The sequence below is a fragment of the Aeromonas sp. SG16 genome (assembly GCF_024436135.1).
Taxonomy (GTDB): Bacteria; Pseudomonadota; Gammaproteobacteria; order Enterobacterales; family Aeromonadaceae; genus Aeromonas; species Aeromonas jandaei.
Genome location: NZ_JANFNW010000011.1, coordinates 1 through 55,131 on the forward strand (window position 1 = coordinate 1; position 55,131 = coordinate 55,131).

The 55,131-nt window shown below is 59.9% G+C and carries 62 protein-coding genes (1 of these 62 only partly in view); 41 read left to right on the forward strand and 21 right to left on the reverse strand.

Annotation, left to right across the window (positions count from 1 at the left end; translation table 11 throughout):
* Positions 1–276: 276 nt before the first annotated feature.
* Positions 277–1,173: a LuxR family transcriptional regulator gene (locus NOM67_RS19115; protein WP_081849391.1), complete on the reverse strand. Its 897-nt coding sequence runs from the start codon at positions 1,171–1,173 to the stop codon at positions 277–279.
* Between the two features lie 116 nt (positions 1,174–1,289).
* A complete protein-coding gene (locus NOM67_RS19120) occupies positions 1,290–3,395 on the reverse strand; it encodes a TonB-dependent hemoglobin/transferrin/lactoferrin family receptor (RefSeq protein ID WP_255939353.1) in 2,106 nt (701 codons plus the stop codon).
* A gap of 181 nt (positions 3,396–3,576) precedes the next feature.
* Here NOM67_RS19120 and NOM67_RS19125 point away from each other — a divergent pair, with 181 nt between their 5' ends.
* Genes NOM67_RS19125 through NOM67_RS19135 form a run of 3 tightly spaced genes read left to right on the forward strand, consistent with a single transcriptional unit; the run spans position 3,577 to position 5,553 of the window.
* Positions 3,577–4,551 (forward strand): ChaN family lipoprotein, encoded by a 975-nt coding sequence (locus tag NOM67_RS19125; protein WP_255939579.1) that lies wholly within the window; start codon positions 3,577–3,579, stop codon positions 4,549–4,551.
* A 25-nt stretch (positions 4,552–4,576) separates the two neighbouring features.
* Entirely contained in the window at positions 4,577–5,131 is a 555-nt protein-coding gene (locus NOM67_RS19130; protein WP_255939355.1) for a cysteine hydrolase family protein, read from the forward strand.
* A gap of 38 nt (positions 5,132–5,169) precedes the next feature.
* Positions 5,170–5,553 (forward strand): hypothetical protein, encoded by a 384-nt coding sequence (locus tag NOM67_RS19135; RefSeq protein WP_201931427.1) that lies wholly within the window; start codon positions 5,170–5,172, stop codon positions 5,551–5,553.
* 77 nt (positions 5,554–5,630) lie between these two features.
* Here NOM67_RS19135 and hutZ read toward each other — a convergent pair whose 3' ends face one another.
* The gene (gene hutZ, locus NOM67_RS19140; RefSeq protein ID WP_041210555.1) at positions 5,631–6,188 is read right to left on the reverse strand and encodes a heme utilization protein HutZ; all 558 of its coding nucleotides are present in this window, start codon (positions 6,186–6,188) and stop codon (positions 5,631–5,633) included.
* Positions 6,185–6,697, reverse strand: a complete 513-nt coding sequence (gene hutX / locus NOM67_RS19145) for a heme utilization cystosolic carrier protein HutX (RefSeq protein ID WP_255939360.1) — start codon at positions 6,695–6,697, stop codon at positions 6,185–6,187. The genes hutZ and hutX overlap by 4 nt, the downstream gene beginning before the upstream one ends.
* Before the next feature lie 167 nt (positions 6,698–6,864).
* Here hutX and NOM67_RS19150 point away from each other — a divergent pair, with 167 nt between their 5' ends.
* The 6 genes from NOM67_RS19150 to btsR all read left to right on the forward strand — a co-directional run bounded on the left by NOM67_RS19150 (position 6,865) and on the right by btsR (position 13,574).
* Entirely contained in the window at positions 6,865–7,716 is an 852-nt protein-coding gene (locus NOM67_RS19150; RefSeq protein ID WP_255939362.1) for a hemin ABC transporter substrate-binding protein, read from the forward strand.
* Positions 7,713–8,744 carry an iron ABC transporter permease gene (locus NOM67_RS19155; protein ID WP_255939364.1) on the forward strand — a complete coding sequence of 344 codons (1,032 nt, stop codon included), beginning with the start codon at positions 7,713–7,715 and terminating at the stop codon, positions 8,742–8,744. The genes NOM67_RS19150 and NOM67_RS19155 overlap by 4 nt, the downstream gene beginning before the upstream one ends.
* 11 nt (positions 8,745–8,755) lie before the next feature.
* Positions 8,756–9,556, forward strand: a complete 801-nt coding sequence (locus NOM67_RS19160; protein WP_255939366.1) for a heme ABC transporter ATP-binding protein — start codon at positions 8,756–8,758, stop codon at positions 9,554–9,556.
* Between the two features lie 80 nt (positions 9,557–9,636).
* On the forward strand, positions 9,637–10,902 hold the full coding sequence (locus NOM67_RS19165; RefSeq protein WP_255939368.1) for an endonuclease/exonuclease/phosphatase family protein: 1,266 nt from the start codon (positions 9,637–9,639) through the stop codon (positions 10,900–10,902).
* 246 nt (positions 10,903–11,148) lie between these two features.
* Complete coding sequence (locus tag NOM67_RS19170; RefSeq protein ID WP_255939370.1) at positions 11,149–12,843, forward strand: sensor histidine kinase; 1,695 nt, start codon at positions 11,149–11,151, stop codon at positions 12,841–12,843.
* Complete coding sequence (gene btsR, locus NOM67_RS19175; RefSeq protein WP_045528292.1) at positions 12,837–13,574, forward strand: two-component system response regulator BtsR; 738 nt, start codon at positions 12,837–12,839, stop codon at positions 13,572–13,574. Before NOM67_RS19170 ends, btsR begins: the two co-directional genes overlap by 7 nt.
* A 64-nt stretch (positions 13,575–13,638) precedes the next feature.
* Here btsR and NOM67_RS19180 read toward each other — a convergent pair whose 3' ends face one another.
* Positions 13,639–13,767: a hypothetical protein gene (locus NOM67_RS19180; protein WP_255939383.1), complete on the reverse strand. Its 129-nt coding sequence runs from the start codon at positions 13,765–13,767 to the stop codon at positions 13,639–13,641.
* Positions 13,768–13,786: 19 nt separating this feature from the next.
* Here NOM67_RS19180 and NOM67_RS19185 point away from each other — a divergent pair, with 19 nt between their 5' ends.
* Together NOM67_RS19185 and pepE are read left to right on the forward strand one after the other, a co-directional pair.
* Positions 13,787–15,595 (forward strand): carbon starvation protein A, encoded by a 1,809-nt coding sequence (locus NOM67_RS19185; RefSeq protein WP_042030809.1) that lies wholly within the window; start codon positions 13,787–13,789, stop codon positions 15,593–15,595.
* A 213-nt stretch (positions 15,596–15,808) separates the two neighbouring features.
* Entirely contained in the window at positions 15,809–16,546 is a 738-nt protein-coding gene (pepE, locus tag NOM67_RS19190; RefSeq protein WP_255939387.1) for a dipeptidase PepE, read from the forward strand.
* Between the two features lie 120 nt (positions 16,547–16,666).
* Here pepE and NOM67_RS19195 read toward each other — a convergent pair whose 3' ends face one another.
* The 3 genes from NOM67_RS19195 to dnaB form a co-directional block, all read right to left on the reverse strand.
* The gene (locus tag NOM67_RS19195) at positions 16,667–17,086 is read right to left on the reverse strand and encodes a secondary thiamine-phosphate synthase enzyme YjbQ (protein WP_111901205.1); all 420 of its coding nucleotides are present in this window, start codon (positions 17,084–17,086) and stop codon (positions 16,667–16,669) included.
* Entirely contained in the window at positions 17,086–18,159 is a 1,074-nt protein-coding gene (gene alr, locus NOM67_RS19200) for an alanine racemase (protein ID WP_255939391.1), read from the reverse strand. The genes NOM67_RS19195 and alr overlap by 1 nt, the downstream gene beginning before the upstream one ends.
* Before the next feature lie 191 nt (positions 18,160–18,350).
* Positions 18,351–19,745 (reverse strand): replicative DNA helicase, encoded by a 1,395-nt coding sequence (gene dnaB / locus NOM67_RS19205; RefSeq protein WP_041210543.1) that lies wholly within the window; start codon positions 19,743–19,745, stop codon positions 18,351–18,353.
* A gap of 363 nt (positions 19,746–20,108) precedes the next feature.
* Here dnaB and NOM67_RS19210 point away from each other — a divergent pair, with 363 nt between their 5' ends.
* Positions 20,109–20,969, forward strand: a complete 861-nt coding sequence (locus tag NOM67_RS19210; protein ID WP_209297065.1) for a Tim44 domain-containing protein — start codon at positions 20,109–20,111, stop codon at positions 20,967–20,969.
* Between the two features lie 469 nt (positions 20,970–21,438).
* Here the strand turns inward: NOM67_RS19210 and ushA are convergent, their stop codons facing one another.
* Positions 21,439–23,163, reverse strand: coding sequence for a bifunctional UDP-sugar hydrolase/5'-nucleotidase UshA (gene ushA, locus NOM67_RS19215; RefSeq protein WP_255939396.1), 1,725 nt, complete (start codon positions 23,161–23,163; stop codon positions 21,439–21,441).
* A gap of 259 nt (positions 23,164–23,422) precedes the next feature.
* Between ushA and NOM67_RS19220 the strand changes: the two genes are divergently transcribed.
* The 3 genes from NOM67_RS19220 (at position 23,423) to NOM67_RS19230 (ending at position 25,256) form a co-directional block, all read left to right on the forward strand.
* Positions 23,423–23,767 carry a DUF2956 domain-containing protein gene (locus NOM67_RS19220; protein WP_156854700.1) on the forward strand — a complete coding sequence of 115 codons (345 nt, stop codon included), beginning with the start codon at positions 23,423–23,425 and terminating at the stop codon, positions 23,765–23,767.
* A gap of 170 nt (positions 23,768–23,937) precedes the next feature.
* The gene (locus NOM67_RS19225) at positions 23,938–24,273 is read left to right on the forward strand and encodes a hypothetical protein (RefSeq protein WP_255939399.1); all 336 of its coding nucleotides are present in this window, start codon (positions 23,938–23,940) and stop codon (positions 24,271–24,273) included.
* 113 nt (positions 24,274–24,386) lie between these two features.
* On the forward strand, positions 24,387–25,256 hold the full coding sequence (locus NOM67_RS19230; protein WP_156854698.1) for a tetratricopeptide repeat protein: 870 nt from the start codon (positions 24,387–24,389) through the stop codon (positions 25,254–25,256).
* A 56-nt stretch (positions 25,257–25,312) separates the two neighbouring features.
* Here NOM67_RS19230 and NOM67_RS19235 read toward each other — a convergent pair whose 3' ends face one another.
* Together NOM67_RS19235 and fkpA are read right to left on the reverse strand one after the other, a co-directional pair.
* The gene (locus NOM67_RS19235; protein ID WP_255939401.1) at positions 25,313–26,719 is read right to left on the reverse strand and encodes a sigma-54 dependent transcriptional regulator; all 1,407 of its coding nucleotides are present in this window, start codon (positions 26,717–26,719) and stop codon (positions 25,313–25,315) included.
* A 150-nt stretch (positions 26,720–26,869) separates the two neighbouring features.
* Positions 26,870–27,664, reverse strand: coding sequence for an FKBP-type peptidyl-prolyl cis-trans isomerase (fkpA, locus tag NOM67_RS19240; protein WP_033114614.1), 795 nt, complete (start codon positions 27,662–27,664; stop codon positions 26,870–26,872).
* A gap of 118 nt (positions 27,665–27,782) precedes the next feature.
* Between fkpA and NOM67_RS19245 the strand changes: the two genes are divergently transcribed.
* The gene (locus NOM67_RS19245) at positions 27,783–28,751 is read left to right on the forward strand and encodes a WD40 repeat domain-containing protein (protein WP_156854696.1); all 969 of its coding nucleotides are present in this window, start codon (positions 27,783–27,785) and stop codon (positions 28,749–28,751) included.
* A 14-nt stretch (positions 28,752–28,765) separates the two neighbouring features.
* Entirely contained in the window at positions 28,766–28,981 is a 216-nt protein-coding gene (locus tag NOM67_RS19250) for a SlyX family protein (protein ID WP_071914639.1), read from the forward strand.
* 82 nt (positions 28,982–29,063) lie between these two features.
* On the opposite strand, the gene slyD is transcribed toward NOM67_RS19250, so the two are convergent.
* Both slyD and NOM67_RS19260 read right to left on the reverse strand, forming a co-directional pair.
* Positions 29,064–29,744: a peptidylprolyl isomerase gene (gene slyD, locus NOM67_RS19255; protein ID WP_255939405.1), complete on the reverse strand. Its 681-nt coding sequence runs from the start codon at positions 29,742–29,744 to the stop codon at positions 29,064–29,066.
* 143 nt (positions 29,745–29,887) lie between these two features.
* Positions 29,888–30,091, reverse strand: a complete 204-nt coding sequence (locus tag NOM67_RS19260; protein WP_033114610.1) for a YheV family putative zinc ribbon protein — start codon at positions 30,089–30,091, stop codon at positions 29,888–29,890.
* A 39-nt stretch (positions 30,092–30,130) separates the two neighbouring features.
* Here NOM67_RS19260 and NOM67_RS19265 point away from each other — a divergent pair, with 39 nt between their 5' ends.
* The 3 genes from NOM67_RS19265 (at position 30,131) to NOM67_RS19275 (ending at position 32,893) form a co-directional block, all read left to right on the forward strand.
* Positions 30,131–30,781, forward strand: coding sequence for a hypothetical protein (locus tag NOM67_RS19265; RefSeq protein ID WP_156854692.1), 651 nt, complete (start codon positions 30,131–30,133; stop codon positions 30,779–30,781).
* A 158-nt stretch (positions 30,782–30,939) separates the two neighbouring features.
* A complete protein-coding gene (locus NOM67_RS19270; RefSeq protein WP_156854690.1) occupies positions 30,940–31,839 on the forward strand; it encodes a chemotaxis protein in 900 nt (299 codons plus the stop codon).
* Positions 31,840–31,906: 67 nt separating this feature from the next.
* Positions 31,907–32,893 carry a hydrolase gene (locus NOM67_RS19275; RefSeq protein ID WP_255939407.1) on the forward strand — a complete coding sequence of 329 codons (987 nt, stop codon included), beginning with the start codon at positions 31,907–31,909 and terminating at the stop codon, positions 32,891–32,893.
* On the opposite strand, the gene NOM67_RS19280 is transcribed toward NOM67_RS19275, so the two are convergent.
* Complete coding sequence (locus tag NOM67_RS19280) at positions 32,872–34,023, reverse strand: GGDEF domain-containing protein (RefSeq protein WP_255939409.1); 1,152 nt, start codon at positions 34,021–34,023, stop codon at positions 32,872–32,874. The two genes, NOM67_RS19275 and NOM67_RS19280, sit on opposite strands and share 22 nt — an antisense overlap.
* A 97-nt stretch (positions 34,024–34,120) precedes the next feature.
* Between NOM67_RS19280 and NOM67_RS19285 the strand changes: the two genes are divergently transcribed.
* From NOM67_RS19285 to NOM67_RS19295, 3 genes are read left to right on the forward strand one after another with little or no spacing between them, the layout of a single operon-like run.
* A complete protein-coding gene (locus NOM67_RS19285) occupies positions 34,121–34,345 on the forward strand; it encodes a YheU family protein (protein WP_041210529.1) in 225 nt (74 codons plus the stop codon).
* Positions 34,346–34,397: 52 nt separating this feature from the next.
* Entirely contained in the window at positions 34,398–35,267 is an 870-nt protein-coding gene (locus NOM67_RS19290; protein ID WP_041210528.1) for a phosphoribulokinase, read from the forward strand.
* Between the two features lie 16 nt (positions 35,268–35,283).
* The gene (locus tag NOM67_RS19295) at positions 35,284–35,817 is read left to right on the forward strand and encodes a DUF4136 domain-containing protein (RefSeq protein ID WP_071914647.1); all 534 of its coding nucleotides are present in this window, start codon (positions 35,284–35,286) and stop codon (positions 35,815–35,817) included.
* A gap of 88 nt (positions 35,818–35,905) precedes the next feature.
* On the opposite strand, the gene NOM67_RS19300 is transcribed toward NOM67_RS19295, so the two are convergent.
* Positions 35,906–36,202, reverse strand: a complete 297-nt coding sequence (locus tag NOM67_RS19300; RefSeq protein WP_255939413.1) for an MliC family protein — start codon at positions 36,200–36,202, stop codon at positions 35,906–35,908.
* 49 nt (positions 36,203–36,251) lie between these two features.
* A complete protein-coding gene (locus NOM67_RS19305; RefSeq protein ID WP_255939415.1) occupies positions 36,252–36,656 on the reverse strand; it encodes an OsmC family protein in 405 nt (134 codons plus the stop codon).
* 333 nt (positions 36,657–36,989) lie between these two features.
* Between NOM67_RS19305 and crp the strand changes: the two genes are divergently transcribed.
* From crp to NOM67_RS19325, 4 genes are all read left to right on the forward strand, one after another.
* Positions 36,990–37,628, forward strand: a complete 639-nt coding sequence (gene crp / locus NOM67_RS19310) for a cAMP-activated global transcriptional regulator CRP (RefSeq protein WP_005335304.1) — start codon at positions 36,990–36,992, stop codon at positions 37,626–37,628.
* Positions 37,629–37,736: 108 nt separating this feature from the next.
* The gene (locus NOM67_RS19315; protein WP_124243145.1) at positions 37,737–38,537 is read left to right on the forward strand and encodes a putative RNA methyltransferase; all 801 of its coding nucleotides are present in this window, start codon (positions 37,737–37,739) and stop codon (positions 38,535–38,537) included.
* Between the two features lie 327 nt (positions 38,538–38,864).
* Positions 38,865–39,977, forward strand: a complete 1,113-nt coding sequence (locus tag NOM67_RS19320; protein WP_139396502.1) for a porin — start codon at positions 38,865–38,867, stop codon at positions 39,975–39,977.
* A 176-nt stretch (positions 39,978–40,153) separates the two neighbouring features.
* On the forward strand, positions 40,154–40,789 hold the full coding sequence (locus NOM67_RS19325; protein WP_255939419.1) for a murein L,D-transpeptidase catalytic domain family protein: 636 nt from the start codon (positions 40,154–40,156) through the stop codon (positions 40,787–40,789).
* A gap of 67 nt (positions 40,790–40,856) precedes the next feature.
* Here NOM67_RS19325 and NOM67_RS19330 read toward each other — a convergent pair whose 3' ends face one another.
* Positions 40,857–41,288, reverse strand: a complete 432-nt coding sequence (locus NOM67_RS19330) for a universal stress protein (protein WP_255939421.1) — start codon at positions 41,286–41,288, stop codon at positions 40,857–40,859.
* Positions 41,289–41,482: 194 nt separating this feature from the next.
* On the opposite strand from NOM67_RS19330, the gene NOM67_RS19335 reads away from it, so the two are divergent.
* The gene (locus NOM67_RS19335) at positions 41,483–42,235 is read left to right on the forward strand and encodes a hypothetical protein (RefSeq protein WP_255939581.1); all 753 of its coding nucleotides are present in this window, start codon (positions 41,483–41,485) and stop codon (positions 42,233–42,235) included.
* A gap of 6 nt (positions 42,236–42,241) precedes the next feature.
* Here the strand turns inward: NOM67_RS19335 and NOM67_RS19340 are convergent, their stop codons facing one another.
* On the reverse strand, positions 42,242–42,706 hold the full coding sequence (locus NOM67_RS19340; protein ID WP_255939423.1) for an RNA methyltransferase: 465 nt from the start codon (positions 42,704–42,706) through the stop codon (positions 42,242–42,244).
* Between the two features lie 203 nt (positions 42,707–42,909).
* Here NOM67_RS19340 and NOM67_RS19345 point away from each other — a divergent pair, with 203 nt between their 5' ends.
* Together NOM67_RS19345 and NOM67_RS19350 are read left to right on the forward strand one after the other, a co-directional pair.
* A complete protein-coding gene (locus NOM67_RS19345) occupies positions 42,910–44,001 on the forward strand; it encodes a PfkB family carbohydrate kinase (RefSeq protein WP_255939425.1) in 1,092 nt (363 codons plus the stop codon).
* Positions 43,995–44,903, forward strand: coding sequence for a pseudouridine-5'-phosphate glycosidase (locus NOM67_RS19350; RefSeq protein WP_115522818.1), 909 nt, complete (start codon positions 43,995–43,997; stop codon positions 44,901–44,903). Before NOM67_RS19345 ends, NOM67_RS19350 begins: the two co-directional genes overlap by 7 nt.
* A gap of 41 nt (positions 44,904–44,944) precedes the next feature.
* Here NOM67_RS19350 and NOM67_RS19355 read toward each other — a convergent pair whose 3' ends face one another.
* From NOM67_RS19355 to NOM67_RS19365, 3 genes are read right to left on the reverse strand one after another with little or no spacing between them, the layout of a single operon-like run.
* Entirely contained in the window at positions 44,945–45,157 is a 213-nt protein-coding gene (locus NOM67_RS19355; RefSeq protein WP_156854667.1) for a hypothetical protein, read from the reverse strand.
* Between the two features lie 19 nt (positions 45,158–45,176).
* Positions 45,177–46,238, reverse strand: coding sequence for a methyltransferase (locus tag NOM67_RS19360; protein ID WP_156854665.1), 1,062 nt, complete (start codon positions 46,236–46,238; stop codon positions 45,177–45,179).
* Between the two features lie 12 nt (positions 46,239–46,250).
* A complete protein-coding gene (locus NOM67_RS19365) occupies positions 46,251–46,646 on the reverse strand; it encodes a hypothetical protein (protein WP_041210563.1) in 396 nt (131 codons plus the stop codon).
* Positions 46,647–46,898: 252 nt separating this feature from the next.
* Here NOM67_RS19365 and NOM67_RS19370 point away from each other — a divergent pair, with 252 nt between their 5' ends.
* The 11 genes in view from NOM67_RS19370 to NOM67_RS19420 are tightly spaced (at most 7 nt apart) and all read left to right on the forward strand, a layout consistent with a single transcriptional unit that may run on beyond the window.
* The gene (locus tag NOM67_RS19370) at positions 46,899–47,612 is read left to right on the forward strand and encodes a beta-ketoacyl synthase chain length factor (protein ID WP_071914656.1); all 714 of its coding nucleotides are present in this window, start codon (positions 46,899–46,901) and stop codon (positions 47,610–47,612) included.
* Positions 47,597–48,391 (forward strand): lysophospholipid acyltransferase family protein, encoded by a 795-nt coding sequence (locus NOM67_RS19375; RefSeq protein WP_071914658.1) that lies wholly within the window; start codon positions 47,597–47,599, stop codon positions 48,389–48,391. Before NOM67_RS19370 ends, NOM67_RS19375 begins: the two co-directional genes overlap by 16 nt.
* On the forward strand, positions 48,372–48,632 hold the full coding sequence (locus NOM67_RS19380) for a phosphopantetheine-binding protein (RefSeq protein ID WP_033114590.1): 261 nt from the start codon (positions 48,372–48,374) through the stop codon (positions 48,630–48,632). Before NOM67_RS19375 ends, NOM67_RS19380 begins: the two co-directional genes overlap by 20 nt.
* A gap of 5 nt (positions 48,633–48,637) precedes the next feature.
* Positions 48,638–48,883: an acyl carrier protein gene (locus NOM67_RS19385; RefSeq protein ID WP_071914660.1), complete on the forward strand. Its 246-nt coding sequence runs from the start codon at positions 48,638–48,640 to the stop codon at positions 48,881–48,883.
* Positions 48,883–49,446, forward strand: a complete 564-nt coding sequence (locus tag NOM67_RS19390) for a hypothetical protein (RefSeq protein WP_071914662.1) — start codon at positions 48,883–48,885, stop codon at positions 49,444–49,446. The genes NOM67_RS19385 and NOM67_RS19390 overlap by 1 nt, the downstream gene beginning before the upstream one ends.
* Positions 49,443–50,834: an AMP-binding protein gene (locus tag NOM67_RS19395; RefSeq protein ID WP_255939435.1), complete on the forward strand. Its 1,392-nt coding sequence runs from the start codon at positions 49,443–49,445 to the stop codon at positions 50,832–50,834. Before NOM67_RS19390 ends, NOM67_RS19395 begins: the two co-directional genes overlap by 4 nt.
* Positions 50,834–51,199 (forward strand): hydroxymyristoyl-ACP dehydratase, encoded by a 366-nt coding sequence (locus NOM67_RS19400; protein WP_104016679.1) that lies wholly within the window; start codon positions 50,834–50,836, stop codon positions 51,197–51,199. Before NOM67_RS19395 ends, NOM67_RS19400 begins: the two co-directional genes overlap by 1 nt.
* Positions 51,196–52,872 (forward strand): glycosyltransferase family 2 protein, encoded by a 1,677-nt coding sequence (locus NOM67_RS19405; RefSeq protein WP_255939438.1) that lies wholly within the window; start codon positions 51,196–51,198, stop codon positions 52,870–52,872. The genes NOM67_RS19400 and NOM67_RS19405 overlap by 4 nt, the downstream gene beginning before the upstream one ends.
* A gap of 7 nt (positions 52,873–52,879) precedes the next feature.
* Positions 52,880–54,430 carry a histidine ammonia-lyase gene (gene hutH, locus NOM67_RS19410; protein WP_370689181.1) on the forward strand — a complete coding sequence of 517 codons (1,551 nt, stop codon included), beginning with the start codon at positions 52,880–52,882 and terminating at the stop codon, positions 54,428–54,430.
* Positions 54,423–54,845 carry an acyl-CoA thioesterase gene (locus tag NOM67_RS19415; protein ID WP_370689182.1) on the forward strand — a complete coding sequence of 141 codons (423 nt, stop codon included), beginning with the start codon at positions 54,423–54,425 and terminating at the stop codon, positions 54,843–54,845. The genes hutH and NOM67_RS19415 overlap by 8 nt, the downstream gene beginning before the upstream one ends.
* Positions 54,845–55,131, forward strand: the beginning of a protein-coding gene (locus NOM67_RS19420; protein WP_201910599.1) for an outer membrane lipoprotein carrier protein LolA. 310 nt of this gene lie beyond the right edge of the window; 287 of the gene's 597 nt are visible here — the first part of the coding sequence; the start codon lies at positions 54,845–54,847; the stop codon falls past the right edge of the window. Before NOM67_RS19415 ends, NOM67_RS19420 begins: the two co-directional genes overlap by 1 nt.

Sequence of the window (55,131 nt, forward strand, 5' to 3'; positions counted from 1 at the left end):
TATTGCCCTGGGTTTTACCTTCGATGCTGATATAACATGGAGTTGGCATGTGTATGCTCCTAAATAGATTGGTTAAACGAGATAGCACTCGACCAGACTATTAGCAGCGACCATGCCATTTTTTTACCTTTTAAAAATCAATACCTTAGACATTTTCGCCAGAAACCACACAGCGTAACCATGCAATAAATTGCGCAGACAAACATTTTGACCGGCACAGTTCGCACAGGCAGCCATTTCATCTGCCAGATGAGCAATTGATTGCCTAAAACAGAACTACTCACTGCTATCGAGCACATTCTCGACCTGCGCGGCATCAATATTGAGCTTGACCACCCCCTGCTTGAGGGCCCAGGAAATCGCCTGATTTTTGCTGCTTGCCCCCAGCTTCTCCGCAATTCTCTCCAGATGGAAGGTCACGGTTCTGGGTTTGATATCCAGGATCTGGGCAATATCGCTGACCTGTTTGCCCTCTGCAGCCCATTGGCACACCTCCAGTTCGCGAGTAGTCAACATCTCCCGAGGAGGCATAGCTGCGATGCAGACCCTGGCCACGGCTTCAAAGATATGGGTCGCAAGCCAACTCAGAAACGGAATAGCAGTCAACCATTGATGTTCGGTGCGGGGCTCACTGGTAATCAATGAGAACAGTCCAATATGACCATTTGCACCGTGCCAGGGGATGGTGATGCCATCGCGCAAGCCGGCCTCCTGAGCCAGCAACATAACTTCCAGCCCGGCGCTGTCTTGCAGGTCACAACACTCAGTAATGAGGTTGGCCCAAAGTAACGGTGTACTCTGAGCCATACCTTTTTTGACAACCGGATCAACGGTATAAAGGGCTTGTTCGTTGTAGTACTGAACCCATTCTGCTGGACAACCATTGAAGATCCGCACATCCGGCCGCTGAATGGAGCTGGGCGAGATAAATCCCAAGCGAAAGTAGTCAAATCCCATCAGCTCGCAGATCTGGCGCAGCAGAGCAAGTATTGTCTGTTCATTGGATGCGTCATTGAACCGGGTGATCAGCTCAAGTGCGTTGGTCGTCTCGAAAGTGTGGGGGGATGTAGAAGTCAAAAGCGCATTTCCCCGTTGCCAAAATGTTCTAGATGTTATTAAGCATGGAACAAATAGCACAATATCTTGTTTACGCAAAGAAAATGCTGCTTTCATAGCCTCAGTGACGGGTTAGCATCACAATATCTGGATGCCTCATAAAAAACCCCCGCCTGTCAGGGCGGGGATTCGGAGTGGACTCAAGTCCGGGTTCACTGCGTGTGTTGTCGTTTTTAGAATACGTACTTGACTCGGGCGCTGAGGTTACGGCCCGGCTCGGTCATCAGGCTGTTATCAGAACCCGCATCACGGCCTGCGATGCGCTCGTAGCTGGTGTACTCCTTGTCAAACAGGTTGAAGAGACCGACGTTGAGCTGCAGATCCTGCATCGGGTTGAACTGGGCATACATGTCCACCACGCCCCAACCGGCCGCCTTCGCATACTCGTTGCCCTTGGCATCCTTGCGCACCTTGTCCATGTCGTCGGCAAAGCGCAGCGCCGTATTGAAGTTCCACTTCTCCTGCTCCAGACGAACGCCGACGCTACCGTTGAGGGGGCTCAGGCTGTTGATGTAGTTGCCATCGCCATCCTTGCCGTCGATGTAGGCGAGGTTGCCCCAGACGTTGACCAGATCGGTCAGCCAGTAATCCGCTTTCGCTTCAACCCCCTTGGTGGTCGCCTTGCTCAGGTTTTGGTACTGGTAGACAGCGGTGCGTCCCTCTTTGCCCACTTCCACCATCTCGATGAAATCGTCGAACTTGTTGTAGAAACTGGCCACCTCGTAGCTGAAGCCATTGTGGCTGCCACGCACACCGAGATCGATGCCGTCGCTGCTCTCCGGGTTGAGGTTCGGGTTCGGCTCGATGCGATAGCCGTAAGCCTGATGGTTCAGGGTGGAGAAGGCGCTGTCATACATGGGTGCCTTGAAGCCGTGGCTGTATTGGGCAAACAGGTTGGCCGCCTCGTGGGCCTTGAATACCAGACCCAACTTGGGCGAGATCTCCCCTTCGGAGAACTTGTGAAGCTTGTCGCCTGTGTAGGCGGGATCATTGTCCGGGGTCATCCGGTAGTAGTCATAGCGGGCGCCCGGGGTCAGCACCCAGCGATCGCCGAACTTGATCTCGTCGAAGGCCCACAGGGCGCTACGCTCGCTGGTGGTGGCCGGGAAGCTCAGCTCGTTGTAGCCGACAAAATCATTCGGTTTGGTCGGCCCCTTGTAGCGGGAGCGTTCGTTGTCGGTGTGCTCATACTCGGCCCCCCAGGCCAGACGATGATTGGCCACCGCCTTGTGGAACTGCAGCTGGGCACCGAGGTTCTTCTGATCGAACACGTTGTGATCTAGCGAGTTTTTGGTCACATAGGGGTTGCGCGGGTTAACCGGATATTTGGATGAGGCGTACTGATCCAGCGTCTGCTTGGTGCGGGCAAAGTAGACCTTGGTATCCATCCGGTCGGCCCAACCCTTATTCAGCGCGATGCCGTGATCCAGCACCAGCGACAGGTTGTCGGTCTGCTTGTCGGTGATGGGCTGCTCGAACACGCGGGCAGTGCCGGTACCGACCTTGTTGAGCTTGACCGCGTCCGGCTCCTCGCCATCGGTCAGATAATCGACGGTCAGCTTGAGGAACTGCTCATCAGAGAGATTCCACTTGCTCTTGAGCAGCAGGGCGTGAGTCCCGATATCGAAATCGGTCTTGGTTGAATCGTAGTTCTGGGTGACACCACCATCGCGCCAGGTGTAGCGCAGCAGGTTCTCCACGTCACCGGTACGCAGGGCGCCGGTAAAACCGGCCATCTTCTGGTGACTGCTGGAGGCATAACCGCTGGTCACATCCAGATAGCTATCCTTGCCCTTGAGGAAGTCGCTGGCATCCTTGGTGGTGATGGCAATCACGCCACCCAGCGCATCGGAGCCGTAGGCCGCAGAAGCAGGCCCCTTGGCTACTTCCACCTGCTTGATCATGTCGGTATCGAAGTAGCTCTGACCCACTCCGCCCTTGCTGTAGGCATCGTTCTGGCGCACACCGTCGCGCACCACCTTGACCCGGTTCTCCCCCATACCGCGGATGATGAAGGTCTGGGCATCTCCCTGCCCGCCCAGCACGGCGACACCGGGTTCATAGCGGAACAGGTCAGCGGCATCAGTCACCACCTGCTCTTCGATCTGTTTGGCGGTGATCACCGAAATGGGGCCGGAGACATCTTCCAGCTTCTGCTCCATCCGTGAGCCGCTGACAACCACGACTTCATCCGCCTTTTGAGTGGCAGCAAAGACCTGGGAGGAGAGACCGGCCGCTACGGCGAGCGCGACCAGAGAGAGTGCGTTTTGATGGGTCACAGCGAATCCTTATTGAGAACTATTATCAAACAGGCCGCATCTTACCCACCCCGACTCAAAGATCAATAAAAAAGAATCATTATCATTTAAAAAGAGGATTGTTAGTTTTACACTGCCAGCCATTTCCTGTTTTATGCCTGTAACACAACCCCTGTTCGGGCCTCTCTATGCCGCGAGATTGCTGATGAAACGACTCCCTCTGCTTGCACTGCCCCTGCTACTGCTACTGACTGCCTGCGCCACCAGCCAGCAACCAGTATCCACCCCACTGGCGACTCTCTATGACTATCAGTTGGGTAATTCGCAGCAGGAAACCCTGACTCTGGATCAGGCCACTGCCCGTCTCGCAGATGCCGACATCATTCTGGTGGGCGAACTGCACACCCACCCAGCCATTCACCTGTTGCAGTCACGACTGCTGAGCGCCCTGTATCAGCAAGCAGAGCAACACGGACGGGGGCTGACCCTATCCATGGAGCAGTTCAGCCGGGCCGATCAAGCAACCCTTGATGCCTATCTGGCAGGGAAGATCGGTGAAGCTGCGCTCATCCGCGAAGGGCATGCCTGGCCCAACTACCCGAGCGACTATCGCCCGCTGGTGGAGTTCGCCAAAGCGCACCACATGCCGGTGATCGCCGCCAATGCCCCCAAACCGCTGGTGAGCTGTGTCGGTCAGGAAGGAGTCGCCTGGCTAGACAAGTTGCCCACCTCACGTCGCAGCCAGCTGGCCCGCCAACTGACGCTGGGGGATGATCCCTATCGCCAGAAGTTCATGGCCTCCATGCACCATGGCGATGCCGACAGCAACGCCCGCCGTTTCGCTGCCCAGACCAGCTGGGACGACACTATGGCCGAGAGCATGGTGGATTACCTCGCCAAGCATCCGGGCCAGCAGATCATGCATATCGCCGGTAATTTCCATGTAGAGGGGGGGCTCGGGATTGCCAGTCGCATCGCCAGCCGCAACCCGGCGCTCAAGGTGGCTCTGGTAGTCCCGCAAACCGGGGAAGAGACACCCCCGGGCCAAGCCGCCGATGTAACCGTAAAGATGATGCCGCTCCCCGAACGCTGGCAAAACAGTGCCGAGATGAAGCAAGATATGGGCGCGCTGCATCAATCCCGCAGCCGTGACTGCAGCCAGTGGCTGCAACCCTAATCATCAAGGAAACGGCGGGTACAATATGGATGTGTTACTGATCATCGATGTGCAGCAAGGGGTCATGAAGGAGACCCATCATCAACAACAGCAAGTACTGGCAAATATCAATCGGGCTGCGGCCCATGTCAGGCAACAACAGGGGCGAGTCATCTATATCCAGCATGATGATCTGCCGGGTGGCGAACTGGAACCCGGCACCCCGGGTTGGCAACTGCACAGTGTGCTGCAGCCAGCCAAGAGCGATAGCCGGGTACGCAAGAGCGCATGTGACAGCTTCCTCGACACCGAGCTCGCGTTTCTGCTGGCAGAACAGCCGGTCGACAGGCTTATCCTCTGCGGCAGCAACACCGATTTCTGCGTCGATACCACAGTGCGCAGCGCAGCCTCTCATGGCTTCGAGGTGTTCGTATTGAGCGATGCTCACTCCACCGCCAATCGCCCCCACCTTGGCGCTCCCCAGATCATCGAGCATCACAACTGGATATGGCGCAATCTCGACCTGCCGAATGGGCGCAGTGTGACCCTGCTCACCACCGACGAGCTGCTGGCAGTAACACCCGTTGGGCAGCCATGTTAATCTGGCGCCCTCGCTTTGTTTCTCACCGGAGTCTTGCCGTGCGCCTGTTGCCCGCCACCCTGTTGCTGCTCTTTCCCCTGCTCTCGGCCTGCTCCAGCTTGCCTGGCCAGAAGTATGACGGGCCCGAGCCCCTCTTCCTGACCCACATCAACGAGGAGGGGAGCAAGCGCTTCACCTTTGAAGCCGCGCCCAACGATACCCTGCCGCGCGGCCTCTCTGCCGCCCAGAGCCAGCGCCTGCTGGAGCAGCGGGAAGCATTGCAAGAGAACCTGCTGACCCAGACCCTCGCCAGCAAAAAGTACTGCCGGGAAGGGTACATAGTGCTGAGTCAGACCTCCTGGAAGGTGCGGGGTGAGTGTAACGAGACGGCAACCACTGCCGATCGCAGCGCCTTCCCCAACAAGGCCTCCTGGCAGGATTAAGCAATCCGGATGAGATAACGCAATAAAAAACGGGCAGCCAATTGGCTGCCCGTTTTGTTGTGGCTGATGTCGTGTCGTCAGACCGGCGCATCGGCCGGGCTGGTGAGCTCGGCACCGTTGTCGATGCGCTTGTGCCCTTCCACCAGATGGACGAAGTCCACCAACTCGTCACCGGAGACCGCAAACGCCTGGCCGAAGCCCTTGACGAACAGCCCCTGCTCCGGCTTGAGGCGGAACAGTTTGAAATCCTTGAGGTTGGAGAGCCCCTTGATGATCTCGCCAAAACGCCCCTCCAGCGCCGCCACGGCCTTGCTCCAGCGAGCGTCGTCACGGGCAACCACTTCAGCCACCGCATCAAAGGTCAGACGCTTGCGGGCAAACAGCTCGCGGGCACCACTCTCATCCTCGATCAGCATCAGGGATACCCGGGGTACCTGTTGCAGATTGCGGGCATGGCGGGCGATCTCGGAGATCAGCACATAGTAACCATCTTCCTGAAGCACGAACGGTGCATAGCTGGCGTTGGGATTGCCTTGGCTGTCGACGGTGGCGAGCTGTAGGGTACGGCAGCTGTCGCGAAACTCGCGGATCTCCGGTTGCAGACGGTTCTGCAGACGCTCCTGACGTTCACTCATGCTTTTACTTCCTCTTGAGACGGGTGGCGCAGGGCCATAAAACGGGTGACCTGATCGGCAAGCAACTGACGCTTCTCGTCGCGGCCGAGATAAACCTTGAAGATGCAACGACCGGAGTGGCCGAAGAACTGGAAGGAGTGCCCCTCCTTGCCCATGAACAGCTTGCTGACCAGCGCAATCCCCGCCACGTTGTCCAGCTTGAGGTGACCGTGCAGCTCATCGTCGCGGCCCATCAGGTTGTAGTAGCCACGCGCATCTTTACCCTTCGGGAACGGCGCCTTCACTTCAAAGATGGAACCTTCAGACTCGACGATGGTGGTTACCGGGCCCCAGTCGGCCAGATCTTCCAGCAGAGCTTGTGCGCGATCGGCGGGCAACAGGGTCACCAGCTCCGCGGGCAGCTGGCGAACCACCTCCCACTCGCTGACGGCCAGCTGGGTCGCAATGGTTGAAGGGTGAGCGCTGGGATCCTGCTCCAGCATCTCCTGAATGCGTTGTGCAATGCTCATCGTTTCTCCCTCGGCGAGGCACCAGCCTCGCTGTTTATCATGGCGGCTACTCTAATAAAGCACCAGAATCAATGCAATTGATAATTGCTATCATTCTCAGTGCATTTTATTCAAACCCTTGATATTCTCGGCGGCACATCCTTTTCACCCTATTGTCGGAGGTTAGCATGGGCCGTCCTCTTGCCCTCGCACTCACCCTGCTGAGCAGCTCTCTGCTCCCCCTGTTCACTCATGCTGCCGAAGCGCCCAATACCCGCATCGTCAGCATTGGCCCGGCTACCACTGAACTCATTCTGGCGTTAGGTGGCGACGATCGCCTCGTTGCGACCGATGTCAGCAGCCCCTTGCCAACAGGGTTGCCCAAGGTTGGCTATCAGCGCGTACTGGCAGCCGAAGGGATCCTCAGTCTGGCACCGACTCTGGTAGTCGGCAGCGACGAGATGGGGCCGGCGCCAACCCTCGATCAGCTGCGCCGTGCCGGGGTCAAGGTAGAAGTGCTGGAAACGGCACCGACTCTGGCTAACCTCAATGAGCGTATCGATACCCTGGCCAGCCTGCTGGATGACAAGGCCGCGGGCGAGCAGCTCAAACAGCAGATCCAGAGCCAGACCGAGCAGCTGGCGGCACAAGCCAAACAGAACAAGCCACTCAAGGTTGCCTTTTTGCTGTTGCACAAGGGGCAACCGGTGAGTATTGCCGGGGGCGACACCACCGCCGGCGCTCTGCTTACGCTGGCTGGCGGCACCAATACCGCAGCCACGCTGCACAACTACAAACCCGTCTCCGCCGAATCCCTGATCGAGATGCAGCCTGATCTGGTGCTGGTCAGCGGCCGCGACTGGCAGCGCTACGCCGACCCTGCCAAGGTGCTGGCCGAAGTACCCGCACTGGCCGCCACCCCGGCCGGCAAGCGCAACGCCATTCACGCCATCGACGGTCACGCCCTGCAAGGGGGCCTGAGCCTCAACTCCCTGCAGCAGGCGAACCAGATCGCCCAGTGGCTCAAACAGGGGTCATGATGCGCTTGCCCCTCCCCTGGCTGCTGGCCCTCACCACGGCCGCCCTCGCCTTGCTGCTGCTCGGTTCGCTGGCAACCGGGCCGATGGCACTCACCCTGAGCGAGAGCCTGCGCGCGCTCTATGCCGGCCAGGGGAGCGGAATTGCGGCTCACAAGCTTTTGATCGTGCAGGAGATTAGGCTCCCTCGTACCCTGCTCTGCATCGCGGTCGGCGGGATCCTCGGGCTCTGTGGCGCCGTGATGCAGGGGCTGTTTCGCAACCCCCTGGCTGACCCCGGCATCATTGGGGTCTCCGGCGGCGCGGCGCTCGGAGCGGCCTTGGCCATCGTGCTGCTGGCCCCCCTCGGTGAATCGCTGCAACAGCTGCTCGGCGTCGGGCTATTGCCGCTGCTCGCCTTTCTCGGCGGTGCGCTGACCACCACTCTGGTCTATCTGCTCGGCACACGGGAGGGGGGCACCTCGGTGACCGTCATGCTGCTGGCCGGGGTCGCCATCACGGCGCTCTCGGGCGCGGTGATCGGCCTGCTCAGCTATCTCGCCGACGATCAGATGCTGCGGGATCTCAGCCTCTGGCAGATGGGTACCCTGGCCGCCGGCAAACCTGCCGACATGGCGCTGGCGCTGTTTACGCTGGCGGCCCTGCTGTGGCTCTTTATGCGCGATGCCAATCCCCTCAACGCCCTGCTGCTCGGCGAAGGGGAAGCCCGCCATCTGGGGATCGATGTGCAGGCGCTCAAGCGCCGCCTGATTCTGCTCACCGCCGCCGGTGTCGGCGTGGCCGTCGCGGTATCGGGAATGATCGGCTTCGTCGGGCTGGTGGTGCCCCATCTGGTACGACTGCTGGCCGGCCCCAACCATGTCAGACTGCTGCCCCTCTCCGCCCTGATGGGAGCAGCCCTGCTGCTGGGTGCCGACATGCTGGCACGCACCCTGCTGGCCCCGGCCGAGCTGCCGGTCGGCATCATTACCGCCCTGCTCGGTGCCCCCTTTTTCATCTGGCTGCTGATAAAGAGCCGCCGCGCGCTTTAACACGGATTGCTATGGAACGATTTGCCTCCCCCCTGCTGACTTGCTCCCGACTGAGCCTGCGCCGTGGTCAGCGCCAGATCCTGGATGGGCTCGATCTCGCTCTGCACAGCGGCACCCTGACCGCCCTGCTCGGCCCCAACGGGGCGGGCAAGAGCACTCTGCTAAAATGCCTGACCGGTGAGCTGTCCCATGAAGGCACCATCACCCTGTTTGGCCGGGAGCGTCAGCTGTGGGATAGCAGCCTGCTGGCCCACCGGCTCGGGGTGCTGCCGCAGAGCTCGTCACTCAACTTCCCCTTTCTCTGTGAAGAGGTGGTGGCCATGGGACGCCTGCCCCACAGCGAACCCGCTCGCCGCAAGGAGGAGATAGTGGCCGCCGCCATGGCCCATGCGGGGGTCGAACATCTGGCCAAACGGCTCTATCCCGGGCTCTCCGGCGGCGAGCGGCAGCGGGTACAGTTTGCCCGGGTACTGGCCCAGATCTGGCAAGCCCCTGATTCACCCGAGCAATCGGAACAACCACGGCTGCTGCTGCTCGACGAACCCACCTCGGCCCTCGATCTGAAATATCAGCACCAACTGCTGGCTATGGCCCGGGCGCTGGCCAGCCGCAATACCGCCGTGCTGGTGGTATTGCACGATCTCAATCTGGCGGCGCGCTATGCCGACCGGCTGGTGATGCTGGAGCGGGGCAAATTGATGGCCGATGGCACGCCGGGCGAAGTGCTCACCCCCGAGCTTATCTCCCGCCTCTACGGCTATCCGGCTCAGGTGATCCACCATCCAGAAAGCGGCCTGCCGATGGTGGTGTAGCTGCTTTTTCCGAGGGGATATGCCAGAAAGGGAAACCACGCCCCTATAATGGCAACCTGTTAACCAATGCAGGTGCCCACATGATTCGCTTTGCCACGTTTAATGTTGCCTTTGACCGCACTGCCGCCGGCATGCTGACCGGTGAGCTGGCACTGACCCGCACCGCGCAGGATGCCCTGCTGGCCCGCCTCGCAGGCGGCAATCTTAGCGGAGCAGAGAAGACCAGGGCCCTGAACGTGCAGCAGATCCGCAACGTGGCGGAGATCATCCAGCGCACCCGCCCGGATGTGTTCCTGCTCAACGAGTTCGACAACGACGGCAAAGGCGAAAGCACTACCGATCTGAAAGCCTTCAACGACAACTATCTGGCCCACGCCCAGCACAGCGAAGTGACGGCCATTAGCTATCCGGTGATGCAGAACTTCGCCACCAACACCGGCCTGATGAGCGGTTATGACCTCAACCTCGACGGCAAGGTCAACAGCGGCCCCGATGATGCCTGGGGCTTTGGCAGCTACCACGGCCAGTACGCCTTTGCGGTGATGTCCAAATATCCTATAGACACCAAGCAGATCCGTACCTTCCAGAACTTCAAGTGGAAGGATATGCCGGGCGAGAAGAACCCCGTCATCGATGACTGCAACAACCCCAATGCCAAGATCCCGGCCAGCCGCCAGTGCGGCGATGCCTGGTATGCCAATGAGGTGTGGCAGAAGTACCCGCTCTCTTCCAAGAACCACGCTGACGTGCCGGTGCGGATCAAGACAGACAAGGGAGAAGAGGTCATTCACTTCCTGATCTCCCACCCGACTCCGCCCATCTTTGCCAACGCGGCGCGTCACACCGTCAAGCACAACCGCGCCGAGATCGCCTTCTGGAACGACTACGTCAAGGGGCTCAACTACATGGCCGATGACAAGGGCACCAAGGGTGGGCTGGCCAAAAATGCCAAGTTCGTCATAGCCGGGGATCTCAATGCCGATCCGCAAACCGGCGACGGCGATCTGAGCGCTATTCAGGATCTGCTGAACAACCCGCTGATGAATCAGTCTATCACCAATGGCCCCCTGATCCCGGTCAGCGAAGGGGGCCCGGAGTGTGTCAGCAAGGGGACCGACTGCAAACGCAATCTGAATCGTCCCAACCCGGAGCGGATCACCAACACCAGCGTGCTGCAGCTGGATCACGTTATCCCCTCAGCGAATCTCAACGCGGTGAAGAGTGGTGTCTACTGGCCGGCCAGCTTCGAGGCGGGTTACCACCTGGTCTATGATGCGAAACTCGGCATCGCCAAGGGAGTCAGTTCGGATCACCGTATGGTCTGGGTCGATCTCAAACTCGATTGAGCTACCCACTGACCGTCAATTCGGGGGCCTTCTGGCCCCCTTTTTGTGCCCGCCATATCACCTCGTCTGCCGCCAGCTCAGACTCCATGCTGAGTAACCTGACAGTTACCGCCCGCCACTACGGCAGACGATGCGGCAAATCGTGCGCTACGCCACCATTCCGATACCCCTGCCTTGCAAGGGGGTATGGGGTTTGCTAATACTCCGCGTCCATTAAATGACCAACCATTACCGGGGCAATGAGCCGTGGCGTTTGAACAATTCACTCTGGTGATCTCGCTGTTCCAGCAGCTCTGCGTCTATCTGGTGATCGCCTGGCTGCTCTCCAAGACGCCGCTGTTCATGCCGCTCACTCAGGTGACCCTGAGCTGGCCCCACAAGATCCTCTGCTACCTCATCTTCTCCGGCTTCTGCGTCATGGGTACCTACTTTGGCCTGAGGGTCGAGGACTCCATCGCCAATACCCGCGCCATTGGCGCCGTGCTGGGAGGCATAGTCGGCGGCCCGGTGGTGGGGCTGCTGGTAGGGCTCACCGGCGGCATTCATCGCTACTCGCTGGGGGGCTTTACCGCGCTGGCCTGCACCTTCTCCACCATCGCCGAGGGGCTGCTCGGCGGCCTGGTGCATCGCCACTTCGTCGCCCGCCACCGGCTCGACCTGCTGTTCAGCCCCTGGGTGGTGGGATCTGTGGCCCTTATCGCCGAGCTGATGCAGATGGGGATCATCCTGTTGGTGGCCCGCCCCCTTGATGACGCCATCCACCTTATCGAGAACATCATAGCCCCCATGCTGGTGGCCAATACCCTGGGGGCCGCCATGTTCATGCGGATGATCCTCGATCACCGCGCCATGCTGGAGAAGTACTCGGTCGCCTTCTCTGCCCGAGCTCTCAAGATCGCCGAGCGAGCGATGCGGGTGCTGGACAAGGGCTTCACCCAGGAGGCGTGTCAGCAGATGGCGCGCATCCTCTACGAGGAGACCGGAGTCGGTGCAGTGGCCATCACAGATCGGGAGAAACTGCTCGCCTTTATCGGCATCGGCGAGGATCACCACCTGCCGGGCACCGCCATCAACTCGGCCCACACCTTCAAGGCGATCCAGCATAACGAGGTGGTCTATGCCGACGGCAACCTCATCCCCTACAGCTGCAACCTGCACCCCCAGTGTCGGCTCGGCTCCTCGCTGGTCATTCCGCTGCGAGGGGAAGAGGGATCGGTGGTAGGCACCATCAAGCTCTACGAGCCCAAGCGCAAGTTCTTCTCCTCCATCAACCGCACCCTGGGAGAGGGGATTGCCCGGCTGCTCTCCGGCCAGATCCTTGCGGGCAAATACAACGAGCAGAAGCGGCTGCTGGCCCAGTCGGAGATCAAGCTGTTGCAGGCGCAGATCAACCCGCACTTCCTGTTCAACGCCCTCAACACCCTGTCGGCCGTGATCCGGCGTGACCCCGAAAGCGCCCGCACCCTGGTGCACAACCTCTCCACCTTCTTTCGCAAGAACCTCAAGCGGCAGGGGGACGAGGTGACCCTGGCCGACGAGCTGGAGCATGTGAACGCCTATCTGCACATCGAACAGGCCCGCTTCGCCGAGCACCTGAGCGTGCAGATCCATATTCCCGAATCGCTGCTGGAGTACCGGCTGCCCACCTTCTCCCTGCAGCCCATCGTCGAGAACGCGGTCAAGCACGGCATCTCCCAGATGTTCGAACCCGGCCTGCTGACCCTGAGAGCCCGGATTGAGGCGCAGCGGGTGGTACTGGAGGTGTGCGACAACGCCGGGCTCTATCAGACGAAACAGGAGGGAAGCGGCCTTGGCATGAACATAGTGGATCGGCGCATCAAGGCCCGTTACGGCGCCGAGTACGGGGTCGCCATCGACTGCGTCCCCCATCAATCAACCCGGGTGAGGATCACCCTTCCCCTGCAGGAGAGCCCATGCTGACCGCCCTGATCGTCGACGATGAACCCCTCGCCCGCGAGGAGCTGCGCCTGCTGCTGGAGCAGGCGGGTAATATCCGCCTGCTGGGAGAGTGCGCCCACGCCATGGAGGCGCTGCCCGCCATCCATCGCCTCAAACCCGACCTGCTGTTTCTCGACATCCAGATGCCGCGCATCAACGGGCTGGAGCTGGTGAGCATGCTGGATCCGGACTTGCGCCCCCACATCGTCTTCATCACCGCCTACGACGAGTTTGCCCTGCGCGCGTTCGAGGAGAATGCCCTCGACTACCTGCTCAAGCCGGTCACGGCAGAGCGGATGAACAAGGCGCTGGAGCGCATCCAGCGGCTGCTCTCACCAAAAGGTGAGCTGGCGGGCCAGCCGCTGCCAGATCCGACCCGCATCGCCCAGCCCCTGCGCAGCATTCCATGCAGCGGCCACAACCGCATTCTGCTGCTGCCCCTTGGCGAGGTGGAGTTCGTCCACAGCGATCTGGCCGGCAACAAGGTGGTGAGCGCCCAGCAGCAGGGCACCACAGAGCTGACCCTGCGTACCCTGGAGGAGAAGACCGGCTTCGTGCGCTGTCACCGCCAGTACCTGCTCAACCCGGGCCAGATCCGTGAAATCCTGCTGCTGGACGGCGGGCTGGCGGAGGTAGTGACTCAGGGGGGTCACAAGGTGCCGGTGAGCCGCCGCTACCTCAAGCCCCTCAAGGAGCTGCTGGAGATCCCCTGAGGGGCGGGCCACTCACCCCGCTCCCCTGCCCGTTACCACTCACCCGCTTGCCACACCCGCCCGCTCACCCCTCAAACCACTCGGGGCCGCTTTTCTGCCACTCGCGGGCGGAACCCTGCCACTGACCTTTTCTGCGCTCCCCTTTCCCCACCGCGTCGGTAAAGTGCAGCCTGAGCCCGGCCAGATTGGCCACAGGAAAAGGAAACTCCCCCATGCAACACGCAATCACTTTTGTCATTGCGGCCCTCTGCATCCTCGCCATTGCATATCGCCTATACGGCGTGTTCTTTGTGCGCAAGGTGCTGCAGGCTGACGACAAACTGGTCACCCCCTCCCACCAGCTGGAAGATGGCAAGAACTATGTGCCGACCAACAAGTGGGTCAACTTCGGTCAGCACTTTGCGGCCATCGCCGCCGCCGGTCCGCTGGTCGGCCCGGTACTGGCCGCCCAGTACGGCTACCTGCCAAGCTTTCTCTGGCTGCTGATCGGCTGCGTCATCGGCGGCGCGGTGCACGACACAGTCGTGCTGTTCGCTTCCATGAAGCATCAGGGCAAGTCCCTCTCCGAGGTGGCCAAGGCCGAACTTGGCCCCATCGCCGGCTGGTGTACCGGCCTTGCGATGCTCTTCATCATCACCATCACCATGGCGGGTCTCTCCATGGTGGTGGTGCACGCGCTGGAGCGTAACGCCTGGGGCGTGTTTGCCGTCTTCATGACCATCCCCATCTCCATGGTGGTGGGGATCTGGCACAAGCTGACCGGCAACCTGCAAGCGGCCTCCTGGGTGGGCTTCATCGCCGTGCTGGCCTGTGTCTTCTTCGGCCCCTACGTGCAGGAGAGCGCCTTCGGTGCCTGGCTGACTCTGCGTGCCGAGACCATCAGTCTGGCGCTGCCCATCTACGCCTTCTTCGCCACCGCGTTGCCGGTCTGGCTGCTGCTCACCCCGCGCGGCTACATCTCCAGCTTTATGAAGATCGGCGTGTTCGGCGCGCTGGTGATCGGCGTTATCTGCATCAACCCGGAGATCCAGTTCCCCGCCATGACCCAGTTCGTCCACGGCGGCGGCCCGGTACTGGGCGGCCCGGTCTGGCCCTTTATCTCCATTACCATCGCCTGTGGCGCTATCTCCGGCTTCCACGCCTTCATCGGCTCCGGCACCACCCCGAAACTGGTGGACAAGTGGAACGACATCCTGCCGGTCGCCTTCGGTGCCATGCTGGCCGAGTGCGTGGTGGGCGTGATGGCGCTGATCGCCGCCACTGCCCTGCACCCGGCTGACTACTTCGCCATCAACGCCACCCCGGAAGCTTTCGCCAAACTGGGGATGCAGGTGGTGGATCTGCCGTTCCTCTCCCAGGAGATCGGCATGGATCTGAACGGTCGCACCGGTGGCGCCGTCACCCTGGCGGTGGGCATGTCCTACATCTTCACCAAGGTGCCCTGGTTCAGTAACCTCGCCTCCTACTTCTTCCAGTTCGTGGTGATGTTTGAAGCGGTCTTTATCCTGACCGCCGTTGACTCCGGTACCCGGGTCTCCCGCTACCTCATTCAGGACTTCTTCGGCGAGTTCTACCCGCCCCTCAAGCGCATCGACTGGATGCCGGGCGCCATCGGCGCCAGCGTGCTCGCCTGCGTGATGTGGGGTTACCTGCTGATGTCCGGTGATATCGGATCTGTGTGGGCACTGTTCGGGGTATCGAACCAGCTGATGGCCTCGGTGGGCCTCATCATCGGTGCCACCATCATCTTGCGACTGGCCAGCAAGCGCCGTTACATGCTGACCTGCCTGATCCCGCTGGCCTACCTGTTCGTCACCGTCAACTACGCCGCCTACTGGATGATGAGCAACGTCTACTTCAACTCGGCCGCCAAGGGCTACAACCCGATGAACGGCATCATCTCCCTCATCATGCTGGTGCTGGGGATGCTGATCCTGCTCTCTGCCCTGCGCAAGTGGAGCGAGCTGTGGAAGCTGCGCCAGCAGCCCTCCTACAAGGTGGTCGAGGCAACCGCCTCCTGATCATCCCGACCATGACCAAGGCCCCGCACAAGCGGGGCCTCTCTTTATGTGGTGATTTTCATACGGACTCATTGAGGGATAACTCATTAATGAGCCCCCCGATCACAGAACCGTCTATCCGAAAGTGGTAGTATGCCCGCTCCTGTCACCCTGCTGTCCGACGGCAAACCGGGGTGGCCTCTCCTCCGCTTTCACTTTTTGAGGAACGATTTGATGGAACTGCTTCTGCTTAGCAACGGTAAAGCCAACGAATTTCCGGGTCTGCTCGGCTGGGCCCGGGATCGGGTTCAAAGCCTGCTCGCGCGCAAACAGGTCAAGCGCATCCTGCTGATCCCCTACGCGGTGATCCGCAGCGACTGGGATGCCCGTGCCAACGAGCTGCAGGAGAGTCTGGGAGTCGATGCCATCAGCATCCACCACTTCGATGATCCGGTTGATGCCATCAATCAGGCCGACGCCATCTTTATCAGCGGCGGCAATACCTGGCGCCTCAACCAAATGCTGCACGAAAACGGCCTGATCGTGCCGATCCAGCGTGCCGTGCGCGAGCGGGGCGTGCCCTATGTGGGCTGGAGCGCCGGTTGCAACGTGGCGACCCCGAGCATCCGTACCACCAACGACATGCCGGTTTGCAGTGCCGCCGTGCTGCCCGCACTGGGTCTGTTCCCGCTGCAGATCAACCCGCACTATCTGGACGCCAGCATCAGCGGCCACATGGGCGAGACCCGCGACGAGCGTCTGGCCGAGTTCTGCGCCATCAACCCGAGCGAATACGTGGTAGCCCTGCGTGAAGCGAGTCTGCTGCAAATCACCGGAGAAAACGGCAGCGAGCGTCTGGAGTACTGGAGCGCCCGCGCGCAGGACTTCAAGATCTTCAAACACGGTCAGGAGCCGCAAGCCTTTATGGACGCAACCCCGCTGGCCGAACTGACCCCCTTCAAGGTCGCCTGAGCCACGCAGAGCGCCGCGCCACTTGCCAGCGGATAGCTCGCGAAACCGCAAAAACGACAGAGGGATGGCTCAATGCCATCCCTCATTTTTATCGTCATCTTTCAGCTGGTTGCAGCCTGATTACTCACCCTGCAGGGTCACCAGTACCTTGCGAGCGCCACCATCGACGCGATGCTCGCCAAGCCAGATCCCCTGCCAGGTGCCGAGCGCCAGCTGACCATCACGGATCGGCAGCAGCAGGCTCACCCCGAGCAGGGAAGATTTGATGTGGGCAGGCATATCGTCCGGCCCCTCATAGGTGTGGCGATAGTAGGGGGCATCCTCCGGCGCCAACCGGTGCAGATGGGCCTCCATATCGCTGCGCACGCTCGGATCGCAGTTTTCGTTGAGGGTGAGCGAGGCGGAGGTGTGTTGCAGCAGCAGGTGCGCCATGCCAATCCGGTAATCCGCCAGCATCGGCAGCTTGGCCACCAGCTCGTCCGTCACCAGATGAAAGCCCCGCGAACGGGGCTTCAGAGCCAGCAGGCACTGCTGCCACATCAGACGTACTCCATAAAGACGCGGGAGGTGAGTTTGGTGATGAGTTCGTAGGGGATGGTGCCAATCTCGTCGGCCACCCGCTCCACCGGTAGCCCCTCGCCCCACAGTACCGCCTCGTCGCCGGGCTTGTCGGTCGCGCCCGGGCCCAGATCGACGGTGCTCATATCCATGGAGACACGCCCCACCAGCGGCACGATGCGGCCGTTGACCAGCACGGAAGTGCCGTTGGGCGCCATGCGCGGATAGCCGTCACCGTAGCCGATGGCGATCACGCCAAGGCGGGTATCGCGATCCGCCACCCAGTTGGCGCCGTAGCCCACCGGCTCGCCCGCCTTGTGATCCCGCACCGCAATCAGCTGGGTCTTCAAGGTCATCACCGGCTGCAAATCGTAATCGGCTGCCACCGTGTTGGGGAAGGGCGACACGCCATAGAGGATGACACCGGGGCGCACCCAGTCGCAGTGGGAGTCCGGCCAGGCCAGAATACCCGCCGAGTTGGCCATGGCTCGCTCGCCCGCCAGCGGTGCCGTGAGACGGCTGAAGAGGTCAATCTGCTCGCGGGTAGTGGGCTGATCCAGCTCATCGGAGCGGCTGAAGTGGGTCATGATGTTGAACGGCTGCACCACGTTCTTGCACTTGCCGAGGCGCTCGATAAAGGCGGGCATCTCGTCGGCCCGCACCCCGAGCCGGTGCATACCGGTGTCGAGCTTGAGCCAGGCCACCACGGGGGCTGGCAGCTCGGTCTGCTCCAGCGCTTCGAGCTGCTCCCAGGTGTGAACCGCCGTCTGCAGATTGTTGGCCGCCAGCACCGGCAGGTCGTCGGCGGAGAAGAAGCCCTCCAGCAGCACGATGGGCTTGACCACGGCGCAGGAGCGCAGCATCAGCGCCTCTTCGATACGGGCCACCGCATAGGCATCCGCATCCACCAGGGTGCGGGCGACCGGCAGCAGTCCGTGGCCATAGGCGTTGGCCTTGACCACAGCGATGATCTTGCAAGCGGGAGCGTGGCGCTTGACCACGGCGAGGTTGTGGCGCAAGGCCGCAGTGTTGATTTGGGCAGTAGCCGCTTTCATGGTTTTCCCTTACGAGGGCACAAATGGTCTCCCCCTCATCGGGCAGAAGACCGCCACTCACTTATCGTCGTCGAAGGCCGGACCGGCATAATTGTCGAACCGGGAAAACAGGCCCTGAGCGGCAGCCAATGACTGGCTATCGATCAGGGCAGTCGTGGTAATGACGAAACCGCCATCACCTTGGGTTTACATCAATAATCGTCGTCAAACGCCGGGCCGGCGTAGTTGTCAAACCGGGAGAACTGGCCCTGGAAGGTGAGACGCACCCTGCCGATGGGGCCGTTACGCTGCTTGCCGATGATGATCTCGGCAATCCCCTTGTCAGGGCTGTCATCGTGATAAACCTCATCACGATAGATAAACATGATCAAGTCCGCATCCTGCTCGATGGAGCCCGATTCACGAAGATCCGAGTTGACCGGACGCTTGTCGGCCCGCTGTTCCAGACTTCGGTTGAGCTGGGAGAGCGCCACCACCGGGCACTGCAGCTCTTTCGCCAGCGCCTTGAGGGAGCGGGAGATTTCACCGATCTCCAGAGTCCGGTTGTCGGAGAGGCTGGGAACCCGCATCAGCTGCAGGTAGTCCACCATGATCATGCTGATGCCGCCGTTGTCCCGCGCCACCCGCCGGGCGCGGGAGCGCACTTCGGTCGGGGTCAGGCCGGAGGAGTCATCGATATACATCTTGCCCTTCTCGAGCAGCAACCCCATGGTGGAGGAGAGACGGGCCCAATCCTCGTCGTCGAGCTGACCGGTACGTACCTTGGTCTGGTCGATACGCCCCACCGAGGCGAGCATACGCATGATGATCTGCTCGGAGGGCATCTCCAGCGAGAAGATAAGCACCGGCTTGTCGGCGGTGAGGGCCGCATGCTCGCACAGGTTCATGGCAAAGGTGGTCTTGCCCATGGAGGGACGGGCGGCGACGATGACCAGATCCGAGCGCTGCAGGCCGGCGGTCATCTTGTCGAGATCGTTGTAGCCCGAGGATACACCGGTCACCCCGTTGTGCGGGGTCTTGAACAGCTCTTCAATCTTGTCGACGGTCTGCTCGAGGATCAGCTTGAGCGGCTGGGGGCCTTCGTTGGCGCTGGTGCGCTGCTCGGCGATCTGGAATACCTTGCTCTCGGCCAGATCGAGCAGGTCGTTGGAGGTACGGCCCTGTGGCTCGTAGCCCGCTTCGACGATCTCGTTGGCGACCGAGATCATCTCCCGCACTACCGCCCGCTCGCGCACGATTTCGGCGTAGGCGTTGATATTGGCGGCACTCGGGGTGTTCTTGGCGATCTCCACCAGATAGGCGAAGCCACCTGCCTCCTCCAGCTGTTCGGAGCGCTCCAGCTCCTCCTGCAGGGTGATGAGGTCGATGGGGTTGCCCGCGTTGGAGAGGCGGGTCATGGCCTGGAAGATCAACCGGTGCGGACGGCTGTAGAAATCCTTGTCGATCACCCGCTCGGCGACCCGATCCCAGGCGTCGTTATCCAGCATCAGGCCGCCCAGTACGGACTGTTCGGCCTCAAAAGAGTGGGGGGGAACTTTCAGCTGTTGTGTCTTGGCGTCTTTTTTCGCCGTCACTTGCTCTGCCATACACATAAAAACCGCAGCGGGAAGGGGACGGGAATTTTACAAAAGAAAGCCAACTACGGCGAGCCCTATCTGGCGGCTCATACCATCATAAAGGGCCAGACCAGGGTCTGTTCGCTCTTGCTGCTTCTGGTTTTGCTGCGCATCTTGCGCTCTTTGCGGCTCAATCGTCTGCTTTTCATGCTGCACACTCCTGACATCGAGACCCACCCGAGGTGGTAATTCGTTCATGAATAATTCATGCCTGTCATGGTACTTATCGGCACAAGCTGCGACACATTTAGGGACAGGCAGCCTGCCATGCGCCTTGCTGAGCTTGCCTAAGCAGAGCATGCCCCAACTACAGACGAGAGTGAAAGAGTCAAAATGAAAAAGATGCTGACCCTGTTTGCCATGATCCTGGCCATCGGCCTGGGGGCACCGCACGCCGAGGCCAAGAAGTTTGGTGGCGGCAAATCCTTTGGCAAAAGTTACAAGACAGCGCCGGCACAGCCTGCGGCCAAACCGGTCGACAACAAGAACCCGACCCTGAATGCCCAGACCCCGCCGAAGAAGAGCGGCATGATGGGTGGTCTGCTGGGCGGTCTGCTGGCCGGTGGCCTGTTTGCCTACCTGCTGGGCAGCGGCGCCTTTGAAGGTCTGCAAGGGATGGACTTCCTGCTGATCGCCCTGCTGGCACTGGGTGCCGTCTTCCTGTTCCGGGCCATGCGCCGGGGCAAGATGGGAGCGCCACAACCGCAACAGACGGCCTATGCCGGTTATCAGCCGCCCCAGAGCGCAGCCCCGCAGCAGTTCGAGCAGAGCCACAGCGCCCCGCAAGCGACCGGCTTTGCCGACAGCGATGTGCCGTTCCGCCTGCCGCCAGGCTTTGACATGAACGGCTTCCTGGCCGGTGCCCGTGACCACTACCGCACCCTGCAAGAGGCGTGGAACAAGAACGATCTGGAAAAAGTGCGTGAATACGTCAGCCCGGAGCTGTTCGAGCAGCTCAAGGCCGAGCGAGCCGAACTGACTGGCGACCAGCATACCGAAGTGATGTATGTGGATACCCAGCTGGTGCGCGCCGACTACGGCAGCGACTGGGCTCAGGTGAGCGTGCGCTTCAGCGGCCGCTACATGGACCGTCAGGAGCAGGTCGAGGAGGACATCAAAGAGGTGTGGCACCTCGAGCGCGATCTGGCCAAAAACAATGCCCCCTGGCATATCGTTGGTATCGAGCAGCTGTAATCGCAGCGTTCATGAAAAACCGCAGAGGCAGCCATCCGGCTGCCTCTTTTTTTGCTCACTCTATCACCACAAAAATCGGAGGGAGGCTTGTCAGGGCCAATAAACGGATCTGGCAGAGCCTCTCTTCTGCCACCGGTTTGGTATAAGTCAAAGCGATGCCATTTCAGCAAAACCTATAAATTAAATTTATAGTGGCAGGATGCGCATCCCCTTGTGCCTTTAGCGCTGCCAGCGACCCCTCAAGGGGATATGGCCGATCCAGCCAATAGGTCGCAGAGCGGGAAGCGTCGAGTGTGGGCGGCAGGATAAAGGGAAAAGCGCCTTGTAGCAGGGATACCAAGTACCGGGCAGCCGGTGCCTAACCGGCTCAGCTCATCGTCACAAGATAAAAAAATCCCCGGGCAAGGCCCGGGGATCTGTTTGAATGGCGCCGCCAAGTACGGCTCCTGTGATGGCTATGCAAGGATGCTTAGTTGCACCCTTCTGCAGAAGTAGAGTTCAGATAGCTCACCTCGTTGGCCGGCTGATAGTCAGCAACGTTGATGGTCTTCTTGACCTCGATGTACTCCTTCAGCACGGCAGCATCGACCAGGCCAGCGTTGATGGTATCGATCTTCGGATAGCCATCGCCACCGGAGGCACTGAAGCTCGGGATGGCGAAGCTGTAAGTGGCTGCCGGGTCAAACGCCTTGCCACCGATGCTGGTGATATTCACGCTCTTGGCCTGGCAATCCACCGCCATATTGATGCCGCCAAACTGGGCGTAACCACCGGTGTTACGGGTTTTGGTGGCAACCTGGCCCAGATAGGTCGCCAGCTCGCTCCCCTTCATCACCGCCTTGTTGACCGTATTGCCAAAGGGGTGCACCAGCAGCACGCTGCGATAGGTAATGTCGCCGTCCGGGATGCTGTCACGCACACCGCCGGAGTTGACGATACCGAAGTCAACGCCCAGCTTGCCGGTGGTCGCCGTCGTGATCAGGCGGCCAAGGTTGGTCTGCTTGTTGCGCACCGAGTTGCGATCCCCCACCAGCAAGCCATCTGTCGAGCCAATGACGACATTCAGCTCTTGCTGACCCTTCTCCTGATAGGTGAGCAGGGTATTGTAGAGCTCGGGATCCTTCACGATCTCGTCCTGCACGAACTGCATCTTGGCCGGGTCTTTGGTCACGACACCGTTGGCATCGATCGGCTCGCCCTTGGCGTTGCGCTTGATGAGGTTGACCGGGATCAGCTCATAGCTGGTCAGGGTCAGCTTGCCATTCTGGTAGTCAAACTGGGCACGACCCACATATTTGCCCCACTCATGGGCCTGCATGATCCAGGTGCCATTCTGCTGATCCGGCAGGCAGGCATCACCCGGCTTGAAGTTGGCGTACTTGTTGGCGGTACCCGGCTCCATGCAGACCGGATTCTGGGAGTGGCCGCCGATAATGGCATCCAGGGTGCCGGCCGGCAGCTTGCGAGCCATCTCCACATCGCCCGGCGCGTTGCTGCCGTGCTGGCCATCGGCATAGTGGCCCATGTGGGTGATGGCGAAGACCAGATTGGCCTCCTTCTTGTCACGGATCTGCTTGCCCAGCTTGGCCGCTTCCGTGGTCGGATCGCGAAACTCCAGAGTTTTCACGTTGTCGGGATCCACCAGCTGGGCGGTATCCTCGGTAGTCAGGCCCAGCACGGCGACCTTGAGACCGTTCTCCAGCTTGAACACCTTGTAGGGGTCGAAGTAGTGCTTGCCACTCGCCTTGTCATAGATGTTGGCGGAGAGCATGGGGAACTTGGCCCACTTGCGCTGCTTCTCGATCACGCTGAGGGGGTTGTCGAATTCGTGGTTGCCCACCGCCATGGCGTCGTAGCGGATGCTGTTCATCGCCATGAAGTCGGGTTCGGCATCCTGCAGATCCGACTCGGGAACCCCGGTATTCACGTCACCGCCGGAGAGCACCAGCACATTGCTGCCAGCCGCCTTGGCCTCGCTACGCAGCCGTTCGACCAGCGTCTTCTGGGCTGCCATGCCATATTCGTTTTCCGCGTTGTTCCAGAAACGGCCGTGGGTATCGTTGGTATGCAGAATGGTCAGTTTGCAGACATTTTCGGTGCAGGGTGCAACGCTGTCGTTTTTGGAGATATTGCAACCCGTCAGTGCCGCCAGCACGGCCAGGGCCACGCTGCCTTTGATAACGTTATTATTCATTTCCATATCACCTTGATTGTTTTGTTATTTAGTGACCCTATCCAGCAGGTCGGGCCCAAATATAACAAACAACGAAGAAGAAATTTTCATCAGCGACTCACAAATGTTGTTAATTGTGATCGACGGCCAAACTTACCCTTTGCTGCTGATTTTTAAATGCTTTTATTGAGGTGTTTCTCATTTGCAGCCATACCTGACCTAGCCCCACGAAACGCGGTTTTATGGCATACTCCCTCCCCTATGCCCGAGGAGTGTGTTGATGGCCAAGTACGACAAGATTTCCCCCGAGACCCAGCAGGAGGCGATGAAAATTGCCCGCGCCAACCAGAAGCCGGGGCAGACCAAGGAGCAGACCCAGCTTATCGCCCAGGGGATCCAGAAAGGGATCGACGAGTATAAAAAGCAGATGAAGGCGCGGGCTCGCGAAGCCAGTCGCCAGAAGAAGCTGCAGACCAAAGCGAAGCAGAGCCTGCAAGCGCAGCAAGACGACGAACAGGATGAAGCCCTTGAGGTCATCGAGGTCACTCGCCACCATCCGCTGCCATGGGCCCTGCTGGCCGCCAGCTGGCTCGGCTTTGTCGCCGTCTGGTTGTGGTTGCGCTAAAAGGCCGCAAACCTTTGTCCGGGATCCGCTTCACAGAGCAGGGCCATCAGGCTGGTCAGGCTAATTGAAGGCTGATTAAATCCCGCCTCTGTTTGCCCCAGCCCAAGCTGTTGCCAACCAAGCTATTGCCAACCCAGACTGTCTGGTCATCTGTTTTCAGGAAATTCGTTATGAACCCCGCTCCGCTCTACCTGCTGGCCCCCTTTGTGCTCTTTCTGGTGACCATGCTGCTCTATCGCATCTCGCCGCTGCGGGCCGTTGCCGCTGGCACAGTGCGCTGGTTTATTCTGCCCGCCTTTACCCTCTTTATTCTGCTGAGCATCATCAATGGCGCCGCCGATCCCGCCCTGCGCAATCCCGCCTTCCACTGGTTGATGCCGGGCCTTGGCTTTGCCCTGAGCCTGTTTCCGGGCCTGCCCAAGGCACTGGTGCCACGTCTGGCCATCAAGGAGGGAGCCTTTGCCGCCCTCGGCCTGATGCTGATGAGCCTGGCCATGGTCTACTGACCGGCTGGCCGCTGACGCTGACATGACTCAAGGGGCGCTCTGTGACGAGCGCCCCTTGTGCAATCAATAACCTGCAGGCATCTTGGTGCAAGGATCGCCAGCCAGGAGGCCAGATGGAGAATCCGCCCGATTTCATGGCGCTATGGGACTATCAGGATCCCGTCGCCACTGCCCAGCGCTTCGATGCCCTGCTGCCCGTAGCGCGCGCCGACCAGGATTTGCAGCTCGAGCTGGAGCTGCTGACCCAGATTGCCCGCACCCTCGCTCTGCAACACCAGCCAGAGCAAGCCAGACAGACCCTTGATGACGTAGAGAAGCGCCTCACCGGGGCAACCCCCAGAGCCCGGGTCAGATTGCATATCGAGCGGGGCCGCCTGTTCCATGCCGCTGGCGATCAGAGTCAGGCCAAAGCGCAGTTTGAGCAGGCCTGGCAACAGGGGCTCAAGAGCAAGGAGCTCTATCTCGCCATTGATGCGGCCCAGATGGTGGCCATGACGGTACCGCCGCCAGAGCAGAGCCGCTGGCATCAGTTGGGGATGGAGCTGGCCGAGCGCAGCCCGGATGAGCGGGTGCGCAGCTGGCTACCTGCCATTTACCATAATCTGGGCTGGACCCTGTTCGAGCTGGGGCGATTTGAGGAGGCAAAAGCGCTGCAACAGAAGTGTCTGAGCTGGCATGAAACGCATCAGGAGCAGAAAAAGGCTTTTATCGCCCGCTGGAGTCTGGCCCGCCTGAGCCGGGCCATGGGTCTGCATCAACAAGCGATGGCCGAGCTGACCCAGCTTAAAGCCGATATGAGCGACGCCGGCGCTGCGGAAGATGGCGATCTGTTCGAGGAGCTGGGGGAGAATGCGCTGGCGCTGGATGATCCGGCAGCGGCCGAATACTTTGCCCGTGCCTGGTTTCTGCTCTCGCGCGATAGCTGGAGCAAGAGCCATGAAGCGGAACGGCTAGCCCGGCTCAAACGCCTAGCCAAACTCTGAACGACGCAAAAGAGAAGGGCGGCTCTCTGGCCGCCCTTCTCTTTTGGCGAGCTGGTTCAGGCCAGATTGGCCTCTTCCCACCCCTGCTTCTTGCGATAGATGGTGGAGGGGCTTATCTCCAGCAGCGCCGCCGCCTTGGGAATATTGCCGTCACAGCTGGCGATGGCCTGCTCTATCACCTCTTTTTCCACCAGCCAGAGCGGCCGGATCGGCCCGCCAACTGCGGGAGTGGTAGCTGTCGCTGCGGGTTGCTGGTCAGCTGTCGTTGCAACAGCCAGAGCCCGCACACCATTGAGGGGCGGTGGCAGGATATCCGGGCTGACCAGCTCCTTGTCATTGAGCACGACGATATTGCGCACCACGTTCTGCAGCTCGCGCACGTTGCCGGGCCAGGGGTAGTCAAGCAGCACCCGCGCCGCGGCGGCATCGAAGTCGCGAAAGCGCTTGTTCTCCTCTTTCGCATAATTCTGCAGCAGGCTGCGGGCCAGCAGCAGAATATCCTCGCCCCGATCCCTGAGCGGCGGCAGATAGAGGGGGATGACGTGGAGCCGGTAGTAGAGATCCTCGCGAAAACGGCCCGCTTTCACTTCCAGCAGGGGATCCCGGTTGGTGGCGCAGATAAAGCGCACATCCACGGTCTCCAGTTTGCCGCTGCCGACCCGCTGCAAGGTGCCGGTCTGGATAAAGCGCAGCAGCTTGCTCTGCAGGTCGAGATCCATCTCGCAGATCTCGTCGAGAAACAGGGTGCCACCGTCCGCCAGACTGGCTGCCCCTTTGCGATCGCCCTGGGCACCGGTAAAGGAGCCCTTCACATGGCCGAAGATCTCGCTCTCCATCAGGTCGTGGGGTATGGCGGCACAGTTGAGGGCGATAAAGGGCTGCTCGCGGCGCGGGCTGCACTGGTGGATCGCCTCGGCGCACACCTCCTTGCCGGTACCGCTCTCGCCGGTAATAAAGACGGTCGCCTTGCTCGGCGCCGCGCTCTCGATGATGCGATAAACCGCCTGCATCGCCATGGAGGCACCGATAAAACCGAAGAAGGATTGCCGCTCGAAGTTCTCGCGATAGTGAGCAACCAGCGAGCTCAACTGCTGGTGTTTCAAGGCATTGCGGGCTGTGGCGCAGAGCCGCTTGCTGTCAAACGGCTTGGTCAGAAAGTCGAAGGCACCGAGACGCATCGCCTCCACCGCCACATCCACCGAGCCGTGGGCGGTGATCACCACCACGGCGCAGGGGAGCTGCTGTTCGGTGATCTGTTGCAGGATCTCCATGCCCGACATGTCGGGCAACTCAAGGTCGAGCAGCACCACCGGAGGGGGGCTCGCCAGCAACACCTCCAGCGCCTGCTGTCCGCAATCGGCCAGCACCACCTCATAGCCATCCTGGCGCAGGTACTGCTCATAAACTACAGCCAGACTCCGGGTATCTTCCACCAACAGGACACGGGGTGCGTTCTCAGCCACAGGATTGATCCTTGTTAATTGATTTTGTTCTTTATTTTTAGCGCTACCGCTGATATCCCATGCGCAATGCTCTCAGTTTATCCCGCGAAACGAGAGGATGCACAAGTAAAAACGGCTCCTTAAGGAGCCGTTTTCATCGATACAAAGGAATTACTTCTTGGCGTCTTCTGCAGCCGGCTTCTCGATAGCCAGCAGTTCGACGTCAAACACCAGCACGGCGTTAGCCGGGATGGAGCCAGCACCGTGCTCGCCGTAGGCCAGCTTGGACGGCAGGAAGAACTTGAACTTGGAGCCAACCGGCATCAGCTGTACGCCTTCGGTCCAGCCCGGGATAACCTGGTTGAGCGGGAAGGTTGCCGGCTCGCCACGGTCAACGGAGCTGTCGAACTTGGTGCCATCGGTCAGAGTACCGGTGTAGTGAACCTTGACGATGTCGGTCGCTTTCGGCTTCGCGCCAGTGCCCATCTTCTCGACCTGATACTGCAGGCCGGATTCGGTGCTCTTCACGCCCTCTTTCTTGGCGTTGGCGGCCAGGAACTCTTCACCTTTCTTCAGATTCTCAACGGCATCTTTCTCGGCTTTGGCCTTGGTCAGCTCGTTGATCTTGGCGTCGTACTGCTGCAGTACTTTCTGGATCTCTTCGTCGGTCATCTTGGCTTCTTTGCCCAGACCATCGGTGACCCCTTTCAGGATGACGGCGTTGTCCAGCTTGATACCCAGCTCCTGCTGGCGCTCCAGGGTGTTGGCAATGTAGCGACCCATGGAGAGGCCGATGGCGTAACCGGATTGCTCTTCAAAGCTCTGCGCCTTGGTAGACGCTGCCGGTTTGCTGGCCTCTGCCTTCACCTCGGCGCTATTGGCAGCCGGCTTCTCGTCTTTTTGGCAAGCAGTCAGACCTACGGCAACCGCCGCAGCCAACAGGGACACCTTCAGAAATTTGTTCATCAGTTTCTCCAAACTCCAAATACCGCTCTCGGTTCCATCGTGAAATGAGAGGTTTATCGTGATAAGCGCCTTATACTAACGCCGTGATTGCAGGTAACAAAAGCGTGAGACATCAAAAATGATAAAAAGTGCCATTTATCTGCTAGGCCTCTGCCTCATGCTCACCGGCTGCGAGCAGAGTGCCCGACCAGACCGGCAACTTTCCCTCGCCAGCTCGGGTCTGCTGGCCGCCGATCTGGCCAGTGACGGCAAGCAGGCCATCGTCTCCAGCCTCGGCCAGGGGGTCGTGGTCTGGGATCTGGAGCAGAACCGCCAGCACTGGCGCTGGAAACAATCCGGCTCCCCCGATGATCTGGTCTCCATCGTCCGTTTTGCGCAAGGGGATAGTCACGCCGTGACCGCCACAGCCACCACCTTTGCCATCTGGCAGCTCCAGAACGGCCAATCGCAAGGCTACTACTCGCTTCCTGAATCCAGGCTGAGGGATATTGCCCTCTCGGCAGATGGACGCAATGTGCTGATCGGACGTGAAGATGGCAAAGCGGAGTGGGTCGACACCCAAACCGGACGGCGCCTGCAGTTTCTCGGTCACACCGAGCAGATCAATACGGTGGATCTCTCCGCCAACGGCCGCTACGCCCTGACCGGCGGCAATGACTACAGCGCCTATCTGTGGGATACCCGCAGCGGTCAGGTGGTCTGGCGCTTCAACCATGGCGGCCGGGTGGTAATGGCACGGCTGGAGCCGAGCGGTCGCTACGCCTTCACCGCGGACAGCAGCCGGGGCAGCATCTGGGATCTGAAAACCGGCAAAGAGGTGAGCCAGCTGCAATTCGGACACCGATTCGAGGTCTACACCAGCGCACGCTTCGCCAATGACGGCAAATGGCTCATCACCGGCGCCCCCTCCCGCCAACTCTCGCTATGGCAGGTGAACGATGGCGCCCTGTTGCAGAGCTGGCTGGTTTCGCCCCATCCCAAGGTAAAACCGCCCAGTGCAGTGGTCTACGGCGTGGCTTTGCGCGACAATAGCCACCTTGTCAGCGCCAGCTCCAGTGGCCTGGCCGAAATCTGGACCATCAAGTAAGGACCCGCAGGCCCATGAGTCAGCATTTAAACGAACGCATCGAAACCCTGGAAACCCGTCTCGCCTATGCGGAGTACACCATAGAGCTGCTCAACGACGAGGTCACCACCCAGGGGCGTGAGCTCGACCGGCTCAAGCACCAGATCCAGCTGCTGGTCGACAAGCTCAAGAGCGTGCAACCGAGCCAGATCGCCAGCATGGCCGAAGAGACCCCGCCTCCTCACTACTGATGAGCGCCGTCTGCCCGGCAAATGTTGTCCAATAAAAAACCCGCGATAAATCGCGGGTTTTTTATCATCGGCGTGGCCGTGATCAGTGGTGATGGCCCTTGCCACCACAACCGCCACCACCGCCACCACCGCAGCAGCCGCCATGACCATGATCGTCGCCGTGGTCATGATCGTGGCTGTGACCGGCACCGCCACAGCAACCGCCGTGAGCGTGCTCTTCGTCGTGGTCGTGACCGTGACCACCGCAGCAACCGCCATGGCCGTGATCGTGGTCATGACCATGGTCGTGACCGCAACCGCCGGCACCGTGAACGTGGCCGTGAGCCAGCTCTTCGGCAGTGGCAGCGCGCACGTCCTTGATCTCGACCTTGAAGCCCAAGGTCACGCCAGCCAGCGGATGGTTGCCATCTACCTTGACGAACTCTTCAGACACTTCAACTACAGTCACCGGACGATGGCCATCGTCGGTTTCAGCCACGAAAGTATCCCCTTCGGAGACTTCCATGCCGTCGAACAGCTCGCCCGGCACTTCCTGCACCAGAGACTCGTCGTATTCGCCGTAGGCCTGGCTCGGGGTCAGGGTCACTTCGAAGGCTTCACCTACCGCACGACCCTCCAGCTCGGCTTCGAGGCCGGAAACCAGATAACGGGTACCGTGCAGATAGACCAGCGGCTCTTTGCCGACAGTGCTGTCGATGACTTCACCGTGCTCGTCGGTGACTGTGTATTCCAGCGTAACCACGCTCAGAGGAGCTACTTTCATGTCAGGATCCTGCGGATAGAAAAAAACGGGCCCAGAATAACCTAAAAAGTGGGCCACGCATATGCCATGCCCCGTCAGCGGGCGATGAAAAAATCGGCGATGCCACCAGTTTGGGCAACAACGCCCTGCACTCTTCAGGGCTATCAGGGACGAAATACGCCGATCACCTCTTCGGCTTCACGGGTTACCCGCTCCACCTCTTCCGGCGTCTGCACCTGGGTATCACCGCACGCGACGCAGGTCACCTTCTCGACTCCATGCTCCATATACAGCATCATGTTGTCCAACTTGCCGCACGCCGGGCAAACCGCACCGGCAATGAAGCGTTTTTTACGTCTGGTTTCCATATTTGTTACCTCCAGGCAGCATCATATCAGGGTTTTTACATGCATCACGCCATCGAGTATCACCATTTTTCCTGTCACGGCCTGCAGGCTGGCAACCGCAAACGCACGCCGGTCGGACAACTGCTGCGGATCACCCGGGGTGCGGCGCTGCTGAGACTTGGTCAGCATGAACTCCTGCTGCCGGCTGGCAGCTGCTTCTGGCTCTGTGCCGATGCACTGGCCGCCTTCAGCCCGCTCAGCGGTTGTGATTACGATCAGCTGAACGTCTCTTTGCGCGTAACCCAGCCGCAGCAGGCAGGCTGGCTGCAAGCCACGCCCCTGCTCAATGCTCTGCTCGACTCCCTTGCCCTGTGGCAACGGCCGCAAGAGTGGCAAGGGGCCTATGGCCAACGCCTGCAGGTGATCCTCGATGAGTTGCAGCAGTGCACCATCCAGCCACAAGATAATGAAGCGCTGCAGCAATGCTGGCAGGCTTTGGCCCGCGGCGACGCACAAGCCCTGGCAGAGTGGCAGCAACGTGGCGATGCACCGCAGGCAGGGGAAGAGCTGCAACAACAGTGGCAACTGCTGCAGGCACTCAGACTGCTCAAGGGGGGCAGCAAAGCCGCTCAGGTCGCCAACAAACTGGGTTATGGCGATGAGGCCACACTGCAAGCTGCCTGCCAGCGCTGGGGAGTGGTACAAGATTAGGGGGAATAGGGCCGTCCGGAGCCAATGAGCTAAAATCTTGGCTGATTGAGTCCAGCTTTTTGCCAGATGGCCGTTAACAAAGGGGCCATCGCCCCCGTAATCCTTTATGCTAGAGGCCAGAAATGACAGCCACAGTTTCGACCAACAGGACACCTGCCATGACGAGCAAAGCCAATCAATCACAGGGCATGTTGCTGTTTCATCTCTCTGCCAAGCAATCTTTTGCCATCGGCACTCTCAAGGTGAAGGAGATAGTGCCCTATACCCAGCTGACGGCCATGCCCCACTCTCACCCCACCGTGCTGGGGGCAGCCAACATGCGCGGTTCCACCATTCCGGTGATCGACATGGCGATGGCGGTGGGCTATCGCCCCATCAGCAGGGAGGAGATGCCCCACTGCTTCATCATCATTACCGACTGCCGCCGCACTCTGGTCGGTTTTCTGGTGCGCGGTATCGACAAGATCACCGAGTGCAACTGGCGCGATATCGAGCCCCCTCCCGCTTCGCTGGGTCACAACGTCTTTGTGACCGGGGTAACCCGGGTCAACGATCAGCTGATCCAGCTGCTGGACGTCGAACTTATCCTGTCGCGGGTCTACCCCGATGACCCGAGCCACCTCTATCCGGTGCTGACCGATGTGCAGCGCGAACGGATCAAGCCGATGCGGATCCTGCTGGTAGATGACTCCTCCGTCGCCCGTCGTCAGCTGATGGCGGCGCTCGACTACATCAATATCCCCTATGAGGTGAGCACCAACGGCAAGGACGCGCTGGCCCTGATGCAGGAGCGAGCAAGCCAGAAAACACCGATCGACATTCTGGTGAGCGATATCGAGATGCCGGGGCTCGATGGCTACGAGCTCGCCTTCGAGGTGCAAAGCGACAGCAAGCTGGCTGGCGCCTACATCATTTTGCACACCTCCCTCTCGAGCGAAATCAGCGTCGAACGTGCCCATCAGGTGGGCGCCCACGAGGCGCTGACCAAGTTTGAGGCCAATGAGCTGATCCAGGCCATGCTGCGCGGTGCCGAGCACCACGACAAACTGCTGGTCTGATCCCCATCCGGCGGGCAGCCCTGCTCGCCGGTTTGTCATCTTATTATCGCCGTCGCGGATCATCGCCATGCTCACAGAAAGCCACTTCCACGCCCCTTGGTGGGCTCGCAATCCCCACCTGCAAACCATTCTGCCCAAATGGCTACGCCGGACTCCGGCCCGATTTGTGGCCGAGCGCTTCGAACTGACTGACGGGGATTTTGTCGATCTCGCATGGAGCGGTGAAATCACGGCTGATGCGCGGCCGCTGGTGGTGGTATTTCATGGTCTGGAGGGAAGCATCCACTCCCACTACGCCAAGGGGCTGTTTGACCATCTGCAACAACAGGGAATGGCGGCGGTACTGATGCACTTTCGTGGCTGCAGTGGCGAGCCCAATCGCCATCTGCAAGCCTATCACTCCGGCGCCATCGCCGATGCCCAGGAGGTCATTGCCGAGCTGAGCATGCGTTTTCCGCACAAGCCATTGATTGCCATCGGCTTTTCTCTGGGGGGCAATATGCTGGTCAATCTGCTGGCGCGCGCCTGCCCTACGGCGGTGAAGGCGGCGGTGGTGGTCTCGGCCCCGCTGCAACTGGCCAGCTGTGCCGAGCGGGTCAATCAGGGATTTTCCAAGGTCTATCAGAACTATCTGCTGCGCACCATGCGCCGCAACCTGTTGAACAAGATCAGTCAGCAGCAAAAAGCGGGCGAGCGCTGGCAACCGAAGCAAGTGCAAGAAATAGCCACTCTGCGTGACTTTGACGAGCTGGTAACCGCACCGCTGCACGGTTTTCACAGCGCCAGCCACTACTACCAGAGCTGCTCGGGGCTACCACTGCTGGGCCAGATCCCCATCCCCACCCTGATCCTGCACGCCGCCGACGATCCCTTTATGTCCGATGCCGTCATCCCGCGCCCCGAGCAGCTCTCGCCCCATGTGCACTATGAATTGAGCCGCTGTGGCGGTCATGTCGGCTTCCTGCACGGTACTCCGTGGCGTCCCCGCTTCTGGCTGGACGAGCGGATCAGCCGCTGGATCGCCGAACAGAGTCAGGCCGCGACACAGAACTGATTGCGCCCCGACTCCTTGGCCCGATAGAGCGCCTGATCAGCCCGCTCCAGCAACTGGCTTGCACTTTCACCGGGCAGTAGTGTGGCAATCCCCTGACTCACCGTCACCCAAGAGGCGACATCGGACGCCTGATGCTCCAGCTGCAGGCTGGCCATCCCCTCCTGCAGCCGCCGCGCCACCTCACGAGCCCCCAGCTGATCCGCATCCGGCAGCAACAGGACAAACTCCTCACCGCCATAACGGGCAACCAAATCTGACGGGGTACGAACCGAATGGGTGAGCGCAGTTGCCACCTCCTTGAGACATATATCCCCGGCCTGATGCCCATAGCGGTCGTTGAAACGCTTGAAGTAGTCCACATCGATAAGAATGAGTGAGAGAGGCATGCCGCTCTCACCGCTATGAGTGAGCCCCCGCTCCAGCTCGACATTGAAGTGACGCCGGTTGGCAACGCCGGTCAGCGGATCCTGCTTGGCCAGCCGGTCAAGACGGCGCAGCAGAACCAGATTCTCGTGTTCGCGCACGATCGCCAGCTCGAACCAGCGGTTGAGCATTCGTCGTCCCACCTCCAGTGCAATAATGCCGAACAGCACGCCAAGCAGATAGATCTGGGGAAAATCGACCTTTAAAAAAAGCTCGATTCCCACGCCAGCAGTCAGCGGCCCCAAGAGATAGCCGTAAAACACCTTGCGATCGGGATAAAACGCGATGAGTGCCGCCAGCAGGTTGAGCCGCATGATCCCATGGGCATAACTAAGGCCGCCACGCAGCTCAACCTGGCCAAGGGTGTAAATATGCAGGGTCCAGATCCCCCCCCAGACCACCATCACCAACGCAGCGATCCGTAACCAGGTACAATCCTGCAGATGGTCACAAAACAGGCTGATAACAGGCAGCAACAACAATGCCACCATCACCAGGGCCAACTCACTCTGAAAACTCCATGGCAGCATGTGATCACTGGCAAGGCCTGCCTGACTGTAAACCTCATAGCGAATCGCCAGAAACAGCACCACCAGCCAGTTCAGCAGCCAGAACCACACCATGCCGCGACCAATGGCCTGCCGGCGCGCCTGATCCAGATGATCCGCCAGGGTTAACGGCGCACTGCGCTGCTCTTCAGACAACATCTCGGACTCCGGCGAAAAAAGTAGAAATTGGTTGCACTCGCGCAATTCAACACAACAATAGCTCGGTGGTTATATCTTTTTGCATCGAGATCCCTTCATGATAATTCCCTGGCAAGAGTTGGATGCCGACACCCTGACCAACCTGATCGAACATTTCGTACTGCAGGAAGGAACCGAGTATGGCGAACAGGATGTATCACTGGGTACCAAGGTTGAGGAAGTGCGCAGCCAATTACAGCAAGGCAAGGCGGTGATCGTCTACAGCGAGCTGCACGAGTCGGTCAATATTGTGCCCAAAGATCGCTTTGACGAGTCAGCTTGACCGAACCCGAAGCCAGCCTTTATAACGGAATTTCCAAGGAAGAGAGAATTCTATGTCGGCCAAGCACCCCATTATTGCCGTCACCGGTTCATCCGGTGCCGGCACCTCCACCTCCACCATCGCCTTTCGCTCCATGTTTCATCAGCTTGGTTACCAGGCGGCAGTGGTCGAGGGCGACAGTTTTCACCGCTACACCCGCCCCGAGATGGACGTAGCGATCCGCAAGGCCCGTGAACAGGGGCGCCACATCAGCTATTTCGGCCCCGAGGCCAATGATTTCGGGCTACTGGAGAGTTTCTTTCAGGGCTATGGCCAGGATGGCACCGGCCAGTACCGTCGCTATCTACACAGCTTTGATGAAGCGGTGCCTTTCAACCAGATGCCCGGCACCTTCACCCCCTGGCAGCATCTGCCGAACGATACCGATCTGCTCTTCTATGAGGGGTTGCACGGCGGTGTGGTCACCGAAGATCACAATGTGGCTCGCCACGTGGACTTTCTCATCGGCGTGGTGCCCATCGTCAACCTGGAGTGGATCCAGAAGCTCATTCGCGACACCTCGGAGCGGGGCCACTCCCGTGAGGCGGTAACCGACTCCATCGTTCGTTCGATGGATGACTACATCAACTTCATCACCCCGCAGTTTTCCCGCACCCACATCAACTTCCAGCGGGTTCCGACGGTGGATACCTCCAACCCTTTCAGCGCCAAGGTGATCCCGAGCCTGGACGAGAGTATGCTGGTGATCCGGTTTCGCGGCATCAAACAAGTAGATTTCCCCTACCTGCTTTCGATGATCGACGGCTCATTCATGTCGCGGATGAACACAATCGTGGTTCCGGGTGGCAAAATGGGCTTTGCGATGGAGCTGATCCTCAAGCCGCTGATCCAGCAACTGCTCGAAACGGGCAAAATCACCTGATACAAAGGAGCTTATGATGCGCTTTGCCTCTCTCTCTGTGGTGCTGTTCGCCCTGCTGGGTGGCTGCAGCAGCGGGCCGTCAGCACCAACGTTTGAACCCGGTACCATGGTGGCTCGCTCGCTCGGTGACTGGACCTTCGGCGCCACTCCGCGCTACGCCCTGGCGGAACAGTATCAGTTTGCCGGCGATCAGGCCGAAGGGTGGCTGGAACCCATCCAGAATGCCGTTAGTAAAGAGCTCAATGGCAAGGGGTGGCAGAGTGTTCCTCTTGATGAAGCGGACCTCTGGGTCGCTATCGGTGTGGCGGGTGACAAGGATATCAGCGATGGCCAGATTTTTGCCCGCCTTGGCATGACACCCGGGGTGCAGGCCGCACCGGATCAGCGCAAAGGCACCCTGGCCATAGTGCTGCTCGACCGCAAAACCCAGAAAGCCGTATGGAGCAGTGTCATCTCGCTGGCCAGCGATGCCGCCATTGCCGATAACCAGCGCCAGGCTCTCAGCCAGCAGCTCGCGGCCAAACTGCTGGCACCAGTCCCCACCCACTGACGCCCTCATCATTTTTTGCTGATGATTTGAATAAAAAAGAGCGGCTTGTCAGATGACAAGCCGCTCTTTTTGCTGGAATGCGCCGGAATTACTTCAGCTTGCAGGTGAGCAGGGTCACCCCTTTCTGGGTCAGCAGTGCCTGTTTGTCCTGATTCCAGAAGGTGGTCACGCCGTCGGAATATTTGGCACCGTTATCCAATTCGACACGAGCCAGCTTGTGATAGACCCCGGCATAGGGGAACTGCACCATGTCAGCCTGAGCATCATAGGTAATGGCCAACAGCTCTTCCCCGCACTGGTACTGACTGTACTGATACTTGGTGGGTTGCGGGCTGGTGCACGCTGCCAGACCCAACAGGGGAAGCAGAGCGATCATTTTTTTCATTGCACTTTCCTTATGTCATGGCGTTATCGGTGGAACAACGCTTCGGTTATCAAGCCTCAAGAATTTGATAACTATGGGTAATTTGTACCGCTTTTTCCAACATCAGGGAAACAGAACAATATTTCTCCATCGACAACTCGACCGCTCTGGCGACCTGCTTTTCTGCCAGCCCCTTGCCGGTCACCACAAAATGGAGATTAATCTTTTCAAAGACCCGGGGTACGCTGTCAAACCGCTCACCATCGAGTTCAACATGGCAAGCCGTCACGACCTGACGCGCCTTCTCCAGAATGGATACCACGTCGATGGAGCTGCAACCGCCCACGGCCAGCAACACCATCTCCAGCGGGCTGGCCCCCTCGCCCGGGTTGGCACCATCCAGGATCACCTTGTGCCCGGATTCGCTCTCCCCGACAAACTTCATCCCTTCAACCCAGCTGACCTTGGCTTTCATCTCGCATCCTCTTTGGTTAAGCCTGTGCTCATGATGCTCCTAGCATACCCCAGCCATCACGGCTTCGGCATCTCTTCACCCGGCCGGGTAACCACAGGGGCAAGATGATTGGGAGGTTAATAGATCAAAATCAACATCTCCCCTCCCTATCTTCCCTAGAATGGCTGAAGCGGCGCAGCAGGCATTACTCAAAGGGCTCTATTCAAAAGGGCGCAAAGCCTTGTCAGCACAGACAAAGGCTCTTATCCTACTGCGACTAATACAAGGAATGGCAAGAGTTGGCTGCTTGCCTGGACGCTCGAGTCCATAAAAAGACACTACAGAGGAATTCTCATGGTTATTGGCAAACCGCAAAGCGATCCCACCCTGGAATGGTTCTTGTCGCACTGCCACATTCATAAGTACCCCGCCAAGAGCACCCTGATCCACGCGGGTGAAAAAGCGGAAACCCTCTACTACATCGTCAAGGGCACGGTTGCCGTGCTGATCAAGGACGACGAGGGCAAAGAGATGATCCTCTCCTATCTCAACCAGGGGGATTTCCTCGGCGAGATGGGTATGTTCGAAGAGAACGAAAATCCCGAGCGCTCTGCCTGGGTGCGCGCCAAGGGCTCCTGCGAAGTTGCCGAGATCTCCTACAAGAAGTTCCGTCAGCTGATCCAGGTCAACCCGGATATCCTGATGCGCCTCTCCGGCCAGATGGCCAAGCGCCTGCAGCACACCAGCCAGAAAGTGGGTAACCTCGCCTTCCTGGATGTAACCGGCCGGATTGCCCAGACCCTGCTGAACCTGGCCAAACAGCCGGATGCCATGACTCACCCGGATGGTATGCAGATCAAGATTACCCGTCAGGAGATCGGCCAGATCGTCGGCTGCTCCCGTGAAACCGTTGGCCGCATCCTCAAGATGCTGGAAGAGCAGGAGCTCATCTCTGCCCACGGTAAAACCATTGTGGTATTCGGTACCCGCTGATCCACTGGTCCCGGACCACTGGCTCCAAAAGGCTGCTACGGCAGCCTTTTTTGATCACCTCCCCTATAATCCCGAACGCCCGTTCCAGCTTTCGCCAAGAGAATCGCTATGCACCTTCAATGTCCCCGTTGCCGCAGCCAGCTTCATCTGCATGAAGCCTCAAAGGGTCGCTACTGCGACAACAAGCACCACTTTGATCCAGCCCCGGAAGGCTATCTGGATCTCATCCCCGGCAAGAAAAACCCCAAGGACAGCGACAGCCGGGCGTTGATGCGCGCCAAGCGTCACTTTCTCGAACAGGGCCACCAACTGCCGCTCGTCGAAGCAATGGCCAGCCTGCTCACCCCCCTCGAGCCGCGCGAACTGATCCATCTGGGCTGTGGCGAGGGCTACTACTGCCGCGCGCTGGCCGAACGCCTGCCGGGCTGGCAGTTTGCCGGCGTCGATATCGCCAAGAATGCCATCTTTGCCGCCACCAAGGCGCAGCCTGACGGCAGTTTTGTCATTGCCGATCCAGCCAAAGCCCCGCTTATGCCAAACTCCGCTGACTTGCTGCTGGTCAACGACCTCAAGATCAAAACCGAACAGCTAGTCAACTGGCTGGCACCGGGCGGCTATCTGCTCTATCTGCAGCCGGGCCCCCGCCATCAGTGGCAACTAAGAGTCAGCCTCAACCCAATCAGCATGGAACACCCGCTCAGCTGGCCGGCCCTCGCAGGCCTGACCAAGATTGCGCAGCAACGCGCTCAATTCTCCCAGACTCTCGATCAGGGACTGCGCAGTTTTATTCTGGAAACCAGCCGCCTCGGCTGGCGGGCCACGGGTGAGCAGCGCCACGCGTTCACCCATCAGGGCCCAGACGAACTGGAACAGGATCTGCTGCTGACCCTGTGGCAAAAACCGCTCTGATCACAGTGCGAGAGCAGACCCCCTGCTCTCGCCGACCCCCTTTGAACATCAAAATGTGATTTGGTTCACACGCTCAATCATTGCTCCCCCCTTTGCCCTCCACCCAGCCAAACTCAGATTAAAAAACTAACAATCTGAATTAACTAGACTTTTAAACTGTACAAACCTGACACACTCAACATATTCATCTCCTTATGGCGCCAATTAAACACGGATAGATTCAGCGCCAGTCAAGGTTAGGGCGCCTACCGTGTGGCTATCGGACCATTTCCGATTTAACAGAACCGAATACAGGTTCGGAAGTGTTTACATCAGAGGAATAAGCATATGAAGAAGTCTGCACTGACTATGGCCATCTCCAGCCTGCTGCTGGCGAGCGGTGCCCATGCTGCTACTGTGTACAACCAGAACGACACCAAGCTGGACATCGGCGGCCGCGCTCAAGGTGCTTACTATGGCACTGACAACAACAGCGCCGAAGGTGACCAGAGCTATTTCCGTCTGCACGTTGCAGGCGAAACCAAAATTGCTCCGGAAATGAAAGCGTTCGGTTTTGCCGAATACAACCTGCCGACTTCCGGTTCTGACAACGATGAACTGCGTTATGCCTACGCCGGTATCAAGCACGACCGCTTCGGTGCCTTCAGCTACGGTCGTCAGGATGGCCTGTTCACCAAAGCCGTTAACAACTACACCGACGTACTGCCCGAGTGGGGCGGTGACGGCCTGGGTAAAAATACCGAAGTATTCGGTACCGGTCGTACCAATGGCCTGGCCCAGTACATCTACACCTATCAGGGTCTGACCCTGGGCGCCCAGTTCACCGGTAACAACGATCCGCAGAACTCCGGCCGCAGCGAAATCAACGAATCCTTCAACGGTAACAACCCGTATGTTGCTGGCACCAACTGGAACAGTACCGGTTCCAAAGAGGGCTTTGCCTTCTCCGCCAACTATGACTTCAACATGGGTCTGAGCCTGGGTGCCGTATACAACCAGGCAGGCAAGACCGACGAGCAGGCTAAATACGCTGCCTTCGGTGGCGAGAAAGATGCCAAGCTGATGGGCTTTGGTGCCAAGTACGCTGCTGATAACCTCTACCTGGCCGCTACCTACTCCCACGGTGAAGATCACCTGTTCGTCAAGAACGGCTACGCCGAGAAGATGGATGGTTACGAAGCCGTTGCCCAGTACACCATCGGCAAGTTCAAGCCTTCTCTGGCCTACCTGCGCACTGACGTGAAAGATGGCGCTCACGGTATCGATGATACCTACACCGAGTACGTATCTATCGGTGCCTGGTACAACTTCACCGACAACTTCAACGCTTACATCGACTACAAACTGAACCTGCTGGATTCCGTAGATGGCAAGTCCGTCAACTCCCTGGGTCAGAACACCGATGACGTTGTTGCTGTAGCCCTGCAGTACAACTTCTAAGTTTTTAGAAGTCAGTTATACCTGTGAAATCAATGTCTACTGTTTGAATTTCTTCCGGCCGCTTGCGGCCGGTTTTTTATTGCGCCTTTTCAGCACCTTGCATATAACTATCGAGCGGAGAGTTGCCAAGTGCCGCTATCTGCATACAAAAATGGTGCACAGAAGGACATTCACGGATGAAACGACTGTTCTGGAACAAGATCTGGTGGCAGATGTGGTTGATACTGTCGCTGCTGTTGGGAAGTCTCGGTTTTACCGCCCCCGCGCAGGCAAGCTGGGACAAGAGCCTCTACCGTCAGCTCGGCCTCGCCGACAAACTCGATCAGCAAACCTTTCGCAAAGCGCTCAATAGCTACCAGAGCGTGCGCCATAAAAACAAATCCATTCTGACCATCATCGATTACAGCAAACCATCTACTCTGCGCCGGCTGCTGGTCATCGATATGAAACGCTACAAACTGCTCTACTACACCTGGGTCAGCCACGGTCGCAACTCTGGCGAACTGGCCGCCCGTCAATTCTCCAACCAGCCCAACTCGATGAAAAGCTCGCTCGGAGTCTATCGCACCGCCGAAACCTATCTTGGCAAGCATGGCTACTCACTGCGGCTGGATGGCCTGACCCCGGGCCTGAACAGCAATGCCCGCAAGCGGGCCATCGTGGTACACGGAGCTGACTATGCCAGCCCGCGCCATCTGCTCAAATATGACAAGCTGGGCAGAAGCTGGGGTTGCCCTGCCCTTCCCCAGGAGCAAGCCAGAGCCATCATAGATACCATCAAGGGTGGGAGCGTGATCTACGCTCACGGATAAAGAAGAGGGCCAGCAACCGCTGGCCCTCTTCTTGAACACTTGTTTTTAAATAACCGTACTGCTCGTTTTATTGGCGAACGACCAGCACCGGGCAAGGGGCATGACGTACCACAGATTCGGCAACGCTGCCCACCAGCAGGTGGCTGATGCCGGAGCGGCCATGGCTCCCCATCACGATGAGATCCGCCTCATCATCATTGGCCTGAATGACAATCTCATCGGCCGCGCGGCCAAAACGGATGTCAAACGTTGCGGGAATCGGCAAGGTAGCCACCAGCTCCTTGAGCTGGGTTCTGGCCTGACGCTCCATCTCATGAGTAATCTCGACAGCAGTCATGTGCAGGATCTTGTAGCTGTCAAAACCATGCAGTTGATCGACGACGTGAACCAGCTTTAACCGGGCGTCATGGCTTTGCGCCATGAATACGGCATAGTCGAGAACCGCTCTGGACATTTGAGAAAAGTCGACGGGACAAAGCAGTGTCTTGATCGATGGCATAAGCAGTCTCCTCTACTAATTGGGGTGCTATTGAATCTCAACGAGATCATATCAACCCGACTGCAAATAACTCTCGACCCTGTCGCAAAACGAGCATTCAAAGGGATGGTTACCGCGCCTCCCGGAGAGCGCATGGTGTAAAATAAGGTATCAACTCCCCCTTTTTAGCTGCCCTCGAGAGGCCGATTGTGACCATACTGCGTATCGGTTGTCTGTTGGTCTGTTATCTCTGCGCACCTCTCTTCTGCCGCGCAGAATCACTCCACGTCTATTGCGACAACTGGCCCGGTTTTTGTCAAACCGATGGACAAGGGTTCTACCTTGATGTGGTCAACAGCATCTATCAACCCCATGGTTACACCATCGTCCCCCATATTGTTCCCTACAAGCGGGCCCTCGCCATGGTGACCCGTAACAAGGGGGACATGGCACTGGGGGTCTATCAACATGAACTGGGCGATGTGCGTATGCCGGAATACCCAGATTCAGCGGACGATCTCTCTGTCGTCATGCTCAAGCAGTGGCAACCAAAATGGCAGGGGGAGCAGAGTCTAGCTGGCCAGCAGGTGTTGTGGCAGCGGGGCTGGGCACTGGACAAATACATATCAGTGCCCATGAACTGGCATGAAGTGGACAGCTACGAGATGGCCCTCCAGCTGCTCGAGAAGGAGCGCTATCGCTATTACATGACCGTCGGTGTGCTGCATGTCGCCAATCCGCCCCCCACCAGCATGAGCCGCATATTTTTGCGCTGGATCCCCACCTATCCTGTTTTTAGCAACAGTGAGCGAGGGGAAACACTGCAGCAGCTTTGGGATAGGGAGATGGTCAATCTGATCCGCAGCGGCGAGCTGGCCAATATCTATCGGCGCCATCAGCTCTACGACTATTACCAAGGCTTTATCAAGGAGATGGAGCAGAAGGAAAAAGTAGCCCCCATCCGTTAAATCTTCCTACTCTTCCTGCCCGTTATGGCAATACCCCTTGGCCAGTCGGTCATAGAGGATCACGTTGACCGAGGCAGCCAGATTCATGCAGCCTTGGGTCGGCACGTAAACCACATCTTTCACCGCACCATATAGGGCGGGATCGAGCGTGCCATCCTCCGGCCCGAAGATATAAAAAGCGCGCTCCGGATGGATATAGTCGGGGAGCGGCGTAGCGCCGTCGATCAGATCGACCACCACGGGAACACACCCTTCCGGCATGAATTGCAGCAGGTCATCCACCCCGAGCAACGGGATCTTCTCCACCATCTGCTTGGTATCGGTGGCAAAGCGGCGCGCCAGCTCGAAGCGGTTGCCGGTGTAGTAGACCTCATCCACCCCGTAGCAACCCGCAGCCCGCATCACGGCACCGACATTTTCCGGGGATTTGGGATTGACCAGCCCCACGCAGCAGAATGCTCTCTTTTCCATCATCTCTCCTCATCTTGCGGCGGCCATTATATGCCGCTGCGGGGTCATCGACCCGTTAAAAGTACCTCCCCAGGCTCAACGACTCGTCGCCCCATCACGGATGTCGATTTTTTGTGCGCAAGCCGACAAATTTTGTACAAGTCGATAGCCAGCAAACGTTTCCTAGCAATAATAGACAAACGTTTGCAAATGGATGTTTGTCTATGACTGAGCGTGAACAAGAGATCCTCGCCCTGCTGCGTCAGGATCCCATGATTGCCCAGCAGGAGCTGGCCGATCGCCTCGGCATCAGCCGCTCTGCGCTGGCCAGCCACATCTCAAGCCTGATCCGGCAGGGATATGTGCAAGGCAGAGGTTATGTACTGCGAGAGGGTCCCTACGTGGTGGTGATCGGCGGTGCCAATATGGATATTTGCGGTACCAGCCACGACAACCTGCTGCTCGGCGACTCCAATCCGGGCAAGGTGCGCACCTCGGCGGGCGGTGTTGGCCGCAATATCGCCGAGAATCTGGCGCGGCTCGGCAGCGATACCCGACTGCTGACTGCTGTCGGCAACGACCAGTATGGTCATCATCTGCTGGAGGTAAGCCAGCGAGCCGGCGTCGATGTGCGCCAGACTCTGGTGCTCGATGGCCACACCACCTCCTGTTATCTCAGCCTGCATGATGGCAGCGGCGAAATGAGCTGTGCTATCAATGACATGGCCATTATCGAGCAGCTCACTCCTGCCCGCTTGACCCCACTCGGCGGCTTTCTCGGCGGCGCCCAGCTCTGGGTGCTCGATACCAATCTGGCCATCCATACCCTCGACTGGCTGTTCGAGCGGCAAGGTGAGCACGCCATCTTTGTCGATACCGTTTCGGTGGCCAAGGTGGAGAAGATCCGCCCCTGGCTCAGCAAGATCCACACCCTCAAACCCAATCGCAGCGAAGCCGAGCAGCTGTGCGGCATGACCATCGCCGGGCCCGAAACCTGGCCCATGGTGGCCGCCTGGTTCCACCGCGCCGGGGTCCAGCGCCTGTTCCTCAGTCTGGGTGAACAGGGGATCTTCTACAGCGATGGCGAGCAGCAGGGCCACCTGCCGGTGCTGGGCTGTCCGGTACTCAACGTCACCGGCGGCGGGGATGCCTTTATGGCTGGCCTCGCCCACGCCTGGCTGCAAGAGCTCGACATTGCCCAGACCACCCGCTTTGCCTTGGGCTGCGCCGCCCTCACCGTCAATTGTTCCGATACCGTTTTTTCCGGTCTGAGCAAGACCGCCGTTGACCGCATACTGGAGGAGTACTCATGCTGAACGCTTACCTCGATATCCAACCGGAAGTTGCTGCCGCGCTGACCGCCGGCAAACCGGTCGTTGCCCTCGAATCCACCATCATCTCCCACGGCATGCCCTATCCGCAGAACGTGGAGACGGCCCGTCAGGTTGAACAGGTGGTGCGCGACAACGGCGCCATTCCGGCGACCATCGCCATCCTCGACGGCCGCCTCAAGGTGGGTCTGGATGCCGGTGCGCTGGAAGCGCTGGGCCGGGCTGGCCACAGCGTGACCAAGTGCAGCCGCCGCGACATTCCGTTCGTACTGGCGCGCAAGGGAATGGGAGCTACCACGGTCGCCTCCACCATGATCATCGCTGCCATGGCGGGGATCCGGGTCTTTGCCACCGGTGGCATTGGCGGGGTACATCGCGGCGCGCAGGAGACCTTCGATATCTCGGCCGATCTGCAGGAGCTGGCACAAACGCCGGTGGCAGTAGTCTGTGCGGGGGCCAAATCAATTCTCGATATCGGGCTGACTCTGGAGTATCTGGAGACGCAAGGGGTGCCGGTGATCGGCTATCAGACCGAAGAGTTGCCCGCCTTCTACACCCGCGAGAGCGGCTTCAAGGTTGATTATCGACTGGAGAGTCCGGCAGCCATCGCCGAGGCGCTTCGCCTCAAGTGGGAGCTGGGACTGGCGGGCGGCGCCGTGGTGGCCAACCCCATCCCGACCGCACACGCCATGCCGAAAGCCGATATCGACGCAGCTATTGCCCGGGCGCTCCATGAAGCGGACGAGCAAGGGATCAAGGGCAAAGCGTCAACCCCCTTCCTGCTGGCACGTGTCTGCGAGCTGACTGGCGGCAACTCGCTGGCGGCCAACATCCAGCTGGTACTGAACAACGCGGCGCTCGGTGCCCGCATCGCCGCCGCACTGTAATCAAGCGCAAATGAAAGGAGGGCCTGTTGGCCCTCCTGCTATCACATGTTTTTAATCTCGTTGCCGATGCCCTTGACGGTATCGCGCGTGCCGTGACCTATCTCCTTGGTCACATCACGGGTCGTATGACCGATCTCCCGGGTGACATCACGAGAAGTATGGCCAATCGTTCGACCAACCCCCTTCATCTCGGCACACCCCGTCAGCAGCACGCCTGCAATCAGCAGAACGTATTTCATCTGTACTGTGCTCATGTCGCGTCTCCCGACGTTATCACAGTGGCTTGGCAACCAGCAGAGTATGGCCCGGCCCCGGAATGTCGTGATCCTCCTCGACATGGAACTCGGCCTCGCGCAGACACTGGTACAACTCTTTGGAGTGGTAGAAGCGGCTGTTGCCATTGGCCAGACAAGTAAAGTAAAGAGAGGTGGCGTTGAGGCTGAAGCTCGCCGCCTCAAACGGCTGCCGATCCCAGAACAGCTCCAGAATGCACAACCTGGCCCCCTCCTTCATGCTGCTTCTGATCCGCCGCAGCATGGCCACAATCTCGTCATGGCTGAAGCAGTCGAGAAACTGGCTCATCCACCAGATGTCCGCCTCACCGGGCAACGCTTGCTCCGACAGCAGATTGACCGGATACCCCTGCACCCGCTCGGCAAGCCCCGCGGCCCGGATCTGCTCGCTGGCCATGGCAATCTGCTCGGGCAGATCGAGAATGGTCACCTGCAGTTCGGGACTGCGCCGGGCACACGAGATGGCCCACTTGCCGGTATTGCCCCCCAGATCGTAGAGGTGACGCGGCTCGTAACCGAGCACCAGATCCTGCGCTTGCTTGAACGCCCAGTCCGAATAGAAGTGATCGAAACGAAACCAGCTGCTGCGCGCAGGCTCCGGCAGATCCTTGAGATGGGCATAGAGATTTGACCAGTCGCCAAACTCCTTGAGCCCGGCAGGCGTACCGCTTTCGATGGCCTGCTGCAGGTGGGCAAGGGGCTTGTAACAGACATGCTGGACAAAATCCATGTTGACCCGGGTCATGGGGTCGCTCAACAGATAGTGACCCACCTTGTCCAGCAGGTAGCACTCCCCGTTGAGGTGGCAGATGCCGCCCCCCAGCCCCATGTCGAGCAGTACACTGACCGCATACTCGGTCAAGCCGGTCGCCTCGGCGATCTGCGCAGCGGTCGCCCCTTGCCGCTCTTTGGCAAGAAACGCCAGAATGCCGAACTCACGCAAGCTCCAGGCTGCCTGAAACAGCATGGGCGCAAAAGCGATCCGCTGGGCCTGACTGATGGCATCCAGTGCGTTATGACGATCCGCCTGATAGTGATTCAAGAGACACCGACCTTACTTGTTGCTGCTGGCGCGATTCAATTCGATTTGAATTGCTTCGTTCAGCCCGGCAATCCAGCGGTTGTAATTGCGGTGGATTTTTCCTTTACCCTTGTCATCCAAATTGACGCTGCTCACATAATTAATAGAGTAATTAACGGTGTTATAAGGAATGCTGATATTGGCCTGATGTTGGCGAACCTGGATATGGCCAGTAATTATCCCTGGCTGCTCTTCACGCATTACCCACTTTTTACTAACACCGGCATTAATAATGGCGCGAGAAACATCCTTTTCACTCAGATTGGCCGGAACCAGACTATTGGTCATATTCATGACCGGCTGGGAAGTGGAGCAACCGGCAACCCACAGCAGTGTTAATGCGCTGATAATAATTTTGAGCATTTTCATTTTTGTAACCCTTTGTAATTGGAACCTGTCAAAGCCGACCCAATGAGACAATAAAATGTGTGTCCTTTCAATAAATAAAGGTGAGGGTGAATACTTTCTTCATACTTGTAACTTGCGTCACTGCTTGCCCCTGTTCTTGATTTGAAATGGTGGTAATATGCACGTCCTATTCAAATCCTTAACTGGAGCTGAACCACTGGTGGAGCCCGTGGTCGAGTCTCCCTGTTAGCATCATCCTGTCAAGGTCGTTTCGTGTACAAGAATTCCTCTTTTTCCATCGTTGAAAGTTGCGCGCTGGCGCCGGGGCTCACCACCCGGGAGCAGTGGCAAGGCTGGGCGAAAGAGGGGATCTGGCCAACGCAATCGCCTCTGGCAACGCCTCACATCCCCATGATGGTGGCACGCCGCATGAGCCAGGGTAGCCGCCTTGCGGTAGAAGTGGCCCTCGATATGATGTCGCGCCATGCCATGGAGGGGGCCGTGTTTGCCAGCCGCCACGGGGAGCTGGATCGCTCCATTGGCCTGCTGACGGCACTGGCACAGGCGCGCAGCCTCTCCCCCACCGATTTCTCCCAGTCAGTGCACAACACCGCAGCCGGGTTGACCTCCATTCAGGGCAAGCAGCCCATCCCCATGAGCTCGCTGGCCGCGGGGAGCGGTACCTTTGCCGCGGCCCTGCAGGAAGCCATCGGCATGCTCGCCGACGGTATGGAACGGGTACTGGTGGTGGCCTTTGAGGGGACGCTGCCGGCATTTAGCCAACCCTGGCTCGGTGATGAACCGCCACCCCATGCGGTGGCGCTGTTGCTGAGCCGGGGCGATGAGTGGCAGGGGAGTGCGCTGGCGACGGACACTGGCGCAACCGGCAAGGGCGATGCACTCGCGTGCTGGCGCGCCTTGCTGGACGGCATGCCACAATTTAGCATCACCGACGGGCGCAGGGAGTGGCTATGGCAGCGCAATTGAACCGGCTCTGGCGCCTGATTGGTACCATGCTGGGATTTACCCTGTTCGGCATTGGCTGCCTGCTGCTGACGCTGGTCTGGTTTCCACTGCTCTGGTTATTTGTACGCGGGGAAACGCGTCGCCACCTTGCCCAAAGCACCATCAGAATAAGTTTTCGTTTTTTCCTCAATGTGCTCAGGCAATTAAGGGTACTGGATTATCGCTTTGACAATATGCCCCAGCAATTGAGCGGCGTATTGGTATTGGCCAACCACCCCAGCCTGCTCGATTATGTATTGCTGGCAGCTTACATGCCGGAGTGCGACTGTATTGTCAAAGAGGCGCTCTGGCATAATCCGTTTGTCGCCGGCATCGTGCGGGCCGCCGGTTATATTCCCAATGCCGCGGCCGAAACATTATTACCGGTATGTTGTGAACGCCTGCAACAAGGTGCGGTACTGTTGGTCTTTCCGGAAGGCACCCGCACGACCCCTGGCGAGCCGCTGCAACTGCAACGCGGCGCAGCCCATCTGGCCGTCCGTTGTCAGGCCAGGCTACAACCGGTTCGCATTCACTGCTCGGCCCCGTTTCTGACCAAACAGCACAAATGGTTCCATGTGCCCGCGCACAAGCCACTCTTTACGGTAGAGTTTCTGCCCCAGTGTCAGGCTCGGGATCTGATGCCGCACGAAGAGGCACCTTCGCTGGCCGCGCGGCATCTCACTCACTATTTCAAACGGGTATTGAGCCCGGCCCAATCCGCCTCTGTATGGACTCAAGATGCAACAAACACTAACTGAAGAAATCAAACAACTGATCATCGACAGCCTCAACCTCGAAGGCATGACGACTGCCGATATCGACACCGACGCCCCGCTCTTCAATGACGGTCTCGGCCTCGACTCCATCGATGCGCTGGAGCTGGGACTGGCGATCAAGGGACGCTACGGCATCGTGCTCTCGGCTGATGACGAGAATACCCGTCGTCACTTTGCCTCTGTTGCAGCCCTGGCTGCTCTCGTCAACCAGCAGCGGGGATAATCGCCATGACCAGAGATGAGATCTTCAACGAAATTCGCCGCGCCCTGGTCGAGCTGTTCGACATCGACCCCGAAGACGTCACCATGGATGCCAAGCTCTATCAACAGCTTGAACTCGACAGCATCGATGCCATCGATCTGGTGGTGCACCTGCAAAAACTGACCGGCAAGAAGATCAAGCCGGAAGAGTTCAAGTCGGTGCGCACCGTCGCCGACGTGGTCGACGCCGTCGAACGCCTGCTCGCCGAGTAATGCGTCGCATCAACCTGCTGGCGGGCGCCTTGCTACTGCTCTATCCCCTGCTGGTCTATCTTGGCCTGTCGCATGGGGAGAGAGGCCTGCTGGCTCTGCTGCTGTTGCCGCTGTTTGCCATTCGCCTGTTTGCCGGCGCAGCCCTGCCGGGAGCTTGGCGCTGGGCGACCCGCTGGCTCGGGGCCGTCGGCCTGTTGCTGATCGGCCTCAACCTCTGGTTTCGCGAGCACGACTGGCTGCTTTACTACCCCATTGCCGTCAACGCGACCCTGCTGGGAGTGTTTGGCTGGAGCCTTACTCAACCTATGACGCTGGTTGAGCGGCTGGCCCGCCTCACCACGCCGGATCTGCCGGAGCGGGGAGTCCGCTACACCCGCAAGGTGACCCGGGTGTGGTGCCTCTTTTTTATCGGTAACGGCCTCTTTTCTGGCTGGACTGTCTGGCACGGCGATCTGACGCTCTGGAGTCTCTACAACGGCCTTGTCAGCTATCTGCTGATGGGCGTGCTGATGGGCGGTGAATGGCTGGTGCGCCAGCGCGTGATGAAACGGGATAGCGCATGACCCTGCTCGATGAACTGCTGCAGGCAGATGGCAACCGCGTCGTCAGCTTCGATGGCCAGCGAGCGTGGACGCTGACACAGCTGCGCCAGAGCGCCGGGCTGCTCGCCCGCCAGCTCACCGCACTGCCGGTGCAGCGCTGGGCTATTTGCACCGGTGACAGCTACCACTTTTGTCAGGCGCTGCTCGCCTGCGCCATGGCTGGGCGAGCCGTGGTGCTGCCCGGCCACCAGCGCCTCGCCGGCTTGCAGGAGCTGCTGGATCAAGATGCCTTCGATGGACTGCTTTGCGATGAACCGCTGCCGCTCCCCTGCGCCGTGCTGCGCATCGATGCCGTTACAGCCTGCGAGCCATTGCCAGCCACGGAAGCAATAGCGACGCTGGCCCCCGAGATCACCCTCTACACCTCGGGTTCAACCGGCCAGCCCAAGGGGATCACCAAACCCTGGGCGCTGCTTGAAGCAGAGGTACGTACCCAGATCGCCCTGTGGCATCAGCACCTTGGGGGAGCGAGGCTCTTCTCCAGCGTCAGCCATCAGCACATCTACGGCCTGCTCTTTCGCATCCTGCTGCCGCTGGCGCTCGGCATTCCGTTTGCCCGCAGCCAGACCGACTATCCGGAGCAATTGGCCAGCCAGAAAGAGCCATGGGTACTGGTCAGCTCGCCCGCCTTCCTGTCGCGGCTCGATCCCGCCCTTGCGGGGAGCGGCTGCCGGCAGATCTTCTCCTCCGGCGGCCCGCTCGCCTATGAAGATGCACGCCAATGCGCGGCGCTGCTCGGCCCCTTGCCGGTGGAGATCTACGGCAGCAGCGAGACCGGCGGCATCGGCTGGCGCCAGAGCGCTGCGCCCGATATCCCCTGGACCCCTTTTGCCGGTGTCACTGTCAGCTGTGACGAAGAGCAGACTCTGCTGTTGCGCTCACCCTTTATGGATGAGCCTGAGCCCTGGGTCGGCAGCGATCGCATCACTCTGTGTGATGATGGCGACAAAGGCGCGGCAGGCCGCTTTCACCTGCTTGGCAGGCGCGATCGCATCGTCAAGATCGAGGAGAAACGCATCTCGCTCGACGATGTCGAGCTGCGCATCAAGGGGCTGGAGGGGATACTCGATGCCGCAGTCTTGCCCCTTGAGCAGGGCGGACGTCAGGTGCTTGGCGTCGCACTGGTGCTCAGCCAGCAGGGGATGCAGAGCTTCACCCGCCTTGGCCACGGCGCCTTCTTGCAACAGTTGCGCCGCCAGCTGCGCCCCTGGCTCGAGCCGGTGGCGCTGCCGCGCAGCATCAGACTTTTTCCGGCGCTGCCCCTGACCGGCGCGGGCAAACGCGACGGTGTGGCGCTGCGTCAGGCGTTTGACCAGACGCCACTGCAACAACCCGGAGTACCCACCTGATGGATAGTTCACTGCTGCCCGCCCTGCTGGCACGTCAGGCAACCTCCGATAGCGTGCAGCTGCTGCTGCACCTGAGTGCCGACCTGCCCTGGTTTGCAGGCCATTTTCCCGGGGCGCCCCTGCTGCCCGGGGTCACCCAGCTGCAACTGGCCATTCACTTCGCCCGCGCAGAGAAGCTGCTCACCGGCGAGTTTCAGGGGATGGACCAACTCAAGTTCCAACGCCCGCTGCGCCCGGATGATCACTGCTGGCTGATCTTGCGCGCTCATGGCGACGGCCAGCTGCGCTTTGAATATCGTCTCGGCAGCGCAGAGGATGTCGATACACTGCCGCTCGCCAGCAGCGGACGGGTCAAGCTATCGTGACGCCCTGCATCATCATCCCCTGCTATAACCACGCAGCCCCTCTCGCGGCGGTGCTGCGTGAACTCGCGCAGCTCAACCTCCCCTGCCTGCTGGTCGATGATGGCAGCGAGCCGGCCGCGGCCACCCTGCTCGATCAGCTGGCAGCCGAACACGCCGGCTGGGTCACGTTGCTTCGCCATCCGCACAACCGGGGCAAGGGTGGCGCAGTCAAGACGGCGCTGCTGGCAGCCAGAGCGCGCGGCTTCAGCCACGCCCTGCAGGTCGATGCGGATGGCCAGCACGATCTCTCCCGCCTGCCAGAGCTGCTGGCCGAATCAGAGCGATTCCCGCAGGCGCTCATCTCCGGCGCCCCCGAATACGATGAATCTGTGCCCAAGGGGCGCCTCTACGGCCGCTACCTGACTCACGTCTGGGTCTGGATCGAGACACTCTCCTTCGAGATCAAGGACAGCATGTGCGGCCTTCGCGTCTATCCGGTCGAGGCGAGCTGCGCGCTGCTTGAGCAGTGCACTCTCGGCGAACGGATGGATTTCGACATCGAGATCATGGTGCGCCTGCACTGGCGCGGCGTGGCAGTGCGCTTTGTTCCGGTCAAGGTGCACTACCCCGAGAACGGCCTCTCCCATTTCAACCCGCTGCACGACAACCTGCGCATCTCCTGGATGCACACCCGTCTGGTGCTGACCCTGCTGCGCGATGGTGCAGCCAGCCTGTTGCGCGCCCCCGGCAAGCTGCTGAAGCGCGGACGGGAACACTGGTCACGCACCCCGGAGCGCGGCACCCTGCTCGGCATTCGCACCATGCTCTGGAGCTACCGGCTGCTCGGCCGCCCGGGCTTCAAGGCCCTGCTGCTGCCGGTCATCAACTACTTCTGGCTGACCGGTCGCAGCCAGCGCGAGGCCTCCCGCGACTATCTGGCACGCCTCACCGCCCGCGCCGCCGAGCTCAACCTGCCGCTGCCCGAACCGGTGGGGAGCCTGCGCCACTTCCTGCGCTTTGGCGAGGCGGCGCTCGACAAACTGGCCGCCTGGCGCGGCGACATCGGCCTCGACGACATCGAGCTGGTGAACCCTCATCATTACGAAGCGGCTCGCGGTAAGGGAGCCCTCATCATCGGCTCCCATCTGGGCAATCTGGAGCTGTGCCGCGCCCTTGGCAGCAAGGCGCAAGGGGTTCGCATCACGGCGCTGGTCTTTACCCGCCACGCAGCCCGCTTCAACGCCCTGTTGCAGGAGGTGAATCCCGACTCCGGCCTCAATCTGGTGCAGGTGCAGGAGCTGGGGGCCGATACCGCCATCATGCTCAAATCACGCATTGAGGCGGGGGAGTGGGTGGTGATCGTCGGCGATCGCACCTCTGTCACCAAAGAGAAACGGGTGGTCTGGGCCAATTTTCTCGGCGCCAAGGCCCCCTTCCCGCTCGGCCCGTTTGCACTGTCGGCCATCCTCGGTTGCCCCACTTACCTGATGTTCGGGCTGCGGGAGCAGGGGCGCTTTCGGGTGCACTTCGAGCCGTTCGCCGACGGCTCGCCCCTGCCGCGCGCCGGGCGCCAGCAGCAACTCGAGGCCCGGGTACAGCACTACGCCAACCGGCTGGAACACCACTGCCTGCGTGCGCCGCTGGAGTGGTTCAACTTTTTCGACTTTTGGCATCTGACCGATGAGCAGGACTGATCAAGGCATGCACGAGATCCATTTCGGGGTCCGCCCCCTCACCATCGAAGAGGTCGTCGCGCTGGCCGAGCGTCGCGCCACGCCACGCCTCAACCCGGCCCCCGAGTTCCGGGCCCGCATCCAGCGCGGCGCCGACTATCTTGACCGGCTGCTCGCCGAGGAAGGGGTGATCTACGGGGTCACCACGGGCTATGGCGACTCGGTCACCCGGGCGGTACCACTCGATCTGGTCGATACCCTGCCCCTGCATCTGACCCGCTTTCACGGCTGTGGCATGGGCGAAAACCTGAGTCTGGCCGCCACCCGCGCCGTGCTGGCTACCCGCCTCAACTCGCTGGCACAGGGAGTTTCCGGCGTCAGCCTGCCCCTGCTCGAGCGGCTCACCTGGCTGCTGGAGCAAGACCTGTTGCCACGCATTCCCGAAGAGGGGTCGGTCGGTGCCAGCGGCGATCTCACTCCGCTCTCCTACGTGGCGGCGGCGCTGATCGGCGAGCGAGAACTCTACCGCAACGGGGAGCTGACCTGCGCGGCCGAGCTCTATCGCGAGCTCGGCATCACACCGCTCCGGCTGCGCCCGAAAGAGGGGCTGGCGCTGATGAACGGCACCTCGGTGATGACGGCGCTCGCCTGCCTCGCCTATGCCCGCTGCGACTACCTGATGCGGCTCTGCACCCGCATCACCGCGCTGGTGAGCGTGGCGATGGAGGGCAACGCCTTCCACTTTGACGAACGCCTGTTTGCCGCCAAGCCCCACCCGGGCCAGCAGCAGATCGCCGCCTGGCTGCGCGCCGATCTGCAGAGTGGCGAGCTGCCGCACCACAGCAACCGGCTACAGGATCGCTACTCCCTGCGCTGCGCCCCGCACGTCATCGGCGTGGTGGCCGACAGCCTGCCCTGGTGGCGCACGCTTATCGAAAACGAGCTCAACAGCGCCAACGACAACCCCCTCATCGACGGTGACGGGGAGCATGTGATGCACGGCGGGCACTTCTACGGCGGCCATATCGCGATGGCGATGGACAGCATGAAGGTGGCGGTGGCCAATCTGGCCGATCTGCTCGACCGTCAGCTTGCCCAACTGGTCGACAGCAAGTTCAATCAGGGGCTGCCGAGCAACCTCTCCGGCGCAAGCGCCGAGCGCCGCTTTATCAACCACGGCTTCAAGGCGGTGCAGATCGGCGCCTCGGCCTGGACGGCGGAAGCGCTCAAGCACACCATGCCCGCCAGCGTCTTCTCGCGCTCGACCGAGTGCCACAATCAGGACAAGGTGAGCATGGGCACCATCGCCGCCCGCGATGCGCTGCGGGTGCTGACCCTGACCGAACAGGTGGCCAGCGCCAGCCTGCTGGCGGCGGTGCAGGGAGTCGAGCTGCGCCTTGCCCTGCAGGGCAATAACCAGACCACCCTCAGTCCGGCGCTCGCTGCCACTGTCGAGGCGGTACGCCGCGATCACCCCTTCCTCTGCGAAGATCGCCCGCTGGAGGCCGAGCTGCGCGCCATGATGGCCCGCCTGCAGGCACGCCACTACCCGATTTATGACGAGGTGTCCCATGTCTGAGCCCTGGCAGCTGAGTGCCGAGGTCGATGTCACCGTCCCCTTCCACGACGTGGACATGATGGCCGTCGCCTGGCACGGCCACTACCTGCGCTACATCGAGCTGGCCCGCTGCGTCCTGCTCGATCGCATCGACTACAACTACCCGCAAATGGAGGCCTCCGGCTATCTGTGGCCGGTCATCGATGTGCGGATGAAGTACATAGCCCCGCTGCGCTTTGGCCAGACGGTACGGGTACGCGCCACCCTGGTCGAGTACCAGCACCGCCTCAAGATCGATTACCTCCTCTATGACCCGCAGAGCGGCAAACGCACCAGCAAGGGTTACACGGTGCAGGTGGCGGTCAACAAGCAGAGCGGCGAGATGTGCCTCGCGTCACCGCAGGTGCTGCTCGACAAGCTGGGGGTGAGCGAATGATGGCTCGCCTCACCCTTCTGCTGCTGGCTCTGCTCTCATGGCCCACACTGGCGATCACCCTGGCTGATGTGCAGCAACAGCTCACGGCGGCCGATGCCCGCAGCGCCCGCTTCGAGCAGGAGCGCCAGATAAGCGGCCTCACTCAAGCGCTGCGCTCCAGCGGCGAGCTGCTGCTGGTGAAGGGCCAAGGGCTCTGGTGGCAGCAGCAGAAACCCTTTCCCCTGACGCTGACTCTCACCCCGACGCGCATGGTGCAGCAGTTGCCCGGTCAACCGGCCCAAACCCT

Coding starts and splice junctions, on each gene's coding strand:
- NOM67_RS19210 (WP_209297065.1), top strand. CDS start 20,109: ATGAAAAAGATGCTGACCCTGTTTGCCATGATCCTGGCCATCGGCCTG.
- NOM67_RS19385 (WP_071914660.1), top strand. CDS start 48,638: ATGACCAGAGATGAGATCTTCAACGAAATTCGCCGCGCCCTGGTCGAG.
- NOM67_RS19290 (WP_041210528.1), top strand. CDS start 34,398: ATGTCGGCCAAGCACCCCATTATTGCCGTCACCGGTTCATCCGGTGCC.
- NOM67_RS19265 (WP_156854692.1), top strand. CDS start 30,131: ATGCATCACGCCATCGAGTATCACCATTTTTCCTGTCACGGCCTGCAG.
- NOM67_RS19330 (WP_255939421.1), bottom strand. CDS start 41,288: ATGCCATCGATCAAGACACTGCTTTGTCCCGTCGACTTTTCTCAAATG.
- NOM67_RS19165 (WP_255939368.1), top strand. CDS start 9,637: ATGATTCGCTTTGCCACGTTTAATGTTGCCTTTGACCGCACTGCCGCC.
- NOM67_RS19250 (WP_071914639.1), top strand. CDS start 28,766: ATGAGTCAGCATTTAAACGAACGCATCGAAACCCTGGAAACCCGTCTC.
- NOM67_RS19300 (WP_255939413.1), bottom strand. CDS start 36,202: ATGAAAAAAATGATCGCTCTGCTTCCCCTGTTGGGTCTGGCAGCGTGC.
- slyD (WP_255939405.1), bottom strand. CDS start 29,744: ATGAAAGTAGCTCCTCTGAGCGTGGTTACGCTGGAATACACAGTCACC.
- NOM67_RS19280 (WP_255939409.1), bottom strand. CDS start 34,023: ATGTTGTCTGAAGAGCAGCGCAGTGCGCCGTTAACCCTGGCGGATCAT.
- NOM67_RS19375 (WP_071914658.1), top strand. CDS start 47,597: ATGGCAGCGCAATTGAACCGGCTCTGGCGCCTGATTGGTACCATGCTG.
- dnaB (WP_041210543.1), bottom strand. CDS start 19,745: ATGGCAGAGCAAGTGACGGCGAAAAAAGACGCCAAGACACAACAGCTG.
- NOM67_RS19395 (WP_255939435.1), top strand. CDS start 49,443: ATGACCCTGCTCGATGAACTGCTGCAGGCAGATGGCAACCGCGTCGTC.
- NOM67_RS19390 (WP_071914662.1), top strand. CDS start 48,883: ATGCGTCGCATCAACCTGCTGGCGGGCGCCTTGCTACTGCTCTATCCC.
- NOM67_RS19285 (WP_041210529.1), top strand. CDS start 34,121: ATGATAATTCCCTGGCAAGAGTTGGATGCCGACACCCTGACCAACCTG.
- NOM67_RS19150 (WP_255939362.1), top strand. CDS start 6,865: ATGGGCCGTCCTCTTGCCCTCGCACTCACCCTGCTGAGCAGCTCTCTG.
- NOM67_RS19230 (WP_156854698.1), top strand. CDS start 24,387: ATGGAGAATCCGCCCGATTTCATGGCGCTATGGGACTATCAGGATCCC.
- NOM67_RS19225 (WP_255939399.1), top strand. CDS start 23,938: ATGAACCCCGCTCCGCTCTACCTGCTGGCCCCCTTTGTGCTCTTTCTG.
- hutH (WP_370689181.1), top strand. CDS start 52,880: ATGCACGAGATCCATTTCGGGGTCCGCCCCCTCACCATCGAAGAGGTC.
- NOM67_RS19185 (WP_042030809.1), top strand. CDS start 13,787: ATGCAACACGCAATCACTTTTGTCATTGCGGCCCTCTGCATCCTCGCC.
- NOM67_RS19365 (WP_041210563.1), bottom strand. CDS start 46,646: ATGAAAATGCTCAAAATTATTATCAGCGCATTAACACTGCTGTGGGTT.
- NOM67_RS19320 (WP_139396502.1), top strand. CDS start 38,865: ATGAAGAAGTCTGCACTGACTATGGCCATCTCCAGCCTGCTGCTGGCG.
- fkpA (WP_033114614.1), bottom strand. CDS start 27,664: ATGAACAAATTTCTGAAGGTGTCCCTGTTGGCTGCGGCGGTTGCCGTA.
- hutZ (WP_041210555.1), bottom strand. CDS start 6,188: ATGAGTGAACGTCAGGAGCGTCTGCAGAACCGTCTGCAACCGGAGATC.
- NOM67_RS19160 (WP_255939366.1), top strand. CDS start 8,756: ATGGAACGATTTGCCTCCCCCCTGCTGACTTGCTCCCGACTGAGCCTG.
- hutX (WP_255939360.1), bottom strand. CDS start 6,697: ATGAGCATTGCACAACGCATTCAGGAGATGCTGGAGCAGGATCCCAGC.
- NOM67_RS19315 (WP_124243145.1), top strand. CDS start 37,737: ATGCACCTTCAATGTCCCCGTTGCCGCAGCCAGCTTCATCTGCATGAA.
- NOM67_RS19355 (WP_156854667.1), bottom strand. CDS start 45,157: ATGAGCACAGTACAGATGAAATACGTTCTGCTGATTGCAGGCGTGCTG.
- NOM67_RS19220 (WP_156854700.1), top strand. CDS start 23,423: ATGGCCAAGTACGACAAGATTTCCCCCGAGACCCAGCAGGAGGCGATG.
- NOM67_RS19295 (WP_071914647.1), top strand. CDS start 35,284: ATGCGCTTTGCCTCTCTCTCTGTGGTGCTGTTCGCCCTGCTGGGTGGC.
- NOM67_RS19270 (WP_156854690.1), top strand. CDS start 30,940: ATGACGAGCAAAGCCAATCAATCACAGGGCATGTTGCTGTTTCATCTC.
- NOM67_RS19245 (WP_156854696.1), top strand. CDS start 27,783: ATGATAAAAAGTGCCATTTATCTGCTAGGCCTCTGCCTCATGCTCACC.
- NOM67_RS19260 (WP_033114610.1), bottom strand. CDS start 30,091: ATGGAAACCAGACGTAAAAAACGCTTCATTGCCGGTGCGGTTTGCCCG.
- NOM67_RS19195 (WP_111901205.1), bottom strand. CDS start 17,086: ATGTGGCAGCAGTGCCTGCTGGCTCTGAAGCCCCGTTCGCGGGGCTTT.
- NOM67_RS19305 (WP_255939415.1), bottom strand. CDS start 36,656: ATGAAAGCCAAGGTCAGCTGGGTTGAAGGGATGAAGTTTGTCGGGGAG.
- ushA (WP_255939396.1), bottom strand. CDS start 23,163: ATGAATAATAACGTTATCAAAGGCAGCGTGGCCCTGGCCGTGCTGGCG.
- NOM67_RS19115 (WP_081849391.1), bottom strand. CDS start 1,173: ATGAAAGCAGCATTTTCTTTGCGTAAACAAGATATTGTGCTATTTGTT.
- NOM67_RS19325 (WP_255939419.1), top strand. CDS start 40,154: ATGAAACGACTGTTCTGGAACAAGATCTGGTGGCAGATGTGGTTGATA.
- NOM67_RS19415 (WP_370689182.1), top strand. CDS start 54,423: ATGTCTGAGCCCTGGCAGCTGAGTGCCGAGGTCGATGTCACCGTCCCC.
- NOM67_RS19340 (WP_255939423.1), bottom strand. CDS start 42,706: ATGGAAAAGAGAGCATTCTGCTGCGTGGGGCTGGTCAATCCCAAATCC.
- NOM67_RS19275 (WP_255939407.1), top strand. CDS start 31,907: ATGCTCACAGAAAGCCACTTCCACGCCCCTTGGTGGGCTCGCAATCCC.
- NOM67_RS19350 (WP_115522818.1), top strand. CDS start 43,995: ATGCTGAACGCTTACCTCGATATCCAACCGGAAGTTGCTGCCGCGCTG.
- NOM67_RS19345 (WP_255939425.1), top strand. CDS start 42,910: ATGACTGAGCGTGAACAAGAGATCCTCGCCCTGCTGCGTCAGGATCCC.
- NOM67_RS19130 (WP_255939355.1), top strand. CDS start 4,577: ATGGATGTGTTACTGATCATCGATGTGCAGCAAGGGGTCATGAAGGAG.
- NOM67_RS19155 (WP_255939364.1), top strand. CDS start 7,713: ATGATGCGCTTGCCCCTCCCCTGGCTGCTGGCCCTCACCACGGCCGCC.
- btsR (WP_045528292.1), top strand. CDS start 12,837: ATGCTGACCGCCCTGATCGTCGACGATGAACCCCTCGCCCGCGAGGAG.
- crp (WP_005335304.1), top strand. CDS start 36,990: ATGGTTATTGGCAAACCGCAAAGCGATCCCACCCTGGAATGGTTCTTG.
- pepE (WP_255939387.1), top strand. CDS start 15,809: ATGGAACTGCTTCTGCTTAGCAACGGTAAAGCCAACGAATTTCCGGGT.
- alr (WP_255939391.1), bottom strand. CDS start 18,159: ATGAAAGCGGCTACTGCCCAAATCAACACTGCGGCCTTGCGCCACAAC.
- NOM67_RS19380 (WP_033114590.1), top strand. CDS start 48,372: ATGCAACAAACACTAACTGAAGAAATCAAACAACTGATCATCGACAGC.
- NOM67_RS19400 (WP_104016679.1), top strand. CDS start 50,834: ATGGATAGTTCACTGCTGCCCGCCCTGCTGGCACGTCAGGCAACCTCC.